48 protein-coding genes (2 of these 48 cut by a window edge) are annotated in these 57,671 nt (G+C 47.9%); 19 read left to right on the top strand and 29 right to left on the bottom strand.

What is annotated here, in order from left to right:
- Window positions 1–1,591: the 3' portion of a dynamin family protein gene (locus NG792_RS06510; protein ID WP_261234891.1), read on the top strand. 71 nt of this gene lie to the left of the window's left edge; only the last 1,591 of its 1,662 coding nucleotides appear in the window; the start codon falls outside the window, past its left edge; the stop codon is at window positions 1,589–1,591.
- 79 nt (window positions 1,592–1,670) lie between these two features.
- Window positions 1,671–2,009 carry a J domain-containing protein gene (locus NG792_RS06505; protein WP_261234890.1) on the top strand — a complete coding sequence of 113 codons (339 nt, stop codon included), beginning with the start codon at window positions 1,671–1,673 and terminating at the stop codon, window positions 2,007–2,009.
- 189 nt (window positions 2,010–2,198) lie between these two features.
- Here NG792_RS06505 and NG792_RS06500 read toward each other — a convergent pair whose 3' ends face one another.
- Entirely contained in the window at window positions 2,199–2,858 is a 660-nt protein-coding gene (locus NG792_RS06500; protein ID WP_261200713.1) for an SDR family oxidoreductase, read from the bottom strand.
- A 54-nt stretch (window positions 2,859–2,912) separates the two neighbouring features.
- Window positions 2,913–3,131: a hypothetical protein gene (locus tag NG792_RS06495; RefSeq protein ID WP_261200712.1), complete on the bottom strand. Its 219-nt coding sequence runs from the start codon at window positions 3,129–3,131 to the stop codon at window positions 2,913–2,915.
- A gap of 831 nt (window positions 3,132–3,962) precedes the next feature.
- On the opposite strand from NG792_RS06495, the gene NG792_RS06490 reads away from it, so the two are divergent.
- From NG792_RS06490 to NG792_RS06470, 5 genes are all read left to right on the top strand, one after another.
- Window positions 3,963–5,009 carry a glycosyltransferase family 4 protein gene (locus NG792_RS06490; protein ID WP_261200711.1) on the top strand — a complete coding sequence of 349 codons (1,047 nt, stop codon included), beginning with the start codon at window positions 3,963–3,965 and terminating at the stop codon, window positions 5,007–5,009.
- A 62-nt stretch (window positions 5,010–5,071) separates the two neighbouring features.
- Complete coding sequence (locus NG792_RS06485; RefSeq protein ID WP_261200710.1) at window positions 5,072–6,328, top strand: competence/damage-inducible protein A; 1,257 nt, start codon at window positions 5,072–5,074, stop codon at window positions 6,326–6,328.
- 257 nt (window positions 6,329–6,585) lie between these two features.
- Entirely contained in the window at window positions 6,586–6,723 is a 138-nt protein-coding gene (locus NG792_RS06480; protein ID WP_015151235.1) for a hypothetical protein, read from the top strand.
- A 32-nt stretch (window positions 6,724–6,755) separates the two neighbouring features.
- Entirely contained in the window at window positions 6,756–7,208 is a 453-nt protein-coding gene (gene aroQ / locus NG792_RS06475; protein ID WP_261200709.1) for a type II 3-dehydroquinate dehydratase, read from the top strand.
- A gap of 425 nt (window positions 7,209–7,633) precedes the next feature.
- Entirely contained in the window at window positions 7,634–9,328 is a 1,695-nt protein-coding gene (locus NG792_RS06470; RefSeq protein WP_261234889.1) for an NAD(P)H-quinone oxidoreductase subunit 4, read from the top strand.
- A gap of 227 nt (window positions 9,329–9,555) precedes the next feature.
- On the opposite strand, the gene NG792_RS06465 is transcribed toward NG792_RS06470, so the two are convergent.
- The 20 genes from NG792_RS06465 to hypE form a co-directional block, all read right to left on the bottom strand.
- Window positions 9,556–10,896: an SGNH/GDSL hydrolase family protein gene (locus tag NG792_RS06465; RefSeq protein WP_261200707.1), complete on the bottom strand. Its 1,341-nt coding sequence runs from the start codon at window positions 10,894–10,896 to the stop codon at window positions 9,556–9,558.
- 173 nt (window positions 10,897–11,069) lie between these two features.
- On the bottom strand, window positions 11,070–11,951 hold the full coding sequence (locus NG792_RS06460) for a hypothetical protein (protein ID WP_261234888.1): 882 nt from the start codon (window positions 11,949–11,951) through the stop codon (window positions 11,070–11,072).
- A gap of 1 nt (window position 11,952) precedes the next feature.
- Entirely contained in the window at window positions 11,953–13,272 is a 1,320-nt protein-coding gene (locus NG792_RS06455) for a site-specific DNA-methyltransferase (protein ID WP_261200705.1), read from the bottom strand.
- A gap of 103 nt (window positions 13,273–13,375) precedes the next feature.
- Complete coding sequence (locus NG792_RS06450) at window positions 13,376–15,655, bottom strand: 6-phosphofructokinase (protein WP_261234887.1); 2,280 nt, start codon at window positions 15,653–15,655, stop codon at window positions 13,376–13,378.
- A 356-nt stretch (window positions 15,656–16,011) separates the two neighbouring features.
- A complete protein-coding gene (locus NG792_RS06445) occupies window positions 16,012–17,037 on the bottom strand; it encodes a dihydroorotate dehydrogenase-like protein (RefSeq protein WP_261200703.1) in 1,026 nt (341 codons plus the stop codon).
- A gap of 333 nt (window positions 17,038–17,370) precedes the next feature.
- Window positions 17,371–20,952 (bottom strand): pyruvate:ferredoxin (flavodoxin) oxidoreductase, encoded by a 3,582-nt coding sequence (gene nifJ, locus NG792_RS06440; protein ID WP_261234886.1) that lies wholly within the window; start codon window positions 20,950–20,952, stop codon window positions 17,371–17,373.
- 578 nt (window positions 20,953–21,530) lie between these two features.
- Window positions 21,531–21,764 (bottom strand): HypC/HybG/HupF family hydrogenase formation chaperone, encoded by a 234-nt coding sequence (locus tag NG792_RS06435; protein ID WP_261234885.1) that lies wholly within the window; start codon window positions 21,762–21,764, stop codon window positions 21,531–21,533.
- A 7-nt stretch (window positions 21,765–21,771) separates the two neighbouring features.
- Window positions 21,772–24,114 (bottom strand): carbamoyltransferase HypF, encoded by a 2,343-nt coding sequence (gene hypF, locus NG792_RS06430; protein ID WP_261200699.1) that lies wholly within the window; start codon window positions 24,112–24,114, stop codon window positions 21,772–21,774.
- A 72-nt stretch (window positions 24,115–24,186) separates the two neighbouring features.
- Window positions 24,187–24,996 carry a hydrogenase nickel incorporation protein HypB gene (hypB, locus tag NG792_RS06425; protein ID WP_261200698.1) on the bottom strand — a complete coding sequence of 270 codons (810 nt, stop codon included), beginning with the start codon at window positions 24,994–24,996 and terminating at the stop codon, window positions 24,187–24,189.
- Window positions 24,997–24,999: 3 nt separating this feature from the next.
- The gene (hypA, locus tag NG792_RS06420) at window positions 25,000–25,341 is read right to left on the bottom strand and encodes a hydrogenase maturation nickel metallochaperone HypA (protein WP_261200697.1); all 342 of its coding nucleotides are present in this window, start codon (window positions 25,339–25,341) and stop codon (window positions 25,000–25,002) included.
- Between the two features lie 8 nt (window positions 25,342–25,349).
- Entirely contained in the window at window positions 25,350–25,850 is a 501-nt protein-coding gene (locus tag NG792_RS06415; protein WP_261200696.1) for a hydrogenase maturation protease, read from the bottom strand.
- A 17-nt stretch (window positions 25,851–25,867) separates the two neighbouring features.
- Entirely contained in the window at window positions 25,868–27,028 is a 1,161-nt protein-coding gene (locus tag NG792_RS06410; protein ID WP_261200695.1) for a serine/threonine-protein phosphatase, read from the bottom strand.
- A 1-nt stretch (window position 27,029) separates the two neighbouring features.
- Window positions 27,030–27,536, bottom strand: coding sequence for a PAS domain S-box protein (locus NG792_RS06405; protein WP_261200694.1), 507 nt, complete (start codon window positions 27,534–27,536; stop codon window positions 27,030–27,032).
- 2 nt (window positions 27,537–27,538) lie between these two features.
- A complete protein-coding gene (locus NG792_RS06400) occupies window positions 27,539–27,805 on the bottom strand; it encodes a (2Fe-2S) ferredoxin domain-containing protein (protein WP_261200693.1) in 267 nt (88 codons plus the stop codon).
- A gap of 182 nt (window positions 27,806–27,987) precedes the next feature.
- Window positions 27,988–29,412, bottom strand: a complete 1,425-nt coding sequence (locus tag NG792_RS06395; protein WP_261200692.1) for a Ni/Fe hydrogenase subunit alpha — start codon at window positions 29,410–29,412, stop codon at window positions 27,988–27,990.
- 78 nt (window positions 29,413–29,490) lie between these two features.
- Entirely contained in the window at window positions 29,491–30,039 is a 549-nt protein-coding gene (locus NG792_RS06390) for an NADH-quinone oxidoreductase subunit B family protein (RefSeq protein ID WP_261200691.1), read from the bottom strand.
- Window positions 30,027–30,743: a bidirectional hydrogenase complex protein HoxU gene (gene hoxU / locus NG792_RS06385; protein WP_261200690.1), complete on the bottom strand. Its 717-nt coding sequence runs from the start codon at window positions 30,741–30,743 to the stop codon at window positions 30,027–30,029. The genes NG792_RS06390 and hoxU overlap by 13 nt, the downstream gene beginning before the upstream one ends.
- Window positions 30,744–30,811: 68 nt before the next feature.
- Window positions 30,812–32,446: a NuoF family protein gene (locus NG792_RS06380; protein ID WP_261234884.1), complete on the bottom strand. Its 1,635-nt coding sequence runs from the start codon at window positions 32,444–32,446 to the stop codon at window positions 30,812–30,814.
- Between the two features lie 91 nt (window positions 32,447–32,537).
- A complete protein-coding gene (hoxE, locus tag NG792_RS06375; protein WP_261200688.1) occupies window positions 32,538–33,080 on the bottom strand; it encodes a bidirectional hydrogenase complex protein HoxE in 543 nt (180 codons plus the stop codon).
- 733 nt (window positions 33,081–33,813) lie between these two features.
- Window positions 33,814–34,860: a hydrogenase expression/formation protein HypE gene (hypE, locus tag NG792_RS06370; RefSeq protein WP_261234883.1), complete on the bottom strand. Its 1,047-nt coding sequence runs from the start codon at window positions 34,858–34,860 to the stop codon at window positions 33,814–33,816.
- 197 nt (window positions 34,861–35,057) lie between these two features.
- Between hypE and NG792_RS06365 the strand changes: the two genes are divergently transcribed.
- The 5 genes from NG792_RS06365 (at window position 35,058) to hemJ (ending at window position 39,180) form a co-directional block, all read left to right on the top strand.
- Window positions 35,058–36,011: a formylglycine-generating enzyme family protein gene (locus tag NG792_RS06365; RefSeq protein WP_261234882.1), complete on the top strand. Its 954-nt coding sequence runs from the start codon at window positions 35,058–35,060 to the stop codon at window positions 36,009–36,011.
- Window positions 36,012–36,068: 57 nt separating this feature from the next.
- Window positions 36,069–36,671, top strand: coding sequence for a flavodoxin family protein (locus NG792_RS06360; protein ID WP_261200685.1), 603 nt, complete (start codon window positions 36,069–36,071; stop codon window positions 36,669–36,671).
- Between the two features lie 403 nt (window positions 36,672–37,074).
- Window positions 37,075–37,617, top strand: a complete 543-nt coding sequence (locus NG792_RS06355) for a rhodanese-like domain-containing protein (RefSeq protein ID WP_261234881.1) — start codon at window positions 37,075–37,077, stop codon at window positions 37,615–37,617.
- A gap of 129 nt (window positions 37,618–37,746) precedes the next feature.
- Window positions 37,747–38,457: a heterocyst differentiation pentapeptide repeat protein HetL gene (hetL, locus tag NG792_RS06350; RefSeq protein WP_261200683.1), complete on the top strand. Its 711-nt coding sequence runs from the start codon at window positions 37,747–37,749 to the stop codon at window positions 38,455–38,457.
- Window positions 38,458–38,616: 159 nt separating this feature from the next.
- Window positions 38,617–39,180 (top strand): protoporphyrinogen oxidase HemJ, encoded by a 564-nt coding sequence (hemJ, locus tag NG792_RS06345; RefSeq protein ID WP_261234880.1) that lies wholly within the window; start codon window positions 38,617–38,619, stop codon window positions 39,178–39,180.
- A gap of 71 nt (window positions 39,181–39,251) precedes the next feature.
- Here the strand turns inward: hemJ and acsF are convergent, their stop codons facing one another.
- The gene (acsF, locus tag NG792_RS06340; protein WP_261200681.1) at window positions 39,252–40,325 is read right to left on the bottom strand and encodes a magnesium-protoporphyrin IX monomethyl ester (oxidative) cyclase; all 1,074 of its coding nucleotides are present in this window, start codon (window positions 40,323–40,325) and stop codon (window positions 39,252–39,254) included.
- Between the two features lie 242 nt (window positions 40,326–40,567).
- Here acsF and NG792_RS06335 point away from each other — a divergent pair, with 242 nt between their 5' ends.
- The 3 genes from NG792_RS06335 (at window position 40,568) to NG792_RS06325 (ending at window position 43,931) form a co-directional block, all read left to right on the top strand.
- Window positions 40,568–41,323 carry a biliverdin-producing heme oxygenase gene (locus NG792_RS06335; protein ID WP_261234879.1) on the top strand — a complete coding sequence of 252 codons (756 nt, stop codon included), beginning with the start codon at window positions 40,568–40,570 and terminating at the stop codon, window positions 41,321–41,323.
- 117 nt (window positions 41,324–41,440) lie between these two features.
- Entirely contained in the window at window positions 41,441–42,838 is a 1,398-nt protein-coding gene (gene hemN / locus NG792_RS06330) for an oxygen-independent coproporphyrinogen III oxidase (RefSeq protein ID WP_261234878.1), read from the top strand.
- A 241-nt stretch (window positions 42,839–43,079) separates the two neighbouring features.
- On the top strand, window positions 43,080–43,931 hold the full coding sequence (locus NG792_RS06325) for an acyl-CoA desaturase (RefSeq protein WP_261200678.1): 852 nt from the start codon (window positions 43,080–43,082) through the stop codon (window positions 43,929–43,931).
- 29 nt (window positions 43,932–43,960) lie between these two features.
- Here NG792_RS06325 and NG792_RS06320 read toward each other — a convergent pair whose 3' ends face one another.
- The 3 genes from NG792_RS06320 to ppsA all read right to left on the bottom strand — a co-directional run bounded on the left by NG792_RS06320 (window position 43,961) and on the right by ppsA (window position 48,559).
- Window positions 43,961–44,935: an AAA family ATPase gene (locus tag NG792_RS06320; protein ID WP_261234877.1), complete on the bottom strand. Its 975-nt coding sequence runs from the start codon at window positions 44,933–44,935 to the stop codon at window positions 43,961–43,963.
- The gene (gene pnuC / locus NG792_RS06315) at window positions 44,932–45,591 is read right to left on the bottom strand and encodes a nicotinamide riboside transporter PnuC (protein WP_261200676.1); all 660 of its coding nucleotides are present in this window, start codon (window positions 45,589–45,591) and stop codon (window positions 44,932–44,934) included. Before pnuC ends, NG792_RS06320 begins: the two co-directional genes overlap by 4 nt.
- A 448-nt stretch (window positions 45,592–46,039) precedes the next feature.
- Window positions 46,040–48,559 (bottom strand): phosphoenolpyruvate synthase, encoded by a 2,520-nt coding sequence (gene ppsA, locus NG792_RS06310; RefSeq protein WP_261200675.1) that lies wholly within the window; start codon window positions 48,557–48,559, stop codon window positions 46,040–46,042.
- 793 nt (window positions 48,560–49,352) lie between these two features.
- Between ppsA and NG792_RS06305 the strand changes: the two genes are divergently transcribed.
- Window positions 49,353–50,801, top strand: coding sequence for a serine/threonine protein kinase (locus NG792_RS06305; RefSeq protein ID WP_261200674.1), 1,449 nt, complete (start codon window positions 49,353–49,355; stop codon window positions 50,799–50,801).
- A gap of 82 nt (window positions 50,802–50,883) precedes the next feature.
- Complete coding sequence (locus NG792_RS06300; RefSeq protein ID WP_261234876.1) at window positions 50,884–51,453, top strand: hypothetical protein; 570 nt, start codon at window positions 50,884–50,886, stop codon at window positions 51,451–51,453.
- Between the two features lie 480 nt (window positions 51,454–51,933).
- On the opposite strand, the gene NG792_RS06295 is transcribed toward NG792_RS06300, so the two are convergent.
- The 3 genes from NG792_RS06295 to pckA form a co-directional block, all read right to left on the bottom strand.
- Window positions 51,934–52,626, bottom strand: coding sequence for a Uma2 family endonuclease (locus NG792_RS06295; RefSeq protein WP_261200672.1), 693 nt, complete (start codon window positions 52,624–52,626; stop codon window positions 51,934–51,936).
- 306 nt (window positions 52,627–52,932) lie between these two features.
- A complete protein-coding gene (gene gap / locus NG792_RS06290) occupies window positions 52,933–53,958 on the bottom strand; it encodes a type I glyceraldehyde-3-phosphate dehydrogenase (protein WP_261234875.1) in 1,026 nt (341 codons plus the stop codon).
- Window positions 53,959–54,261: 303 nt separating this feature from the next.
- Entirely contained in the window at window positions 54,262–56,019 is a 1,758-nt protein-coding gene (pckA, locus tag NG792_RS06285; protein ID WP_317619207.1) for a phosphoenolpyruvate carboxykinase (ATP), read from the bottom strand.
- 1,131 nt (window positions 56,020–57,150) lie between these two features.
- Here pckA and NG792_RS06280 point away from each other — a divergent pair.
- Window positions 57,151–57,273 (top strand): hypothetical protein, encoded by a 123-nt coding sequence (locus NG792_RS06280; RefSeq protein WP_261234874.1) that lies wholly within the window; start codon window positions 57,151–57,153, stop codon window positions 57,271–57,273.
- A 392-nt stretch (window positions 57,274–57,665) separates the two neighbouring features.
- Window positions 57,666–57,671, top strand: partial view of a formate C-acetyltransferase gene (gene pflB, locus NG792_RS06275; protein WP_261199858.1) — the start only. The gene runs 2,283 nt beyond the window's last position; only the first 6 of its 2,289 coding nucleotides appear in the window; its start codon is at window positions 57,666–57,668; its stop codon lies off the right edge, out of view.

Below are 57,671 nucleotides of genomic sequence, written 5' to 3'. Positions count from 1 at the left end.
AAGTTTATCCTTGTATCAAGATAGCCTGACAATTTGCGAAGCGTTGGAAAATCCGGTTTTTCGGATTGCAGTTTTTGGTCCTTTTAATTATGGAAAATCAACCTTACTCAATGCTTTGCTGGGACAGCGCACTCTTCCGATTGATTTGATTCCCACAACAGGGGCTGCCATTCATGTTAGATATGGGGAAGAATTGAGCGCTAAAATTACCTTAAATGATGGACAGGTGATGAGCGATCGCGGGACGGCTATCCTCAAGCAATATGCTATTTTAGACCAGGACCGCCGAATGCGAAATGATGTGGCGGTGGTTGAGGTTTTCTGTCCCCATTCTTTCCTGAAAATAGGGGTAGAATTTTTGGATTTGCCGGGAACTAATGACCGCGAAGAACAGGATAATCTAGTCAGAAACCAACTATTAACCGCTGATTTGGTGGTGCAGGTGCTAGATGCTCGTAAGTTGATGACCCTGGGAGAACGGGAAAATCTCCGAGATTGGCTGCTCGATCGCGGGATTGAAACCGTGGTATTTGCGGTCAATTTTATGAATTTAATGGAACCAGAAGACCAAAAAGAAGTGTCCAGTCGAATGCGGTTTGTGGCGGAAAGTTTTCGGTCTAATTTGCCTCCAGGAATTAGTAATTTGTATCGAGTTGATGCCTTGCCCGCCCTCAGAGCCAGACTGAAGGGGGATGCGGCAGCAGCACAAGTTACAGGACTGCCAATGTTTGAATCTGCCCTGCAAAGTATTGTCGCATTTCATCAAGAAAAAACGGCGAATTGGTTGCCACGCTTAGAGGCGATCGCCGCTCAAATAGGCGACTCTCTAGCGGCAAAACTTCAAGGAGTAACCACCGATTTAGCCCTTGCTGAAGAAAAACAAAGCAATAAAATTCAGTTGCAACAAAAGGCTGAAAAACTGATTAAACAAGGGTTTGAGGGGAGTGTTTCGGATTTGCAAAGTAAACTGTATTTACCGAACCTGTTAAAGCGATATGAACTAGAGGCGATCGCCGCACTCCAAAAAGGTCAATTTCGCACCTGGGAAACGCAATCTTTTCAACCGGCAATGGTTAAATCTCAACAAGAGATTACAACTTGGGTGAATAAAGCTTGTGAGTTTTTCAACCACCCTAACCCCGGAACATTAACTCTCAAATTTCCTGACCCTCCCTCTGTCACCGTTCCCCCAACTCCCCCTACCCCCAAGTCGCCCAAACACCCCCCCACTATCTTAAAAGAGACTCCCTTGGATTGGCTATTAGAAAGTCCTGTGGGGAATACGGTTGCTCGCAGTGCTTATTATATCCTGAATCGAATTAGTGAACCCACTTTGTCCACCCCCGCCACTCCTGTTAACCCTCCTGACTTACAAACCATCTATAAAAAAGCGGTGCAGGACTATCTGAAGCGGTTTAGTGAAATGGCTTTTTTGACCTTGCAGGACTATGAAAACATAGCGTTGTCGGTGATTCGATTTCAACCCCCTGATCCCTCATCGGAGATGATAACTAAACGCCATCAAATACAGCTTTTACAGAATATATTGGATGGCTTGAATCAAGATCTCCAGTCTTTAAAGGGGACTTAAATCTGCCGGAGGTTGAGGGCATGATGTTGGCCTATTTGCTACCCTGGTTAATGGGAATTTAACTGAGGATTTTTTTAAAATGATTGACCCTTTGGAGGCTAAATTTCAGGCATGGGAAATCGAGGCAGAGTTGGAGCACTTCAAACAGATGAACTGGCGATCGCCTCCTGATGCGATCACTCTCCATTCACAAACACCCCCGCCACCTTTCAACGATAAAATTGCTCGGTTTTACAAAATCCTCGGACTGAACTCCCATGCTTCACTGAAAGAGGTAAAGCAAGCCTATCGAGCTTTACTCAAAAAATGTCATCCTGATTTATTTTATGGACATCCCGAACAGCAACAAAAAGCTCAAGAAATTATTCAAAAAATGAACGAGATTTATAAAGAAATATGCGCTCAAATGGCAAGATAAATACAGGATTTAATTTTAAATATAAAAACACAATCACGGGGTGAGTCTATTTCAGATGGGGTATTCTTCCCAGTGGAGTGCAACATCGAGTCAGGTTTTACCCTCCACAGGTTCGGAACATTTCCCTGTCGAGGCAGCAGTTACACTCCAGCTAGACTAATTTATCATCAGATGCTCAGTTCCCCTCACCTACCACGGTAACACCTCGCCATTCGCGTGCCAAAACGTACCCGAATTATCAAGAGTGAGGTTGTCAATTCGCTGAATTATACCATGAGCTGCTTCCCGGGGAGAAATTCCTGTAAAATCCGTCATTTGGGTCTGAACTAACCCTGGATGTACAATCGCTACAGCGATTTGGCGTGGTTTCAAATCGATCGCCAGGGATTTCCCCGCCATACTCACAGCGACTTTGGACATCCGATACCCATAATAACCGCCCGAACTATTATCCTCAAGGGAACCCATGCGACTGGTGACAATGGCAATCTTAGACCCCTGAGAGAGAAACGGTAGCAATGCCTGAGTCACCCGTAATGTTCCCAAGGCATTAACCTCAAACTGCCGTTGAATACTGTCAAAATCCAGGTGATCGAGGCTATCTTCTTCTAAAATGCCCGCATTATTGAGCAACACATCTAAGGATATCCCCTGCAATCGCTGCACCAGTTCTTTGAGGGTCTGATCCGAAGTAATATCAATTCCAGTTTCGACTCGAATCCCTAATGAATCTAACTCGGGGGAGGACTGCCGACAAACCGCGATCGCTGTATCCCCTCGTTCCTGTAACTGCTGGCACAATGCTAACCCAATGCCGCGAGCACTTCCTGTTACTAAATAAGTTGCCATGTTTTTGGTCTATTCACCCTAAATCGTTTGCTTCCTATTCTAAATCAATTTTATTTATTCTTTAAGGGGCGTTTCCCCACCATCGGGAAGCAATTCCTGAACCCCTCCTGTACCGATGGATTGAGACAGGTTTGATAAGGGTTTGGGATTATTAAAATTGCGATCGCTCGTCAGTTGCGGATTTTTGATCACGATCCATTTCCCGGTGAGTGGGTCTCGATAAACCTCATAAGGATTTTGACGCAATTGTTGGGTGACTGTTGTCACTTCCATCTCCTATTCTCCTCGATTATCCCAGATGTTTATACTGAATGGGTTTAGACCATCTTTCAGACAAATTGTTCTCTCGATGAAACCCCGGACACCCGTCCAAAACTCCCTCCTTCTTAAAGGCATTGAGAGGGAACTCTTCAGAATAAAGTCAGAAATTTATTCAGGACCTTTCCCCCTAACCTGATTGCACAAAACCGTAACTCCTAGATGTCCCTCTTATTTTTCAAGTTTCCTACTGTCAGGGAACCCTTGATGAGGAACTGTGCCACTTCTTAAGGGGGACCAGATTTAACCGGGGCCGGTTTAGAGTAGTGGGGTAAATAGTCTATGCAGAGATGACCCGATGATGACGCGATGCACTGGCCGAATAATTGCACAGAATAGACCCTGATTGATTCCTTTATCCCATCAGGTGGGTAGAACCCGGAAAAAATGTAGCAACCGGAGAGTGAACTCCATATTCCCTCTGCTGCGCGATCGCCCGATTCATTCTCGGACCCCTCCTCTCCAAAAAAGGAAAGCAGACATTGCCGAGATTATTATAAAGATTATTTCACCCGATCGCATCCCCTCCACCACTCCGTACTGAAATTCCCTCAAAAAGCGTTAGGCTTATTTGGGTTATAACCTTAGGGGCGATCGGGGCATCCGGTGATGAGGGTTGTCACCCACCTCCCCCCGTAGCAACGCCCCAACTAAACTCTGGAAAACCATTACTGCTTTATTTTAATAAATCTTTCACTTTCATCCGTAGCTTGGTTCAGTTAAATGTAGTAAATGTAGGTAGAATTTGCCTGAGATGTTTTTTGTCTTGCAACTGAGTTTATTCTGATGCCTTACCAGCTCTACCATCTGGTTGCTTTTATCGTAGCCGCCCTTGTTGTCCTTGCAACGACGCCGGTAGTCAAAAAAATTGGGATTAAAAGTGGCCGAGTCGATCTTCCCGGAGAACGCAAAGTACACCGCCAGCCTATGGTGCGCTTGGGAGGCGTATCCATCTTCCTAGGGACAACCCTGGCCCTATTAATCGTCTGGTGGATGGGGGGGTTTGGCGTCTTGCCGACTCCGAAAGAGTATGAAATTTGGGGCCTCACCCTTGGCGGCCTTGCCTTCTTCGCGATCGGACTCGCTGACGATTTATACGGACTCTCTCCGTTCTTACGACTCCTCTTACAAACCATCTGTGCGAGTGGGGCTTGGGCAGTCGGGGTTCAAATTGAATTTTTAACCATTCCCTTTCTGGGATTAGTGAAATTCCCTGAGTTGATTAGCTATCCGATTACCGTGATCTGGCTGGTTGGCATGACCAATGCCATTAACTGGATCGATGGATTAGATGGTCTGGCGGCAGGTGTTTCCGGCATTGCCGCCTTAGTCATGCTAATGGTCAGCCTCTTTATGCATCAACCCGCCGCCGCGTTGATTGCCGCTGCCTTAGCCGGTGCCACCTTGGGCTTCCTGCGGTACAACTTTAATCCGGCCCAAATTTTCATGGGGGATGGAGGTTCCTATTTTATCGGCTTCACCCTCGCTGGGGTCGGTGTAGTTGGCTTGGTCAAAACTACGGCTGTCACAGCGGTGGTTCTGCCTTATATCATTCTAGCGGTACCGATTTTGGATATGTCAGCGGTGATTGTCGATCGCATTCGCAATGGCAAATCTCCCTTTACCGCCGATAAGCGCCATCTGCACCATCGACTCCTCGACGCTGGACTCTCCCATCGGTTAACCGTTTTGTTTATTTACGCGCTGACGATCTGGGTTGGCAGTATCGCCCTAGCGTTTGCCGGGATTCCCAGCGGTGTCGCCTACGCTTTTGCGGCAACGGCTTTACTCAGCTATGCCAGTTGGAAGGTGAAGAAACACGCGAGGTTATAACCGGACTCTCGGGAACAACCACTCCCCTCCCTGTCCTATCTAAACTCTAAAATCAAACGTTCATGAGTGCTGAGATTATTTGTGTTGGCACAGAATTGCTGTTAGGCGACATTCTTAACAGCAACTCTCAGTTTTTAGCTAAACAACTAGCTGCACTGGGTATCCCTCATTATTTTCAAACCGTAGTCGGGGACAATCCAGACCGAATTAAACAGGTGGTGGCGATCGCCCTTGAGCGTTCTGCTCAAATTCTCATCTTTACCGGCGGTCTGGGGCCCACCCCCGATGACCTCACCCACGAAACCCTCGCCAGTTGTTTTGGGGTGGAAATGGTCCAAAGACCAGACATTCTGGAAAACCTGATCCAAAAATATGCGGCTTATGGTCGTCCTATGACGGTCAGTAATCGCAAACAAGCCTCAATTCCTGCCGGTGCGGAGATTTTACCCAATCCCCTAGGCACGGCCCCGGGCATCATCTGGCAACCTCGCCCTAATTTGACGATTCTGACATTTCCTGGAGTTCCCCAGGAAATGTACCGAATGTGGGAAGAAACCGCCGTCCCCTACCTCAAAGCCCAAGGCTGGGGTCAGGATATTATCTACAGTCGGATGCTAAAATTTTGGGGAATTTCTGAGTCGGTTTTAGCCGAAAAAGTGGCTCCGTTACTGGATTTGACGAATCCAACGGTGGCTCCCTACGCCCTCAATGGCGAGGTCAGACTCCGGGTTTCCGCCCGGGCCCCCAACGAAACTGCAGCACAAGCGGCGATCGCCCCAGTGCAGCAACAGATTCAAGAACTCGCTGGATTTGACTATTTTGGGTCCGATCACGATACCCTCGCTTCCGTGGTGGGTGAGTTACTCCTGCAACGGGGTGAAACCCTCGCCGTAGCGGAATCTTGCACCGGGGGAAGTATCGGCAGTCTCCTCACCGCCATTTCGGGAAGTTCTCGCTATTTCTTAGGCGGGGTGATTGCTTATGACAATGCGGTAAAAATCGGGCTTCTGGATGTCAACTCCGAGGATTTAGCCCGGGAAGGTGCCGTCAGCGACATTGTGGCTCAACAAATGGCCCTCGGTGTCCGCTCTAAATTAGGCACAACTTGGGGTCTAAGCGTGACGGGAATTGCGGGTCCGGGCGGTGGCAGCCAGACCAAGCCTGTGGGGTTAGTGTATATCGGGTTAGCCGGACCCAGCAGTGAGGTTGAAAGTTTTGAATATCGCTTGAGTGCTTTCCAAGAAAGGGACTCGATTCGGCATTACAGCGCCGAAGGTGCTCTGAACTGCCTGCGAAGAAAAATGTTAAGAATAGCTTAACATTCTTAATATTTTCCCTAAAGCACTACCTGTAGTGTTTTCTTATTAACTTAGGTCTATATATGCGGTATGCCCCGGGTAAAAACCCCAAGACTGATCCCCAAAAGCCCGTTTTGTACGGTTGAGTGTACTTGCTCATTTCTCAGGATTCGTTATGATCAAAGAAACAGAGTAATTCCAATTCTGTTACAGACGGCAATCAATCACTGCCGTCAAGTAGTAGAGCGATAGCCTGGATTCAAGGAGCTGTCTTTTCAATGGATTATATAGATAACCTAATCGACAAATTAAAAGAATGGGCGCGTAAAATTATTGAGGCCCTTCTCGGTCCAGAGGCAGAACCGGAACCGGAACCTATTCCTATTCCCGTCAACGAACCCCGTCGGCGTCGGTAAATTTATAGTGATAAAGGCGTAGGCATCTGCGATTGCTGAATATATTGGTACTGCACGGGCCAAACTTGAATCTCCTGGGTCAACGAGAGCCAGGAGTTTATGGAAGTGCGACGTTAGAAGATATTAATCGCTTGCTCGAAACAGAGGCTAAGGCTTTGCAAGTGAAGGTGTCGGTGTTGCAATCCAATCATGAAGGGGTCCTGGTGGATACGATTCATGGGGCGCGGGACCAGCACTCAGGAATTTTGATTAATGCCGGGGCTTATACTCATACGAGTGTGGCCATCCGGGATGCGATCGCAGGGGTTAATATTCCCACGGTGGAAGTTCACTTGAGCAATATTTATCGCCGTGAACCGTTTCGCCATCACTCCTACATTGCGGCGATCGCTGTTGGGCAAATTAGCGGGTTTGGTCCGGATAGTTATCGTCTCGGACTTCAAGCTCTAGTCCATCATCTGCGACAAAACCAACCATCTGGTTAATCTCCCCCTTCTTGGGGGTTTCTTCCCAGAGGTGGGCGGCACTTCAGACCCACCTCGGATCATTTCATGAGGCGATCAGCTTCTACTTTTTTGGGGTTTTCATAAACAGTAAATTGCAGCTTGCTAATATACAATAGAATGTATAGAGCATTCAAGATGCTACACCCTCTTAAAAATCAATGGCTAGTCAAGGAGTATGAATCAGAAGATTCACAGCCCGGACTTAGGTAAAAATCACTAAATGTAGCGTAACTCCAGTGCCTTGCCCCTACATTTAGGGGTTTTTGTCTAAATTCTTTTTATTTTCGCTTTCCTGTAAAATTCCCTCAATCCCTTTTTGTAAAGTTAAAGAAATGTTACAAAAACAGGGATAATAGGTTCAAGATTAAGACCCTGGCCCCTTTAAAAATAGACAACTCACTGCGATGCTTGCTGATTCATTTCCGTGGTTAACTACTATATTTGCGCTCCCCCTAGTGGCGGCATTACTGGTTCCCCTGATTCCCGATCGCGATGGAAACGTGTTGCGCTGGTATGCAACCGGAGTGGCGATCGCTGACTTCGCCCTCATGTGCGTCCTCTTCTGGCAACACTACGATCCTCAAATTTCGGGCTTTCAACTCGTCGAAAAATTTAGCTGGATCCCCCAACTCGGCATCAGTTGGACCGTCTCCGTCGATGGCATCTCCATGCCCTTGGTCCTCCTGGCCGGATTTGTCACCAGCATGGCCCTGCTGTCCGCATGGCAAGTAGACCGCAAACCGCGAATGTTCTACTTCCTGATGCTGGTGTTATATGCAGCCCAGGTGGGGGTGTTTATTGCCCAAGACCTGCTGCTGTTTTTCATCATGTGGGAAATCGAACTCGTCCCCGTCTATCTCCTCGTCTGTATCTGGGGCGGACCGAAACGGCAATATGCCGCCATTAAATTCCTACTTTATACGGCTGCGGCCTCCATCTTTATTCTAATTGCCGGACTTGCCTTAGCCCTCTCGGGATCCGGCCCTGCTTCCTTTGATATTGCAGATATCGCCCTCAAAGAATTCCCCTTAGCCCTGCAACTTCCCCTCTATGCTGGTTTATTAATTGCATTTGGCGTCAAACTAGCCGCCTTCCCCTTCCATACCTGGCTTCCCGACGCCCACGGCGAAGCATCCGCCCCGGTTTCGATGATTTTGGCTGGGGTGTTATTAAAAATGGGTGCGTATGGATTAATGCGCATGAACATGGGATTACTGCCCGATGCTCATGTTTATTTTGCCCCAGTTTTAGTCACCTTGGGAGTCGTTAATATTGTTTACGGGGCCTTAACTTCCTTTGCCCAAACCAACATGAAACGGCGACTGGCCTACTCGTCCGTTTCCCACATGGGATTTGTGTTAATTGGGATTGCCTCCTTCACCGACCTCGGGATTAATGGGGCAATGTTGCAGATGATTTCCCACGGATTAATTGCCTCCGTGCTCTTTTTCTTAACGGGGGTAACCTACGACCGCACCCATACCATGACCATGCAAGATATGGGGGGAATTGGGATTTTCATGCCCAAAGTTTTTGCCCTCTATACTGCCGGTGCAATGGCATCCCTCGCCCTCCCGGGAATGAGTGGATTTGCCAGTGAAGTGACGGTATTTATTGGGATTGCCACCAGTGATTTTTATAGCCTGACCTTCCGAATTGCCGTGGTCTTTCTCGCGGCAATTGGGGTGATTCTAACCCCGATTTATCTGCTGTCGATGGTCCGCCAAGTGTTTCACGGATCCTTCTACGGGTCGAAAGAAATTCCGGCTTGTGACATCACTGATCCGGAGTTACGGGAAGACTTTATTGAAAACCAAGCGGCAGTTTGTTTTGGGACAAATTGTATCTTACCGGGAGAAGCGGCGTTTATTGATAGTCGCCCTCGGGAAGTAGCGATCGCCCTGAGTTTTTTGGTGGCGATCGTGGCGATCGGTTGTTATCCTAAAATTGCCATGCAAGTCTATGACACCACCACCGTGGCTATTAATAGCGTAGCCACCCAAGCCTACGCCCAGGTGCGATCGACCGAAGAAACCATCGGCTTCAACGCACCCAGCCTACCCCCACTCGCCAAAATCGCCGAATTTAGTCCCGATTAAGGGGATGAGCATTCTGCTCAAAACCCGATGTTTTGGGAAAGCACTCTTAGCCCAAATATCAGCATAAAATCATGAAAATGCGGGTATCTTGCTCTAGTAAGATGCCCGCATTCTCTATGGTATCCCCCACTAAACTGTTCCCCCTACAAAACGGTTTGTTGAGCCGGATAACTTCTGAATCAGAGTCACCCAGTTGAGTCGAAAAACCGCATTAAACGGTTGTGGGGTTACAGAATGACCTTCACCAATTGAGATAAATCAGTCACCGTTTTGAGGGCCTCATCGGTAATAATTTGGTGACTGGCAGTGGTGGGATGGACCTCATCCCAAAACAGGAAAGTATTCGGGTTACTTCCGGGGGATTCAAAGGCGGCGTCAGTGACATTTGTCAATCCGTATTGAGTGGGATTGGCAAACACATCATTGATCAACCCATTGATATCAACCAGAATAATATTAATATTCGGGTTTTGGTCTAAATTAGCCATCGCGGCAGCTAAAGCCGTATTATGAGCATTCGACAGTTGGGTGAGGAATTGCTGCGCTTGTGGTCCCCGATCTCTGACTCCAGGATTGTTACCCAAGTCCGGCAGGTTCATCACCATAAAATTCCGCGCACCATCTTCCGCCAGTTCCGTCACCGCATTCACTAAATTATTCACGGGAATATTCACATCTGTAATCCCCGCATTCAGGTAATCATTAGAACCTGCCCAGATGGCGTATAATCCATTGGGATTAGAGAAAGGAGTTTGGGCGAGAAAACTCTCAATTTGTGTCTCCAACCCGGGCAAGGGGGGTAATAGCGGATTTTCCAAGTTACCCGAATTCACATCAGAAGTCGTAGCCCCTCCAAAGGCAATATTGGTCTGAGGATTTACCTCTAACCCGAGACGAGAGGGCAGAAGTTCTGACCAGACGGGTCCATTACTAAATCGTCCATTGGCATAAAGGGGTTCTGGAGGAAATATCCCCAAGGTTAAGGCAAACAAATTCCCATCATCGGAGAGACTGTCCCCGAAGACATACATCTCATTAAATAAGCGACGAGGTAGGCGGCCCTCAGATTGACCGAAGTTGGCAAAATGGGCGATCGCCGTCGTCTCTCCTCGGGAAACCCCCTCAGCAACATCAGGGTTTTGTTCCAGATAAAAAGTCGGATCAAAAAAGGCGACAGGAGTGCGACCTTCCTGCGCCCCAACTGTTATAAAGTGAGCGAAGAAACCCGTCAAGGGGTCTTGCTGAACCGCCTCCGCTACATCCGGATTCGTTTGGGCGTAAAAGTTGGTATTAAAAAAGCGAGTCGGATCTCGCCCTTCCCGGTAACCGACATTAATAAAATGGTCAAACGCGGTCAAATTTGGAGAAATCGCCGCCGCTACGTCGGGGTTTTCCGATAGATAGTATTCGGTCTGGAAAAATGCACTGGGATCGCGCTTTTCCTGCTCTCCAAATGTAAAAAAATGCTGGGCTGCACTACTAAATATCCCACTAGCAACGGCTACTGCGACATCAGAATTTTTAGCCAAATAAAACCCTTCATCAAATAGGGTCATTTCAGATAACATAGGTTATGATTCCTCCAAATCCTGTCTCAATCAGGTTTGTGATAGTTATAGGGGTATCCTAACCTACGAATTGGGTTTTGAGTAAATTTTCTCCGGAGGATTCTATAAAGAGTATCCTCAAAGGGTTCCATTTCCAACTTGCTGGAGTTGAACAAGAACAATAGTGAGGCCCCTTACTCGTTGCCTAAAGTTTTCAAAAAGTCCGCGAGGAACAGTTTGTTCTGAAACGTAGCGCGGATTGAATCTCCATTGTTATAATCAATCACAACCTCAATCCGTTGAAAATCACCCCTAGGGTTTTCTAAGTCTAGGTTATCCAGTGTGGCGATCGCCTCTTGCGGGCGAGTAAAGTCATATCGGTTTCCGAACAGCGGCATAATCATAATTTGAGTAATGTGACGTTCAAGGCAATTCTGTAGCTTTGTCATAAATTCCTCGACTTGTTTTTTAGCAACCTGCATTAAAGCCTGTCGAAGCCGCTGTTTTTCGGAGTCAGTTATCAATCTCAATTGTTCCGAGGCATTTTCATACAAATAGTCGGGGGTGGTTTCATCAAAAGCAATATCAAAATTGATAATTTTAAAAGCATTTACGACATCGATATAAGGAATATAAATAACTGCAAATCCATGATTTTTTAGTTGTTCTAAAGCGGGTTTAGTAAAATCTCCAGCCAAGACTACACCATAAAAAGGGTTTAACTGAGAATACCGTTGAACAATTGGTAAAATGGCCCCTTGAATTTCTTGGACTTTATTTTTCGAGTGTTTGGTGTATCTCCGCCACGCCGATTCAATAAAGGCTAGAGGAAGGCCAAGTTTTTCTTCCGTACCCCCCAACTCAATCACAAAATCTAAATCATGTTTATTTCCATCTTTATCTTCCCAAGTCACCTTTTTTCCCTTTCGAGCAAGACGAGATTTTTGGTAATCTAAATAGTAATTTTTGGGGGCAGTAAACCTTTCTAGTTGAGGTTTTAAAATATCGTATAATACGATATCTTCCAAAAGCTTTCCTAATATTTGACCGAATTTGTGAGAAGGTGACTGTGCCATATTATTGACTCCTGTGTATCCAAAGTTTTCCTTCATGGAGTGGAACCCGATGTTTTCTATTTTTCCACTTCACGTTGCGTTTTCTGAGTTCTTCAAAATACCAACGGTCAAATCCAGCAGCAAGAGCTAATTCCCCCAACCATTTTTCTACCGGAACGTAAACCCCATAAGGGGCTGAATCCCCGATGATTAAGCAGATTTTACTCTCGGATCGGGTTACTCGATGAAGGGCTTGAAATACTTTCGCCATATCGATAAAATAAGCGGCTATCATCGTATGATATGCCTTGTTTCCACTCTTCGTTGCCCGGATTTGTTCTAACCCTTGACAAATGGGGAATAATTCATCTCGAATCGGGTTGAGAACAGACTCTGACATTAGCGTATTTAAGGTAAGACGCTCTTTGGAGACGTGCTGGGAGTTAGAGCGAATTAGAAACTTGCGAACAGCTTCATGTAAATCTGACCAAGATTGCACTTCCCCCCAAAAGGTCATTTCTAGGCGAGTAGCATCAGCGTAATCATAATTGTTGGCATAGGGGGGAGACGTAATGACTAAATCGATGGAACTATCGGGGATATTTGGTAAGGTTCTAGCATCTTCTTGTAATAAAGTAGAACGAGGCAACTGCCCTAAAGATTGCATCAAGCTCATGTCTTCTTGCATCAAAAAGGTTTGATACGTTAGAGCATCAAAAGGATTATGAATTTTAGCCTTTCGTTTATTAGGAAGAACATATTGCCACGGGGCTGTTCCTACAAAACTAGACACTCGTAAAATTGAAGAAATTGTCAGAAAAATTAGAGATTGGAGCGGTTCACAGAGGTGGGGGGCAACTTGTAAATAGGCTTGTTTAATTTTGAATAAATCCTCTAGGGCCGCCTCAGTATAGCACTTACTCAGAAGTGCCGGAATGGGTTGAGGAAACGTGGAGGTAAGCTGTGCAGCAACCTGTAGAATCTCTTCAATTGCGGCTAAAAAATCCGGGATGGGTGTATTCCAAGCCAGTTTACCTTGGGCGAGTCGATACACAAACGGATGCGCTTCCACGGCATAAGAATTGATGCCTAATTTATCGGCAACCACAGAAACGGTCCCGGAGCCAGCAAATGGATCCAAGAGAGTTTGAGGATTCAGTTCACCGATCGCACTTTCAACCCAATCCGCTGAAAATCCCGCTGAGTAACGAAACCACCGATGGATCGGCAGTTTCATATTATCAGTAAATGTCCCAGTTCTTTGGGCGATCGCACTCCCGCATTCGGGGTCGCTAGAGGAGGGAATGGGATCAAACAAATTAAGCTGTACAGGTTCTGGCATGGAAGGCAATCGGGTCAAGGATTCAGAGCATAGCCTATAGTTTACCGTGTTTTTCTGCAAGAAAGCAGTCAGGGACACGGCAGAAGCCGTGTCCCGAAGAAATTCACCTTTGAGTTGTGGGTGCAGTGTGAGCGAGGATTTTGCCGATCGCAGCGGTTTCCATCCACCATTGTTCTTTGGGGCGTTGGTGTTCTTTGTCTACCATACGCGGAATCATCCCTAGGTCAATAAATCGCACATTACCGGCTTCTGTTCCCATAAAAGCCCCGGTGGGTGAGGGTCTTTGGGCTTGTTCAATGAGGAAGTTTAGACCGATCGCCGAGAAGCGGGTGGCTTGGATGCGATCAAACGGGGTGGGGTCACCGCCTTGTTGGAGATGGCCTAAAATGGCTTCTCTCACTTGAAACACTTCTTTCCCTTCTTCGGCAAACAAATCACAGATGAAGTCGCTATCATACACCGGATGAGCGTTTTCATTGCAGATAATTAAACCCACTCGTTTGCCTTGTTTAAATCCCGTAATCAGGGTAGCGAGGTCTTTTTGCAAGTCCGTGAGGGCGACGCCTTCCTCGTTAATATACACTCGTTCCGCCCCGGTTGCCAAGCCACTCATCACGGCTAAGTATCCGCAGTACCGTCCCATGACTTTGACTAAAAAGCAGCGGTTGGATGCAACAGCAGATTGCTTGATTTTATCCACCGCTTCGATGATATTATTCAAGGCAGTATCCGCCCCGATACTCAATTCACAGCCGGGGAGATTGTTGTTAATCGAGGCAGGGATACAAAGTATCGGGATGTTGAAGGCGGGGAAGGTTTCACACTGGGAGTACAGTTGATAGGCGGCTTGATAACCACTCCAACCGCCAATAATCAGCAGTCCATTAATGTCATAGCGCTCGATTTGACGGGCGATCGCATAAAAATCTTTGCTTTGGGGAATTTTGCGGCTAGTCCCCAGTTCAGAACCGCCAGTGGTGGCCCATCCTCGCACACTTAACCAGTTTAATTCTTTAATGTGACCCTCAATTAAGCCCCGAAATCCATGTTCGACCCCTAACATGGTATGTCCTTTATCGATCGCCAGTCGGACTGCTGCACGAACGGCGGTATTCATTCCCGGGGCCGTTGCGCCACAGTTGAGAATGGCGAATCTTAAGGGTTTTAGGTCATGATGGGCGGGGGTACTGGGTTTGGCTTGCATCAGGGTATGCAAGATTTGATAGGCGTTTTTAAAGTTTTCTCCCCGCAGATCCATCGCTTTAGCATAATCTCCATCGGCGATCGCCTGACTCACGGCATGGGTTTGTTCCACACAATGCATCAACGGCGCTTGATAAACCCGGTTTCCCCGCATTCCAATCAGGACCGATTCAGTCTCGGGGGTGGCAGTTTGGAACGCCTGGACCGCAGCATGACCCAACAAAGTGCTTAAGTTACGGTCAAAGGCTGTCGGTGACCCGCCTCGTTGCACATGGCCTAAAATGGTAACTCGGGCATCTTCCCCGAGTTTTTCTTCTAGCACTTGTCGCACATATTCACAGGAAATTGGGTTGCCGTGACGGTCTTTCGCACCTTCGGCGACAATCACAATGGTATCACGACGCCCAGATTCTCGACCGGCTTGTAAGACTTGGCACATTTTTTCCTCCCAGCAGTCGCCCTCGGGAGGACATTCGGGAATCAATACCCAGTCTGCACCTGTGGCCAATGCCCCCATTAACGCCAGATAGCCGCAATGCCGTCCCATCACTTCCACCACAAAGGTGCGCTGATGACTGGCAGCCGTGGAGGAAATCGAGTCTACAGCTTCGGTTAAGCGGTGGAGGGCAGTATCGGTCCCGATGGTCATGTCGCTGCCATACATATCATTATCGATGGATGCCGCTAATCCGACAATGGTCAAGTGCCGGTGACGTTCGGCGACTTCGGTATCAATCTCACCTCGTTCTAGGAGTTCAGCGACCAATTCAGGCCATTCCCTGCGGAATAAGTGAGCGCCGGTGAGACTCCCATCCCCCCCGATCGCCACTAATCCATCGATATCATGGGCTAATAAATTCCGAACCGCCTGTAATCGGCCTTCCCGGGTCCGAAATTGGGCCGATCGCGCGGTTCCGATAATCGTCCCCCCTTTATGCAAGATACCCGCCACGTCATACCAATGCAGTTGCCGAATACAAGCCTCGGCATCGGGAGCCACACGGCGCGGGTTTTCCAGGTCGCATTGTCCCCCCTCCACCATCCCCTGATAGCCTTCATAAATGGCAAATACATCGATTCCCTGGGCGATCGCAGACCGAACCACGGACCGAACCGCCGCATTCATTCCCGGCGAGTCTCCCCCACTGGTTAATACCCCTAGTCTTTTTTTCTGATGCATGAACTTCTCCTCATTTAGGCTGGACTCGATGAACTTTAACCGGCAAGATTCCAGACGTTTCTCTTGCATTTTAAAATTTAACTGCCTTTTTTAGTTTGGTGGGGCCGGGGGTTTGGTGATGATTTTTTCATATTTTTTAATAAATATGGGCTGATATTGAGCAGAAGTGGGGAAGAAACGACTGAAGTCGTTACTACAAACAAGAGGGATAACGACTGAAGTCGGGACGTTGAACCAGAACGTTGAACTGTGCCGATTTGATGCTGATGCGGATAATAGGGACAAAAAAAAGGCGGCATTGCCGCCAAATGGGGATTTCCTGACATTGGGAAAAATAAGTCAGGGGAGAAAATTGCTTAGACAGTGGAAGCCGTAACCACCGCCTGATCGTAATCGAAACTTTGAATCACTTTCATGTATTGCGCGCGTTCATAGGCACTGCGATCGGCCACATTCATCTGACTCATAGTCCCGATCGCCTGTTTGACGGAGTGATATTCATGTTCCTCCAACCACTCCACCAGTTCCCGTTCAATTTCCCGCAGATGTCCGATGCCGTGGCGCAACAGGGGAGAGCAGACTTGGGTCACTTTTGCCCCTACCATCAACATTTTTACCGCATCCCGTCCTTTTTGAATGCCTGTGGTTGCAGCAAGGTCGGCATTAATGCGACCATAGAGCAATCCCAGCCAACGCATCGGCAGCAGGGATTCCTGGTGGTGACTCAACACCAGATGGGGCCAAACTTCCAATTCCTCCGGGGAAATATCCGCCTGCATGAAGCGGTTAAACAAAATTAACCCATTGGCACCCGCTTTATCCAGGCGCATCGCCATGTTGGCTAAATTGGTGAAAAATGGGCTAAGTTTGACCGCCAGGGGAATCGTGACATCGGCGCGAACGGCTTCTACAATGGAGAGATAATCTTCCTCAATTTGCGCCCCGGTCAAGTGAGGGTCAGTGGGGATACTATAGATATTCAACTCTAAAGCATCGGCCCCAGCTTCCTGGATTTGTTTAGAATAATCCACCCATTCCCCTAAGCTAGAACCATTCAATGAGGCAATAATCGGAATCCCTACACTCTCTTTGGCTTGGCGGATATGTTCGAGATAAGTTTCCGGTCCCACATGATAGGTATCCGGGTCGGGGAAATAAGTGAGAGCTTCGGCAAAACTTTCGGTATGGGAGATAGTGTGATAATGGAGTTCGTGTTGTTCGATTTTGAGTTGTTCGGCAAAGATACTATGTAGCACGATTGCCCCTGCCCCTGCATCTTCTAACCGTTTGATATTATCTAGGTCTTCGGTTAGGGGGGCGGCTGCCGATGGCATTAAGGGAGATTTTAGTTGTAAACCGAGATATTCTGTAGTCAGATCCATTATGTTATGTTCTCCTTTTATGGAAATGGGAGAGATGTCCGTAGTAACGACTTTAGTCGTTATTTCCGGGTTGGGGAGATGCGGGGAAGGACCCCACCCTAACCCTCCCCTTGCCAAGGGGAGGGGACCGGATTAGCCTCATAACTTGGGAAGGACCCCACCCTAGCCCTCCCCTTGCTAAGGGGAGGGGACCGGACTGGATGAGCCCTCCCCTTAGCAAGGGGAGGGTTGGGTGGGGTCTCCGCAGCCCTCCCCTTAGCAAGGGGAGGGTTGGGTGGGGTCTCCGCAGCCCTCCCCTTGGCAAGGGGAGGGTTGGGTGGGGTCTCCGGATCTCTAGGCTTTTGTCACCTCACCGGCAGCCGCATCCCCATTGTGAGATTCCAGATGACGGGAGGCAAGATATTCGTACATTTCCCAACGGGTGTTGATGTCGTTTTGCGCTTCCGCCAATAACCGCTTGGCATCAGCCGGTTTGGTTTTGGTCAACATCTTGAATCGGTTCTCGTTGTACATGGAATATTCCACCCCTTTCTTGGGCGATCGCATATCCAATTGCAACGGATTCTTGCCTTGTTCCACCAAATCCGGGTTATAGCGATACAGTAACCAGCGTCCCGCTTCTACTATTTCTTTCTGGTGATTCATTGCCGTCACCATGTTGATGCCGTGGGCAATACAGTGAGAATAAGCGATAATTAAGGACGGTCCGTCATACGCTTCGGCTTCTAGGAAGACTTTCAGGGTATGTTCGTCTCGCGCCCCCATTGCGACGCTGGCGACGTACACATTCCCGTAAGTCATGGCAATTAAGCCCAAGTCTTTCTTGGCGGCGGGTTTGCCACCGGCGGCGAATTTGGCGACGGCCCCTCGGGGGGTGGCTTTGGAGGCTTGTCCTCCGGTGTTGGAGTAGACTTCGGTATCCAAGACGAGAATATTGAGATTTCGTCCGGAGGCGATGACGTGATCTAAGCCGCCATAGCCGATGTCATACGCCCAACCGTCACCGCCGATAATCCACACATCTTTTTTGACGAGGTAATCGGCTAGACTGGCAAGTTGCTTGGCATCCGGGGAGTTCAGCCCTTGTAATTTTTCTTTGAGGGCTGCTACGCGATCGCGTTGTTCCCAGATATCCGCTTCGGTTTTCTGGCTGGCGTTGAGAAGGTCGGTAACCAGGTTGTCCCCAATCTCACTGCTGAGTTTTTGCAGTAATTCGGCGGCGAATTGGGCTTGTTTATCGATGGAAACCCTGAATCCGAGGCCGAATTCGGCGTTATCTTCAAACAGGGAGTTGGACCATGCGGGTCCCCGTCCTTCGGCGTTTTGCGCCCAGGGGGTGGTGGGGAGGTTGCCGCCATAGATGGAGGAACAGCCGGTGGCGTTGGCGATGACACTGCGATCGCCAAAGAGTTGAGAGACTAACTTTAGATACGGGGTTTCGCCACATCCGGCACAAGCGCCGGAGAACTCGAACAGGGGTTCTTGGAGTTGTTGTTGACGAATGCGATCGAGATGCAATGTGCGGCGATCGGGGTTGGGTAAGTTCATGAAGAATTCCCAGTTTTCCCGTTCAGGTTCCCGCAGGGGAATCTGCGGTTCCATGTTAATCGCTTTCAGGGCAGGCATGGATTTGTTTTTGGCGGGACAGACTTCGACGCAGATGCCGCAGCCGGTACAGTCTTCCGGGGAGACTTGAATGGTAAACTGAGTTCCGGCAAAGTCTTTATCTTTAGTATCCGTTGCCTTGAAGGTAGCCGGTGCATTGGCAAGTTCTGCCGGTTCGTAAACTTTCCCTCGAATGACGGCATGGGGACAAACCATGATACATTTGCCGCATTGAACGCAAACATCCGGGTCCCAAACAGGAATTTCTGTAGCAATATTCCGTTTTTCCCATTTGGAGGTGGCAGTGGGATAAGTACCATCACAAGGTAAGGCACTCACGGGCAGCACTTCCCCTTCTTTGACCAGCATTTTGCCTTCGACTTCGCGCACAAAGGCGGGGGCTAAATCGGGAACAGCAGGTTGTTTATGTAAGGAACTGCTGGCTTGTCCCAGGGGAACTTCAAACAGGTTTGCCAGGGTATTATCCACGGCTTGCAGGTTCATCCGGACGATTTCTGGGCCTTTTTTGCCGTAGGTTTTCTCGATCGCCTTCTTGATTTGGGCAATGGCTTCTTCCCGAGGCAAAACTCCGGATAAGGCGAAGAAACAAACCTGCATGACGGTGTTAATCCGTCCACTCATGCCGCTGTCACGGGCTACTTTGTTGGCATCAATGGTATAGACTTTTAAGCCTTTGCGGACAATTTTTTCTTGGGTTTCAATGGGGAGTTGATTCCAAAGTTCCTCAGCCGCATAGGGGCTATTTAAGAGGAAGATTGCACCCGGGGCCGCTGCGCTTAAAACGTCTAATTTTTCCAGGAAAATCCACTGGTGACAGCCAATAAAGTTGGCTTGATCAATCAGGTAAGTGGAACGAATCGGCTGGGGTCCAAACCGTAGGTGGGAAATGGTAATTGCCCCGGATTTTTTGGAGTCATAGACAAAGTAGCCTTGGGCATAATTGTCTGTTTCTTCTCCAATAATTTTAATAGAGTTTTTGTTGGCCCCCACGGTTCCATCGGCCCCTAATCCATAGAACATCGCCCGAACTACGCTATCGGGTTCGGTGGAGAAGTTCGAGTCGTAATCTAGGGAAGTGTGAGTGACATCATCATTGATGCCGATGGTGAAGTGATTTTTGGGTTTGGCTTGGCTAAGATTATCATAGATAGCTTTAACCATCGCCGGGGTGAATTCTTTGGAGGATAAGCCATAGCGCCCTCCAACGAGTTTCGGCAAGCGATCGCCCGTCCATTCTTCATGCATCGCGGTGACGACATCAAGATACAAGGGGTCACCTCCGGCCCCTGGTTCTTTGGTGCGATCTAAGACTGCGATCGCCTTAACAGTTTCCGGGATTGCAGCAACCAACCGTTTCATATCCAAGGGGCGATACAGTCGCACTTTCAAGACGCCGACTTTTTCCCCTTGGGCGTTGAGGTAGTCTACAGTTTCATGAACGGTTTCGCAACCGGAACCCATTAAGATAATCAGGCGATCAGGGTCGGGTGCACCGTAATACTCGAACAATTGATACTTGCGTCCGGTGAGTTCCCCAAAGTCGTCCATTGCCTGCTGTACGATGTCGGAACAGGCGGTATAGAAGGGGTTGACTGTTTCTCTCGCTTGGAAATAGACATCGGGGTTTTGGGCGGTTCCCCGTAAGACGGGGCGATCGGGAGTTAAGGCGCGATCGCGATGGGCGAAGACTCCTGCATCATCAATCAGCGATCGCAGGTCCTCATCTTCTAACAGTTCTACTTTTTGAATTTCGTGAGAAGTCCGGAACCCATCAAAGAAGTGAATGAAGGGGACGCGGGATTTCAAGGTTGCCGATTGAGCAATTAAAGCAAAATCATGGGCTTCCTGGACCGATGCGGAACATAAGAGGGCAAATCCCGTACTGCGGACCGCCATCACATCACTATGATCGCCAAAAATGGAAAGGGCCTGGGCTGCCAGCGATCGGGCGGCAACGTGAATTACTGCACAAGTGAGTTCCCCCGCTATTTTGTAGAGGTTGGGGATCATTAACAGTAATCCCTGGGAAGCGGTAAAGGTGGTGGTTAAGGAGCCCGTTTGCAAGGAACCATGTACCGTCCCCGCCGCCCCCGCCTCACTTTGCATTTCCACCACCGAGGGAATCGTTCCCCAGAGGTTTGGACGCCCTTCTGACATCCAGGCGTCGGCCCATTCTCCCATCGGTGAAGCGGGGGTAATCGGATAAATGGCAATCACTTCATTTAATTTATACGCAACCCGGGCCACGGCCTCGTTCGCGTCTATAGTCGCAAATGTTCTCGTACTCATGTTTTTAACCTTTGGGGAGCAACGATTTAGCTTTTGTGCGTCTAAATAGGCCGGATGAACCCGGGCACGATTCCCAGGAATCCGGGGGAATTTTTGGGGTCAATCCGCAAGGAGATGACTTGGTATGCTGTTTTAATCCTCTCCGGAATTTGTGAGGCGTTGTTTAAAGGGAACGGTCCAGTTAAACAACCTTGATTTTGTTTAATGTGGCTGGCTCATAACTTTATTTGGTTTGGCAATTCCGATGTTTCTTAACTCGGTTTTAACCCTCCCGCTAACGGACAGTTGCTTTTTTTCTCCTCTTGATTATAACATCCTAAAAGATGATAATTTGTAGATTTTTTAGGGGAAATTTCCTGGGTTGATTCTGAACCCGTTTCTGGGCGGTTAATTGGCCGGTATGGGTAGGGGATTGTTAAAATTGATTGTTTAATTTTTGTTAAAAATTTAAGGGCAAAGTAATAAACTATGGTATTATGCAGAAACTCTAAAATTGTTACATAACTTATAAAAAAAATCCCGCCCCTGTTTAGGATAGCGGTTTTTTAACAAAATCCCTTGACCTAGGGCCTGGGGGATTAGACCTCTTGGATTTGTTTAAAATAATCTAAAGTTTCTTGCGCTTCGCCCTCATCAATGATACTCAAGGCAAACCCGACATGAACGATCGCATAGTCCCCGACTTTCGCCTCGGGAACATAGGCAAGATTCACGGTTTTGACCACGCCGCCAAAGCTGACCTTGCCCGTTCTCATCAACGGTTCGGCATCCTCACTAATACTGATAATTTGGCCCGGTATTGCTAAACACATTCTGAAATTACTCCTGAGTCAGATTTCGATAGGCGGCGACCCCTTGTCCCAGGGCAATCCCCCCATCATTGGGCGGGATCCGTTGATGCCAGTAAGGACGGAACCCCTTTAATTTTAACTGATGAATCACCTGTTCGGTTAAATAGGCATTTTGAAAACAACCGCCGGTGATCACAACTCGTTCCTCGCCAACCCATTGGGCCACGGCCAGGATAGAGTTTACTAAGGTATTATGAAATTTAGCGGAAATAATTCCCCTCGGGAGGCGATCGCCTACATCTCTTAAGATTGCTAAAATTGTCGGTTCCCAATCGGCAATTGCCACCCCGTCCCCGGTCTGCAAGGGTAAAGGATAACTCTCCTGGGTTGTCCAACCTTCTAGGGCAAATTCCAAGGCAGTCGCCGCTTGTCCTTCAAAACTAATCTGAGATTTCAACCCGGCGATCGCCGCCACCCCATCAAACAACCGTCCCACACTAGAGGTGACAGGTGTATTAATCTGTTTCTCTAACATCGATCGCAGCAGGGTCAACTCTACCGGGGTAAACGCCTCCAGGATATGTTGATAATTGTGAGTCACCCCTGGAGTAAACAACCGATTGCCCAACACTTCATATAACAATCCCAAGGCCACTCGGCGAGGTTCCTTCACCGCCTTGTCCCCTCCCAACAGGGGAAAAGTGCGAAAATGGGCCACTCGGTCCCAGGATTGGGGAGAAACCCGCAGAAACTCACCCCCCCAAATTGTCCCATCTAATCCATATCCCGTCCCATCCCAGGCCACTCCCAGGACCGTTTCCTCTAAAAGTTGATTTTCCGCCATACAAGCGAGAACATGGGCATAATGATGCTGAACCGCTATTTGTGGCAACGCCAATCCTTCAGCAAATCGGGTGGACCGATAGTCGGGATGGGCATCCCGGGCGACAACTTGCGGGGTTGCTTCATAGAGTTGCTGTAAACTGGCCGTCGCCTCCTGAAATGCTTGGAATGCTTGGGGGGTTTCTAAGTCTCCGATATGCTGACTCACAAAAATTTGCGGGAATACCCCAATGGCGATCGCACTTTTCAAATGAGCACCTACCGCTAAAATCGGCGGGGGAGAGGGGGGAGAATCCGGGGTAACCTTCAGGGAAATCGGTAAAGGCGCATACCCTCGGGCCCGTCGCATCACCATTTCTCGCCCTGCCACGACTCTCACAACCGAGTCATCCACCGCCCGAACAATTGGGCGATTGTGGACGAGAAATTTATCAGCAATGTCTTTTAGGCGATCGCGCGCTTCCCATTCATCGATACAAATCGGTTCATCAGAAAGATTGCCACTGGTCGCTACTACAGGTTTACCCAACCCCGCCAACAGGAGATGATGTAAGGGTGTGTACGGCAACATCACCCCCAAATAGGGATTATCCGGGGCCACTTCGGGGGCGATTTGGTTATACGAGTTCGACAACCTCCGTAATAACACAATTGGACATTCTGGCGATCGCAACAGTCTCTCCTCAATCGCCGTTACCTGACACTCTTGGCGAACTTGTTCCAACGAGGGATACATTACGGCAAAGGGTTTTTCTTCCCGATGCTTACAACGCCGCAGACGACGGACTGCTGCTGAGTTGCCTGCATCAACCATCAGATGAAATCCCCCTAATCCCTTAACTGCCAAAATTTGACCGCGATTCACTGTAGAAATGGCATCTTTTAAAGCGCGATCGCCCGTTGCCAAGACTTCGCCCCACCCTTTCCAACATTGTAACTGCGGACCACAGTTAGGACAAGCATTCGGTTGGGCGTGAAACCGCCGATTTAAGGGATTTTCATATTCCGCCTGACAGTCGGGACACATTTTAAATTCCTGCATCGACGTATTGGCGCGATCGTAAGGTAATCCCCGAATAATTGTATAGCGAGGACCGCAGTTAGTGCAATTGGTAAAGGGATAGCGATAGCGGCGATTCTGAGGATCAAAAATCTCCTGCAAACAATCGGGACAAGTGGCAATATCTGGCAACACTACCGCCGTTTTTGCCCCCGCCACACTGGGCCGAATTTCAAACTGGGTAAACCCGACAGGTTCTAACCAAGTAGATTCCAGGGATTGAATAAAGGAAATAGCCGGTTTTTCCCGTTCCAATCGCAGTAAAAAAGTTTCTAATTTTTCCTGAGTCCCTTCTACTTCGATAAACACGCCTTGGGCGGAATTATTCACCCATCCGTTTAGTTCCAGTTCCGTAGCAAGTCGATAAATAAACGGACGAAATCCCACCCCCTGAACCGCACCGCAAACTGTAATAGAGAGGCGACTTAAGTTAGGCGTAATAAGAGGAGAATTCAATAATAAATTCATAGATACTTCCCCTGTTCTTAGGAACAAATTCCGTCCTTCTCGTGATGTTCGTAGTTACGAACCTTCAGAAATTCATGAAACTACACTAACTGGAGACTTTTTTAAATGCTGTTCTAAATACCCATACCACTCCGCCATCCCTTGTCCCTTCCGGGAGGATACTTCAAAAATTGCCGCTTGGGGGGCAATCTTTTTAATATTTTCTAACGCCTTATTCCGGTCAAACTCCACCGCTTCGGCAAGGTCAATTTTACTAATAATTACCACTTGCGCCGACTTAAACATCGTCGGATATTTCAACGGTTTATCTTCCCCTTCCGTCACCGACAACAATACCACTCGCAGGTCTTCCCCTAAATCATAAGCAGCAGGACAAACCAGATTGCCCACATTTTCAATCACTAATATTTCTAAGGCATCTAAATTAAGCTGTTGGGCCGCTTTCAACACCATATCGGATTCCAAATGACAGACTGTTCCTGTGGTAATTTGGACTGCTGCGGCCCCACTATTACTGAGTCGAACGGCATCATTATCCGTTTCTAAGTCTCCGACAATGATGCCGGTGGGAATGCGACTGCCAATATCCTGAACCATCCGTTCTAAGAAGGCAGTTTTCCCCGAACCCGGAGAAGAAAGCACATTCAGAACTAGCAAGTTTTTGGCCATAAAATAGCCGCGATTCCGTTCAGCAAGGCGGTCATTTTTGGCTAAAACGGCTTGACCCACCGCAATGGTTTGATGGGTTTGATCATGATGATGGTGATGGTCATGCCCATTTTCATGACTATGATGAGTATGGCCGTTATCATGAGTATGGTCATGACTATGAGAATGGATTCCGACTTCTCCGAGGACGCTGCATCCGCAATTAGTACACATCAGTTATGAGACCTCCAAAGATGTTAACTCGATTTCTTGTCCGCTTTGAATATGATGGGTGAGTTGATGACAATGAGGACATTCATAAAACAAATCAATGGGTTCAAAGTCGCGATCGCAGGTGGGACAATGACAGACCACGGGCACTCGTTCAATTTCAAATTTTGCCCCTTCGGCGATCGTCCCTTGGGTCACCACATCAAAGGCAAATTCTAAGGCATCGGGAACCACGCCTGATAAGTCACCCACGCGCATTTTGAGGCGATGAATTTTGCTGGCATTTTGTGCTTTAGCACAATCTAAAGCAATATTTAAAGTATTTTCCATCAAGCTAACTTCATGCATAATCCCCTCTATTTTCTCTCTCCCCCATCCTCCCCATCTCGACCCCCAGTTTCAATCAACTCCGCGATCGCCACTAATGCCTCGGCCATTCCTCGTTCAGTAACCGCCGAAAACCTGTCCCCAAACTCGAAATCTATCGCCGGAATTGCCACTAACCACCCTTGGGGGGCCTTGCCATAAAGGGTTTTAGCGAGAATCAGCAGGGATGAAGGGTCACTACTGTGACCTAAACTCTGGGGTGACATGGGATCATCGCCGTCAAGTTTGACCACTTGTAGACCTTGTTCCTCTGTGGCGGGATAGGCATCGATAAAGATTGCCAAGTCTACCTCAGACAGAGGTTCAGCCAATTCCGGCGTGAGTTGATGTTCTGATAGCGATCGCACCTTGGGTAATCCCCAGGATGCCACTTCCTCCGCTACCCGTTGTCCTACACCGTCATCGCGACGCAGGTCGTTTCCATATCCGATCGCCAGAATTGCCGGGGACTCCTGTGGAATTGGCAGCATTTTCTTGATTTGATTCTTTAACAATATTCTAACGTAACTTCCTTCTGTTTGTCCCGCAAAAACTTAACCACTTCCTCTACTAGACTGCGGCGAATTGAAATATTCTTCGGCAGTAAAGGATTCTGATAAAACTCATTAATCTTTTGTCCCACCATAAATAAAATAGAGTCCGCTTGTAAAATTTCTTGGGCTAACAATACGGATCCATTTTGGTCGGAGGGTAACCGCGTCACATCACAGTTGCAATTTTTCAAAACTTCCAGACATTTGGACAGGGTTAAAATCCCTTCTGTCACTAAATCAATTGCACTTAATTTACCGATGGGGGGTAAGTCACGCCGCATCGTGGAAATATCCATTTCAATGGTTTCTCCCAGATATTTGGCAACGATATTTCCCGTCGTCCCTCCACAAACCACTTTGCGTCCTTCAAAGGTTAACAAGCGTTCTACATACTGTTGGTCATGACTATTATCTAAAGGAGGGCCGGTGAAAATCATTAAAGGATTGCGTTGGCGAACATACACCCCCACAAAGGTCGCATCATCTCCTATTTTTCCGCCATAAAGCGAATGGGTTTCGGCGATTGTTTTTTGGACAATTCGTCTAGCATTGCGGGTTTGAGTTAGAAAGAGTCCTTCGATATATTGGGCCACATTATCCCATCCCCAGCCAAAATTTAACGCCACCCCTAACCCGGCATAGAGAACTCCATCACTCATACATCCTAAAAAGTCTCCCTCTTTAAGACGTCCTTCATAAACGGTAATTTTTTTTTCTAAAATTTTCTCAGTTTTACCCTCTAACTTGACCAATTTTCCTTGGTCAAAATACAAGGGAGGAGGATTGTCAAAGTTGATAACTTTAAATAGATCCGTATGGTTATCGATTTGTAAAATGGTAAAAGTGGCATAAGCAATTTTTCTGACTTGACAAATCGGTAAAGTGCCAATTACTGTCTTAATCACTTCCTCTAACGGAACATCCTCATTCAGCATGGAAATGAGAATTTCTGTCGTGAGGGTGGCGAGAATATTCGCTTTCACCCCGCTGCCTAATCCATCGGAAAGGACAATAGTAGTTTTCTCGGGAGTCTTGCGAAACCGGACGCGATCGCCGCAGAGTTCTTCCCCTTTTTTATTTAAACTTAAATCAAAAATATCTAAAAAGCTATCCATGCTACAGCGTCTCCCTCTCAACCAGTTTCAGAATTTTCAATAAACTGACTTTGGTTTCCGCTGTGGTTTCTCCCAGCAACCCGGCAATTTCTTGGGCGACTTTCATCTGGTTATCCACCACTTCATTGACTTTGGCAACGGTTTCTCGCTTCAGTTCGAGTAACTCTTTCTTCCGTTGCCACTCTTCGGTAATATCCACCATAATGCAGGCGATCGCATTCTGATCCCGAATTGAAAAGAGGACCTGACGCACATAGAGATTGTATTGGGGATATTCTTTTTCTTTTCCGCGAATCACTTCATTGTTTTCCCAGACTCGCTGAAATTCATCCACGGTCCCCAATAACGAAACTGCCGGTTTTCCCACCACTTCATCTGCCGTTACCTTAAACATTTTGCACAATGCGGGATTAACAACGGCGATCGTCATATTCTCATTTAACACAATCAATCCATTTGGATCATACTCCCACAGGAGTTCCCACAAGGTCTTTTCGCTAGTTACCATTGTTATTCAACCACGGCTAAAATACTCGGTAAAATTTCTTCACTGAACTTGGCCTCGATATTCTCGGGCGTAATTTTTGTGAATACTTTTTCCTTGAATTTCATCACAATTCCCACGCTACAGGTCTCTAAACAAAAAGACCCTTTAAGCTCAATTTTTTCCTTGAGTTCATACCGAATAATCAACTCTTGGAGTCGGGGTAAGACCTCATAAACTCCCAGTTGATGACAAGCAGAACCCATACATAAATAGAGATTTTCTTTAGTCATGATGTCTCCCGTTTCGGTGGTCTCTTCCCCGAGGTTGACCTAATCCGGCTTTTAAAAACCTGGTTCTTTACTATTCCCCAAACCCCTTCCCTTCCCGAAAAAAACCTTTCCAGTTCCCCCTTCCTTTGCAGGGAAGGGGGTTAGGGGATTAGGTCTCCCTCCGACTACCCAACCCACTACTTTTAATGCCGATAAATTTCATTCACAACTGTCCCTTTAGCATTAATTAATTCAATATGCAACGGCATTTGGCCTGCTGCATGAGTTGAACAACTCAGACAAGGGTCAAAGGCGCGAATTCCTGCTTCAACTCGGTTTAAGAGTCCTTCTTGAATCTCGTTGCCATGAATGAAATGCTGGGCAATTTGCGTGACCGTTTTGTTCATTGCTAGGTTATTTTGTCCTGTGGCAATAATTAGGTTCACCTTCTTAATTAACCCATTTTCATCCACCTTATAATGATGGAATAATGTGCCGCGAGGGGCTTCACTCACCCCGATGCCTTCCAGGTTATTAATCCCCGCAGTGGCGCGAGTTCGGGGGGAAACGATATCCGGGTCATTGACGAGTTGTTCTATATGTTCAATGGCACAGAGAATTTCAATTAAGCGGGCATAATGATAGTAGAAGGAAGAGGTGGCAACGCCACCGGCCCGATCGCGAAATTCTAGCAACTCTCTATCCGCTGCCTCGGTTCCCATGCGACTACAGATATTCACCCGGGCCAAAGGTCCAACCCGATAGATTCCGTTAGGATATCCCAAGGGTTTATAATAGGGAAATTTCAGATAAGACCAGGCTTCAACTGCTTCGCCGAGGTAGGATTCATAGTCATCTTCGCTGAGGTTGTCGGCGACAATATTGCCCTCACTATCGGTAAACCGAATTTTGCCGTCGTAATGTTCCCAGAGTCCATCTTTCCCCACTAATCCCATAAATAAGGAGGGGAATTTGCCAAAAGTTTCGACTTCGGTGGAAAAGCGGTCCAGGAGGGTTTTAAATAAACCCAGGGCAGTTTCAATGGTTTGCCTGGATTCGGGGAGGCGATCGCGAATCCAGGTGCAACTTTCTTCGGATAAGGGCGATCGCACTCCACCAGGAACTGCCCAAGAGGGGTGAATCTTTTTCGCCCCTAATAGTTCAATAATTTTCTGTCCAAATTGCCGTAAGCGAATTCCACTTCTGGCTAACTCCGGGTCTGCGGCAATCAATCCGAAGACATTCCGTTTTGCTGGGTCGCTATCCCATCCTAACAGAAAATCCGGACTACTTAGATGGAAGAAACTGAGGGCATGAGACTGAGTAATTTGGGCTAAATTCATCATTCGCCGCAATTTTTCACCGGCAGGGGGGATTTTTACCGCTTGAATTTTATCCCCTGTTTTGGCTGAGGCGAGGAGGTGGGAAACGGGACAAATTCCGCAAATCCTAGCAGTAATTCCGGCCATTTCCCACATGGGACGACCTTCGCAAAATTTCTCAAATCCGCGAAATTCGACCACATGGAAGCGGGCATCTTCCACTTCTCCGGCATCGTCTAAATAGACGGAGATTTTGGCATGACCTTCGATGCGGGTGACTGGATCGATGACGATTGTTTTAGGCATATTAGTAACCACTGATTTCACTGATTTTCACGGAGGGGGAGAGAGGGGATAGAGGGTCTCTCTCCTCGGTGAGTTGGGTTATCCGAATTTAATCATGGGCCGCCCTTTCATGACGGGTAATTCACCCCGGAGAAGGGGTTCGACTGTGGCTAGAATTCTTTGGGCAGAGGGGGGACAACCGGGCATGAACAGATCGACATCGACGACTTCATGGACGGGACGGACGCGATCGAGGAGTTCGGGGACGATGCCAGGAAAATGGGGAAGCTGGCGGGTTTCGTCGCCTAATTCTAGGTAGCAACGTTTGAGGACGGTTTCCGCTTTTCCTAACATATTGCGCATTCCCGGAACGTTGGCGGTGACGGCGCAATCTCCGAAGGAAATTAGGAATTTGGTCCGCTTTCTTGCTTCGATGAGGAGTTCCATATTTTCCTCGTTGGCAACGGCCCCTTCTACCAGGCAAACATCCACATCTTCGGGATATTCTTTGATATCAGAACCCACGGGACTGAAGACGACATCGACTTTCTGGGCGAGTTCAATTAACCATTCGTCTAGGTCGAGAAAGGACATATGACAACCGGAACATCCACCTAACCAAATAGTGGCGAGTTTTATCTTGTCCATTGTTTGTTCTCCCTGGCATTCACGATAAATTCTAATTTGCTGCGATCGCGAGTCATTTCGGCAACGGTAGAACCCTTGCGGAAAATGGACCCGGTTGGACAAGCTTCGACACATTTGCCACAACTGGTACAAGCATCAACGCTTCCCCAAGGTTGATTTAATCCGGTGACTACTTTGGCGGCAACTCCGCGATAAGCGACGTCCCAAACATGAGCACCTTCAATTTCGTCACAGACTCGCACACATCTTGTACAGAGGATGCAACGGTTATGATCGATGCCGAATTGTTTATGGGAAATATCAATTTCGCGATCGGGGAAACGATAGGGAAATCGACTGTGATCCATGCCCACTTCAATGGCTAAATCTTGCAATTCACAGTTTTCATTAGCTACACAAACGGCACAAACGTGATTGCCTTCGGAAAATAGCATTTCCACAATCATCCGCCGGTATTCTTGCAGGCGATCGCTGTCCGTGGTGATATCCATGCCTTCTGCCACTTGAGTTACACAAGACGGCAGCATTTTATTCACCCCGGCAATTTCTACCAGGCACAACCGACAAGCGCCCACATCGGTGACGCCGTTGAGATGACAGAGGGTGGGAATCCTAATCCCTGCTTCTTTGGAGGCATCCAGAATTGTTGTACCCTCTTCGATCGCGAGGTCAACTCCATTAATTTTTAAGGTAACGACTGACATATCTTTCTCTCTCTGTGTTAGATCGATAAGCTGCGATCGGGGCAACTTGGCAATTGCCCCTTCCTCCCCTATCGGGTGACCGATGCCGCTGTCCCTACGGGAACTTTCCCATTCGGACTGTCTTTCAACAGGGCTAAATACTCCTCTTTGAAGTAGCGCAAGGTACTCATCACCGGGTTGGGGGCCGTCATGCCTAACCCGCACAAACTGGTATTTTTCACCATGTCACACAGTTGTTCCAGGTTGTGGATATCCTGTAGCGTCGCCTCTTTATTCAGGATTTTAGTCAGCATTTGATACATTTGGACGGTTCCCGCCCGACAGGGAATACATTTCCCGCAGGATTCACCCCGGCAGAACTCCATATAAAATCGGGCAACTTCAACCATGCTGGTCTTTTCATCCATGACCACCATGCCGCCAGAACCCATCATCGACCCGATTTTTACCAGGGAATCGTAATCCACTGATGTATCTAACATCGACTCGGGAATACAACCTCCCGAAGGTCCGCCGGTTTGTACTGCTTTAACTTTGCCATTGGGGACGCCGCCGCCCATTTCTTCGACAATCTCACGCAGGGTAATTCCCATCGGGACTTCTATCAGTCCATTGTTACGAATCTGACCCGTGAGGGCAAAAACCTTGGTTCCCTTACTCTTTTCCGTCCCTATTCCGGCATACCATTCGCCACCCTCTCGGATAATCGCCGGAATGTTGGCAAAGGTTTCTACGTTATTAATTAACGTCGGCGACTTCCAGAGTCCTTCTTGGGCGGGATAGGGCGGACGCGGACGGGGATTGCCTCGTCCTCCTTCAATGGACTGAATTAATGCGGTTTCTTCCCCGCAAACAAAGGCCCCGGCCCCAATTCTAATCTCGATTTTAAAGTCAAAGGGGGAATCAAAAATTTGACTGCCGAGAATCCCGTATTTTTTCGCTTGTTTAATGGCCTTTTGCAACCGTTCGATCGCCAGGGGATATTCTGCCCGCACATAAATATATCCCTCACTGGCCCCGATCGCATAAGCGGCGATCGCCATTCCCTCTAACACCCGATGGGGGTCACTTTCCAACACGGACCGATCCATGAATGCACCAGGGTCGCCTTCATCAGCATTGCAAATCACATACTTCTGCTGTCCCGGCATTTTCGCGACAGTCGCCCATTTCAACCCCGTAGGATATCCACCGCCACCCCGTCCCCGCAATCCACTCTTACTCACTTCATCAATAGTTTCCGCAGGCGTGAGTTCATGAATCGCTTTATACAGCGGTTCATATCCCCCAACGGCGATATATTCCTCAATCCGTTCCGGGTCAATTTTCCCACTGGTTTCCCGCACAATCCGCATCTGCCGCGCAAAAAATGGATGTTCCGGGTCTCCTTCCGTCGCACTTGCCGTCCCGCCATCGATCGCCTCAATAATGCTGGCGGCATCCGATGGGGTCACTTCTTCATATAGCTTGTTCTGGGCCTCAATTTGGACCAACGGTCCTCGCCCGCAAAATCCCATACAACCGACGCCCACCACTTGGACGCGATCGCCCATCTTCTTATCTTTACAAGTCTGTTCTAAATTCTTCTTCACCCCTAGGGAGTTCGCCGCCTGACACCCCGTGGAAGTACAACAATGTACCCGAATAGGTTTCTGGGCAGTCCGTTCTTTCTCGCCAATCTCCCGAAGTTCCGCTAAATCCATAGTGTTCTAACCTCTCGCTTTCTTCCGTTCAAGGAGGAGGGTTGTCTGGATCAATGGGTGAAACCTTCTCCTTGCCTCTAAATCTCTCACCCTACTTGATCCAGCCTTTAATATGGTCGAGTGCTTGTTCCGAAGTCTGCTTCCCGGCGACTGTTCCGTCATACACCACCACCGGCGCAATCCCACAGGCCCCCACACACCGGGCCGTGATCAGGGAAACCTCCCCATCTGCCGTGGTTTCCCCTTGCTGAATCCCCGTCTGTTTCTCCAAGGACGCGAGTACCTCACCCCCTCCTTTCACATAACAGGCGGTTCCCAAGCACACTACGCAGGTATGAGATCCACTCGGTTTCAGGGAAAACAAATGGTAAAATGTCGCCACCCCGTAAACCCGACTTAACGGCAGCTTCAGATTCCGCGCTACATACAGTAATACATCTTCTTCCAGATAACCAAACGCTTCCTGAGCTTTATGAAGTACCTCGATTAGCGCATCTTGTCGATACTGATTTCGCTTCATCGTGATATCCAGGACCTTAAAGCGCTTATCCCCACTGGGATGCTCTGTTGCCGCTTTTGCTTCCTTCGGGGCGGATTTTTCGTGATCGTCGCTCTTTGCCGCAGTTGATTGCATAGCTTATATCCTTACTCTAAACCGTGATCTCCTGGCACTGACCCGTTCCTTTTTCCCTTAACTCTCCCGCTAGTCAGGGACTAGACCTCACCCCTTGACCCTTTATCTCTACCCTCCCCCTGTTCTTTCTCTACTGTACCGCTTAACCATAAAACATTTACCTTCATTCTATAAATTTTTGTAATGTTTTTTTAAGATGCCTAGGGAGATGAGTCTAATGCAGGCGGTTTAGTCTATCATAGAAAATAGAGATACTAGAAATAATTTTAAATCCTTTAAGAATTTTCCCGATTGCCTGAAAAATTCCGATTAGCATTAACGGACTAATCCCCCAGTAGTCTTGCAGTTTACCGCTAATTTCATCCCTGAAGGGGTAATCCTTGCCAGCTTCTTAAGAGAATGTTAAATTTAAAAAATCTGGGAATGTTGATAATTTTTGTGCCTTGGGGAATAGCTCACTCCCTGGTCTATTCCCCACGGTAGAGAGTGGCTTAGTTTAACAATAACCAAGTTGCCAAAGTTAAGAAGAAGCAATTATCCATAATCGGATGTCAAGTCACCAATTACCCCAACCCATTCGGGATATTTTCAAAACCACACCGTTGTTAAAGTTTAAGAATTGGGAGAGGGGGAGATGGGGGAGATGGGGAGAATGTTCAACGTCACGACTTGCTGTGGTTATCTTTCATAAGTTCGTAGTAACGACTTGCTGTCGTTCTCCCCGCCTTCCCCGTCAACAAATCCGAGGCAACTGTTCTCCACTAAGCATATCCAGAATCCGACTGGCACCAATTTGACTGCGCAACGTCACCAAACCCTGACCCGTCGCCGTCACGGTCCCGATCGCCACCGCATCTACCCCCAACGGATGAGACTTCATCACCTCCAAAGCACGACCCGCACAGTGTGCCGGAATAAAGGCTACAAATCGTCCCTCATTCGCCACATACAGCGGATCAAATCCCAAAATCTCACAAGCACCCCGGACCTGTTCCTGCACTGGAATTTCCCGTTCATCAATGGCAATTCCCACCCCTGCCGATGTGGCAATTTCATTTAAAGCACTGGATAACCCACCGCGTGTTAAGTCGCGCAAACAGTGAATTTCGATGCCAGCATCTAGTAACTGTAAGACAAGGGAGGCGATCGCCGCTGAATCACTCTCAATTGTGGTTTCAAATTCCAATCCCTCACGGACTGCCATAATCGCAATCCCATGTCGTCCCAAATCCCCATTAATCAGCAACACATCCCCCTCCCGGACCGACTGCGGTGCGATCGCCTGGGAATGTTCAATCATCCCCAATCCTGCGGTATTGATAAAAATCCCATCTCCCTTGCCGCGATCGACCACCTTGGTATCCCCCGTCACAATTTGTACCCCCGCCTTTGTTGCTGCCGCCTGCATCGACTGGACCACCCGCCACAGGGTCTCCATCGGCAACCCCTCCTCCAAAATAAACCCTGCCGTCAGATACAATGGACGAGCACCACTCATCGCCAAATCATTCACCGTCCCATGAACCGCCAAGGAACCAATATCCCCACCGGGAAAAAATAGCGGACGAATCACATAAGAATCCGTCGTCATCGCAATCTGAGTTCCCGGCAACGTCAACGCTACCGAATCATGAGGAACCCCATCCGCTGTCCCAAACACGGGCAAAAACATCCGTTCAATCAACTGACGCATCAACGTTCCCCCACCCCCATGCGCTAACAACACATGAGGATATTGAGAAATTGGAATCGGACAGGTTAGGGTAAAATCTTCTATCATGGCGACTGCTTCTATCAACTAACACTATTCTACCCCCCAACTCCAACTCCAAATCCCCCATCGTCTATCGCCAAACTACTGTACCCCTGCGCTAGTTTTACCCAAAGGGCTGAATTTTATCGGGTTGAGGAATAAATACCCTGAAAGAAGGACTATCCAGAACCTTACCCTATCCCATAGCATCTTCTTAAATCACTATGCATCCATCTCAAACACTCAATCCGCACAAAAACTCCTCTCATCCCTTGACTCGCCGTCACTTCTTGAAATTAGGCGGGTTATCCAGTATCGGCTTTTTAGCCGCTTTAGCCGGTCCCAATTTCCGAGGCCAAATTGCCCAAGCGCAAGGGCAACCAATCCCTCAACTTTCCCCTTTGAAATTTACCACGGTTACCGTGAATGAAACAGGAGAAATTATTCATAAAGTTTGCAAAGAAGCCTTATATTTTCGCGAATCTTTAGGCAAGGATCTGGGTATTGATTTAATTCAAATTCCTGGGGGGACTTTTTTAATGGGTTCCCCTGCCACAGAAAAAGAACGTTATGACAGTGAAGGTCCTCAACATTCGGTTACTTTGCCAGACTTTTTTTTAAGTCAATCTCCTATCACTCAGGCACAGTGGCAAGCGGTGATGGGAAACAATCCCTCCACCTGGCAGCAAGACAATTTACCTGTGGAAAATGTCTCTTGGCATGATGCCGTAGAATTCTGTAACCGACTGGCGCAAAAAACAGGACGGGGGTATCGTCTGCCATCGGAAGCAGAATGGGAATATGCTTGTCGCGCCAAAAGCTCTACACCCTTTTATTTTGGTGAAATAATCAGCCCAGAATTAGGGAATTATGATGACGTTTTGACAGGAGTCCATCCCCACCAAACAACCCCGGTTGGTAGTTTTCCGGCGAATGGATTTGGATTGGTCGATATGCATGGGAATCTGTGGGAATGGTGTCAGGATTTATGGCATAATAGTTATGAAGGTGCACCGACGGATGGGAGTGCCTGGGAAGTGGGGGGCAATCCGGGATTTCGGATGCTACGCGGAGGGTCCTGGCATGATTTACCGTGGTATTCTCGGGCGGCGCAACGGTTTGGCAAGGAACCGGATTCTCAAGAGGCGATCGCGGGTTTTCGGATTGCTGTTTCTTGAAGGATTCTGTTGTTGGTAACCACAGATTTCACCGATTGACACAGAGAAGGTGAGGTTATGAATACAAGTAAAAAGGTTGTCGGAATTGTAGGAAGTTATCGCAAGGGTGGGACGATTGATACGGTGGTGAGTGAGGTTCTGGCAGAAGCGGAGAATCAAGGTGCAGAAACTTCCAAGATTTATCTCCAGGACCGACAAATTGAGTTTTGTACGAATTGCCGGGTTTGCTTACAGCAACCGGGACCGGAACGGGGGGACTGTGTGCTGAAGGATGAGATGAATGGGATCTTGCAGGAAATTGAGGCAGCGGATTCTTTGGTAATTGGTGCGCCGGTTAATTTTGGGAATGTTAATGCACTGACTCAACGGTTTTTAGAACGGTGCGTTTGTTATGGATATTGGCCCTGGAATACGCCCTCGCCACAAATGCGAAAGTCCGAAGCGACTAAGAAAGCGGTGCTCATTTCCTCCAGTGCGATGCCTGGGTTTATGGCGCGTTGGTTGTCTGGTGCAATTAAAAGTTTGAAGTCTTTAGCAAAAATGTTGGATGCCAAACCGATAGGAGTTATTTTTGTAGGACAAGTTATTTCAAAACAAGGGGGTTTGTCCGATAAAATTAAACGGCAAGCACGGGATTTGGGTCAGGAGTTGGTGGGTTAACTGTAACCACAGATTACACAGATTTTCACTGAGAAATCTCTGTGTCAATCTGTGTAATCTGTGTTTTAGTATTTACTGACCCTCTAAGGGTTTCATGGCAATGTCGGTGCTCAGAAAGATGCGATCGCTGCCCATCAATTCCCTAAATTCAATTTTCCCGGGGGGTACGAGTGCTTACCTCTATTCGACGTCGATCCAGACAACTTGACATTATGGATGTACGACTCTATAGTAATGGAATAAACTGAAATCGACAATCAACAGCCCCGCTACTCTAACCCCGGAGAATCCTCATTCTGAAATAAATTAATTTCCCTAGAGGGTTTAAACGGTTGCGACCTTTCATGATAACCTGCTGTTGTTTGTATCTCCTCAATTAAATTAACCTACTAAGAGGCTAACCATGAAAAATAACACAACCAATCAACTGCTTGAGATTGATGCCCTGACCCTGAAAAATGGGCTAGATCAGCAAAAAATATCTCTGCTTGATGTGCGAGAAGCCGGGGAATTTGCTGGAGAACATATCAAAGGGGCTACCCTATTACCCCTGTCTCAATTTGACCCAAAATCTCCGCAATTGCAGGGGGGCAACGATATCGTTCTTTACTGTCAAAGTGGCAACCGTTCCCGACAAGCGGCGCAAAAACTCTTAGCGGCAGGAGTTACCGAGGTGATGCAGCTTAAAGGGGGAATCAACGCCTGGAAACAAGCGGGATATTCGGTAGAAATGAATAAAAATGCCCCGATTTCTATTTTCCGGCAGGTGCAAATTGTGGCAGGAACCCTGGTATTTACCGGGACGGTGCTCGGTTATTTTGTTAACCCCGGGTTTTTAATTTTGAGCGGGTTTGTGGGGGCTGGTTTAGTCTTTGCTGGCATTAGTAACACTTGTGCAATGGGAATGCTGCTGGCTAAACTTCCTTACAATCAAGTCAAAAACTAAACAGGGTCTGAGCGCCTTAAGAAGAACTGTAGGGCAGGAAAATCTTTATAAAAGTAAAAATTGCGGTCATCATGATAAACTGTTTGATCACAACATTTTCTGTCCATTCACCCTTGAACTAGAACCCCAATGAACGTAGATGATATTCAGACGCGATATCTGCAAGGCGATCGCAGTTTTCGGAAAGCGAATCTCCGGGAAGCCGATTTAATTGACGGTCATTTTCACGGCATCAATTTGAATCAAGCTGATTTACGACAAGCGCGACTCGGTAAAACTGACTTCAGTCGCGCCAGCTTTCGGGAGGCGGATTTGAGCGAGGCAATTCTGTGGGGAACTGAATTAACTGAGGCGGATTTATATCGCGCTAATCTCAGGGAAGCGGATTTAAGTGGTGCGAAGCTGACTTATGCCAATTTAGAATTAGCAAATCTGAGTAAAGCTAGTTTATGTGGTGCCAATTTAGTCGGAAGTCGGTTGTCTCGGGCAAACTTGTTTGCAGCGGATCTCCGTCCCACTTCTGACCAAGTAACGGATTTGGGTCGTGCTATCTTAACATACGCTGATTTATGCTACGCCAACCTGAGTGGCGCGTTGTTGTATCAAACGGATTTAGAAGGTGCAAAGCTATGTCGCGCTCATCTGAATCGGACGTTTCAACAGGATGCAGCGGATCTGAGTGAAGCGATTTTACGCAAGGTTGACCTTAGTTTTGCAGACTTGACGGGGGTCAATTTACGCGGAGCTGATTTACGCGGGGCTGATTTGACCGGCGCGATTCTGATCGATGCGAATTTAGAAGATGCTATCATGCCCGAGGGCACCCTTTACCAAAAATAAAACTGATTGGGGATGGGTTTTGGTCCCGTGAATCGGTATGATCTTAAAGTGATTTCTGGCCCTAGGCTAGTCGCCTCTTTCGGGGGCGTCTGGACCCAATCCGTGCGATCGCATCTCGAATCAATTCCCAGTTTGTTATTCAAGGAGTAATCGAAGTTTATGGCGTATCTCTGGTTTAAGTCTTTCCATATTATTGGCTTTGTCGCTTGGTTTGCCGGATTGTTTTATTTACCCCGGTTGTTTGTCTATCATATTGAAGCCAGTGAGCGCCCGGAAGCCGTTAGATCCGCCCTCAAAACCGAGTATAACCGCATGGAAAAACGGCTTTACAAACTAATTATGCGGCCAGCGATGATTTTTACTCTTCTCATGGCTGCTGGCATTATCTATCAGGAACCGGGTGTTTTTAAGGAAACTTGGCTTCATGTCAAACTGTTGTTAGTCTTGGCCTTAATTGGCTTCCATCATTACTGTGGCCGGGTAATTCGTCAGTTGGAAGAGGGAACTTGTACCATTAGTGGAATCCAAATGCGCCGCCTGAATGAAGTCCCCACTATTATACTCGCTTTAGTCGTGTTTTTAGCGATTTTCAAAAACAATTTTCCCACGGATATTGTTACCTGGGGAACCATTGCCGCAATTGTTGCTTTTGCGGTAATTATTCAACTCTATGCTCGGAAACGGCGTTTGCAAGAACAGGGAGAATTGGAGGCATCCAGTTAAGTTCTTGATGTTCTATGAAACGATCGCCCTTAGCTTCATGGATCAAGGGCGATCGGCTCACTCCCTCCGTTTTATCGAACCGTTCCCCGCAGGGCCTCAGCATCAATGCCTTTAAGGAAATAAATCCGCAGCAAATGACCGAAAATCGATAGTTGAAAGGGTAATTTCTTCAACGCCTTGAGCCACTTCGGTTGAGAAGTAGCCTCAATTTCCGACAGCTTCTCATTCAAGTCACAACAGTGCTGTAACCGGGGGAAAAACTCCGGATGTTCGGTATTCAGACCCGAGGGAAACGCTCGCAATGCAGTTTCATTGGTTTTGCGAATCACTTCCTGATCAAACTCCGTGGGGTCGATTCCCAAAGCATGATAAAATCCTGTCCGTTCATGCACGGTTAAAGTATGGGTGGCGAACACCGTCAGCAGGAAAAAGCGACTCCATAAGCGAGAGGTCCAGGTTTGCCAGAGTTTCGGTTGCGATCGCAGCAGCGCCTTAAAAATATCCCCATGCCGGTTTTCATCCTGACACCAGCTTTCAAAATAGTTGAACAACGGATAAAACTGATGCTCTGGATGTTTTTCCAGATGCCGATAAATAATAATATAACGCCAATACCCAATCTTCTCTGATAGATAAACCGTGTACAACACCCACTCAATCGGGAAAAACGTATAAACCCGATGTTTCGTCAGATAGCTCAAATCCATCGTACAGCCAAAATCTGCCATTGCCTTATTTAAAAATCCGGCATGACGCGCTTCATCTCTCGCCATTAAACTAAACATTTCCGCCAACAAAGGACTACGCTGTTTCAGGTTGCGCGAAAGTTCCTTAAATAGCAGAAACCCCGAAAATTCCGACACACAGGACCGTTCCAAATAGTCAATAAAGGCTTGGCGCGCTTCTCCGGTAATATGGTCCCAGGATTGGGCAAACTCCTCATTCCGCACGAAGTGATGGCGGTTGTAGTCTGCTCGCATTTCCTCTAGCATCGCCCGCAACTCGGTTTCCTGAGCGGATAAATCGAGGTTGGCGGTCTTCTCGAAGTCGGTTGTATAAAACCGGGGGGTCAGGATATTTTCCTTCAGGGCCTTAGTTTTGGTGACGGACATCTCGGCAGTGGCCGGGGATGGGGTAGCGATCATGGTTGGCTCCTCTGAAATAACTTAATAGCTTTCAAGTTATAATACTTTTTCAAATTTGAAAAGACCCTTACCCCAAAAACGTAACAATCGTTAACGTTAGGTAACTGTTAAGTTATGTAACAAACTATTGCTTTATCGCTTTATGGCTATATAATAGCTTAAGTCGGTCGCGGGTTCCCTTGCTGGAGATGGCCCCAACCGGCATTACCCAGATCAATCTGAAAGGAAAAAGGTCATTGGACATGAGCCACGATTTAGCCACCCGCTTGAGAGAAGGAACCCAAAAGTCCCATACCGCTGCTGAAAATACAGCCTATATGAAGTGCTTTCTCAAAGGGATTGTTGAGCGGGAGCCATTCCGCAAGTTGCTCGCAAATCTCTATTGGGTGTATCGGGTGCTGGAAGAAGCGATGCGACAACACCAGGATGATCCGGTAGTTGGACCGATGTATTTCCCGGAACTCAATCGCACGGCGAATCTGGAAAAAGACCTCGCCTTTTATTATGGGGAGAATTGGCAGAGTCAGATTGTCCCCTTAAATGCCGGACAGATTTACGTCGATCGCCTTCAGGAATTAGCGGATACCGACCCGGCACTGCTGATCGCTCATGCCTATACTCGCTATATGGGAGATCTCTCTGGGGGTCAAAGTTTGAAAAAGATTATCCGATCGGCTCTTGATTTGCCCGAGAATCAAGGCACATCCCTACATGAATTTGAAGAAATTCCCACCGCCGAAGCGCGACGAGCGTTTAAAGAAAAGTATCGGGATGCCTTGAATTCCTTACCTGTGGATGAGGCAACCATTGAACGGATTGTCGCTGAAGCTAACTATGCGTTTCACCTGAATCGAGATGTGGTGCATGAGTTGGAAGATGATGTCAAAGCGGCGATCGGGGATCATGTATTTGAGCTGCTCACGAAACAGGATAAACCGGGAAGTACCGAGAGACATTCTCGCCATTCTGCATCGATAGCGGCAGAAGTAGGGGCTTGATTTTCTGAAGTCTAATTGAAAGAACCTCACCCTAACCCTCCCCTTGCTAAGGGGAGGGGAGAGGACCGGAGAGAGAGTGTTTGAGTCATTGAGTTGTAAACGCTACCTAAACTATTCATGAACGCTTTAATTTCTACCGTTGAATTTGACGCGAATTTGCTTAAAAAGTATGACCGCCCGGTGCCCCGCTACACGAGCTATCCACCGGCGACGGAATTGAAATCTGAGTTTGAAGAAGTAGAATTTAGAGCTGCTATTGCCGTTAGCAACTATAAGAAAACTCCCCTATCCCTGTACTGTCATATTCCCTTTTGTGAAACCCCTTGTTATTTTTGCGGGTGCAATACCATCATCACCCAGCGGAAAACTCTGGCTGAACCTTATCTGGATTATTTGAATCGTCAAATTCGGTCAATGGCGGAACTGGTGGATACCAGTCGTTTGGTGAATCAAATGCACTGGGGGGGAGGAACGCCGAATTATTTATCGCTGCCGCAAGTGGAGCAGTTATGGACGATGATTAATCAGCATTTCCGGTTTGAGGAAAATGCTGAGGTTTCGATTGAGGTGAATCCCCGGTTTTTAGATAAAAACTATCTTTTATTTTTAAAAGATTTGGGATTTAATCGGATTAGCTTTGGGATTCAAGATTTTAATCCGAAAGTGCAAAAAGCGGTGAATCGAATTCAGCCCGAAGCGATGCTGTTTCAGGTGATGGAATGGGTCCGGGATGCGGGATTTGTGAGCGTGAATGTGGACCTAATTTATGGGTTGCCGTTTCAAACCTTGGAGACGTTCCGAGATACGATTCATAAAACGACACAACTGGATCCCGACCGGATTGCGGTGTTTAATTTCGCTTATGTACCTTGGTTAAAACCTGTGCAGCGATTGATTCCGGAGGAGGCACTTCCCCCGGTATCGGAAAAGATGGATATCTTAAAGATGGCGATCGAGGATTTAGGGGCAGCAGATTATCAGTTTATTGGCATGGATCATTTTGCCAAGCCGAATGATGAATTAGCGATCGCCCAACGGGAAGGCAAGCTCCATCGGAATTTCCAGGGATATACCACAAAACCGGAATCGGATTTAATCGGATTGGGGATGACTTCAATTAGTATGCTTCATGATGTTTATACCCAGAATCACAAACGCTTAAAAGACTATTATGAAGCGCTTGATCGTCATGAGTTACCGATTGAAAAGGGGGTGAGCCTTAGCGCCGATGACATCCTACGACGCATGGTGATTATGGAACTAATGTGCCAATTTGAACTATCTAAGAACGAGTTCGAGCAAAAATATCATCTTAGCTTTGATTGTGATTTTGATGAATATTTTGCTGCCGAACAAGTGGAGTTACACAAGCTGGAAGCGGATGGATTAGTTCGCCTATCCCCCAATCATATTGAGGTGACTCCGGCGGGACGTTTGCTGGTTCGGAATGTGGCTGCGGTTTTTGATACTTATCTGAGCAAGAAAGCGTTGAACAGTTTCTCTAAAGCAATTTAGGGGACATCTGCCATCTAATCCCCCGTTTTTAGTAACGAATTGTGTCGTTTCCCGTTTGTCCGAAACAGGAAGCAGAGCCTCCGATGGGCATTCCCACAGCAGAGCCAGGAAATGAGGTAATAAACGAGCCTATGCCCTGTCTCCGCCTGGGCGACAGGGCATAGGCAGGCTATTTCTGTATAACCCCACCCTTGAGGGTGCGGTTTTTTAGTGAAATTAGTGTGTGTTTGAGGAAGTGTATATGCAGTTAGAATCGATGCCAAATTCTCCGGAAAATAAATCCCCGGTTAATTGGGTAATTACGACATTTTTTATCGCCATTCATGTACTGGCTTTATTAGCACCCTGGTGTTTTTCATGGTCCGCATTAGGGGTGATGTTAGTGTTGCACTGGTTTTTAGGGAGTATTGGCATTTGTTTGGGCTATCATCGCCTATTGAGTCATCGGAGTTTTCAAGTTCCGAAATGGCTAGAATATGCGATCGCCCTCGTCGGTGCATCGGCACTCCAAGGCGGACCAATTTTTTGGATAGCCGGACATCGGTTACATCATGCCTATACTGAAGATGAAATCAAAGACCCTTATTCTGCACGTAAGGGCTTTTGGTGGAGTCATCTTTTGTGGATGATTTATCCCCGTCCCGAATTTTTCAACAAAGAACTGTATAACCGATTCGCCCCGGATTTAGCTCGGGATCCGTTCTACTGTTGGCTCGATCGCTACTCTTTATTGCTGCAAGTTCCGTTAGCGGTTGCCCTTTATCTCTTAGGCGGTTGGCCCTTTATCGTCTATGGAGTGTTTGTGCGAGTTGTTCTGCTGTGGCACAGCACTTGGCTGATTAACTCCGTCACCCATATGTGGGGATATAAAACCTTTCCCACGGAAGATAATTCCCGCAATCTTTGGTGGGCGGCAATTTTCACTTATGGCGAAGGGTGGCATAATAATCATCATGCGTATCCTAATGTTGCTAAAGCCGGTTGGCGGTGGTGGGAATTGGACATGACTTGGTGGGCAATTTGGCTTTTAAAAACCGTTGGATTAGCCAAAAAAGTGGTGATGCCTCCAGCGCCGAAAGCAACCCAAGGATAAGTTTCTCCAGTTGTCAACCGGGCGATCGCTCAAAAAGAGGGAAACTTTAAAACTTGGGCGATCGCCTCCGTTGCCTGAACCATCCGCCCCTCGTGACTTCCCTCCAGCAAAATATATCGTTTTCCCTGACGTTCCAACAGTTCGAGAAACCAGTGGTGCATCGTCATCCGGAGGGCTTCGCTTTCCCGAGTGCCATCCTGCACAAAACCAAAATCCGGTGCAGTCAGCAGATACAAATCATAATTTCCCCTCGCGGCTATCTGTTCCAATTTCTCACAGTCTGACCCGAGATACCGGCGATGCCAAATACAGGTAGCCAAAGGGTCCGTATCACATACCACCAAGCGATTAGCACGTATTGCCAGTGCCTCTTCCCAGGCGATTTGTCCCTCAGCAATTTGGATAAACTCGTCACTATCCCAATTGTCGGAATTGGCGAGATATTGCCGTCCTTCCCAATACCATCGCCCGTATTCCGGGACCCATACGGTTTGATACTGTTCTGCCAGCGATCGCGCCAGGGTTGTAGTCCCACTCGATTCTACTCCCACCACAGCGATGCGCTTGGCAAAATAGGCTTTTGCCGGAGGAGTGAGCATCTGCCAATGGGTTGCGAGGTCCTGACGCAGTTGGGTTCCAGAAATGGGGAATACCTCCCGAGGGCAGTCGATCGCAATATGTCGCGCACCCATAAACGCCGCCCAAGGTTCCCCGTATGCCTCAGAAGTAAAAGCAACATCCGGTTGCCTTCCTCCCAGTAATTCTAAGGTGCGTTTTGCCCAAGGTTCTGGCGCTTCGGGCAAATCATCCAGGGTTTCATACACCTCAACATCGGGATGCATGACTCGAATCCAGTTCCTTCGTATGCTGCCGGGAATCGTTTGTTCGGGTTTTGCCCCTACCACAACAACTAATTGCTCCACTTGAGCTTTTGCCTTGCGAATTAAATAATCATGTCCCCGGTGGAAGGGATAGAATTTGCCGACGGTAACCCCCAGTTTCATGCTTCTGGCTTCTCCTGTTTTTGTGCAGAATAAAGTCGTTTAAAGTTTTGCAATCCTCCGATCGCCAATAGCCAAAATATGGCATAGAGAAAACTGGTGAGGTAAAGTCCTCGGGAGGCATAAAGGGGAACATAAATGGTGTCTACCCCAATCCATAAATACCAGCTTTCCACATAGCGCTGCATTAATAATAACTGGGCGATCGCACTAGCAACGGTGGTTAGGGCATCCCAAAAAGGGGCGCTCCCATTCATGGCAATTAAGAGCGATCGCAACCCCATCACGCTCACGGTTAATATTCCCACCAGCCAAGGTATCCACCGATAAGGAATCCGGGCGATCGGTTTTTCGGTGTGATTTTCCCCGCCCCGCAACCAACTGTAAATCGCTTGCAAACTGGTGACTAAATAAAAGAGTTGAATCCCCACCTCCCCATAGAGCCGAACCTGATAAAACACCCAGCTATAGGCAACCACTCCTACTAAACCAATCCACCATCCCCAGGGGTTATTCCTAGAAAGGAGCCAGACACTCCAGGCCGAAGTCACAACGGCGATCGCCTCTAAAAAACTAATTTCTAATGGCAACCACTTCTGCACCGGCAACAGCAGCAGCAAAACACTTCCGATAGTGCCGATTAAAATGGGTCGGTTCATTTTTTTACTGTTCATAACTTTGCCAAATCATCTTAGGAGGAGGGCTAGGAGGACGAACTCAGCAGCAAATTTTCCCGCCTTCTCTTCTCCCTCCTACAGCAATAAACAAATTAAATTATTCTCCCTCTCCTCTGATACCAAATCCGGTTGTTAAAAGTCGTTTTTCTCTTCAGCCCGCGCAGGCGGGCTACCCTTCACCGAAGCCGCTAGCGCGTCTACGTCCGTATAGACCCACCCTTAAGGGTGTGGGTTTTTATAGACCTGGAGCAACCGAATTTGATATCAGGAGTAGGTGTTAGCAGAGGGGCTTCGGGGCGAAAGGGGGTGAGCTCAAAAGGGGTGATCCCGCAACAGGATATTACACAAAGAAAAGCCCGCTCATGCGGGCTTTGTTTCGGGCGCGGGAGAATGAATTCTCCCGGCTGCCTATCTTACTAGGAAAGCTGGATTATTTCATGGTTTCTTCCAACTTGGCGATATCGAGGAGGGTCTTCATCACCGAGTCAGGGTTCAAGCTGATCGAGTCGATACCCAGTTCCACGAGGAAGCGTGCAAATTCGGGATAGTCCGAAGGCGCTTGACCGCAGATCCCAATCTTGCGACCCGTTTTCTTAGCAGTTTGGATGACCATTGTCACCATATCTTTAACCGCTTGGTTGCGTTCATCAAAGATGTGAGCCACTAAGGAGGAGTCACGGTCCAGACCCAAGGTGAGCTGGGTCAAGTCATTAGAACCGATGGAGAAGCCGTCGAAGACTTCCGCGAATTGTTCCGCCAGAATGACGTTACTGGGGATTTCGCACATCACATAGACTTGCAGACCGTTTTCGCCGCGTTTGAGACCGTATTTTTCCATGGTCTCTAACACTTTGCGACCTTCGTCAGGGGTGCGGCAGAAGGGAATCATCGGAATGACGTTGGTCAGACCCATGTCGTCCCGGACCCGTTTGAGGGCGACGCACTCTAACCCATAGGCTTCGGTATAGTTGGGGTCGTAGTAGCGAGAAGCACCACGCCAGCCGATCATCGGGTTTTCTTCTTTGGGCTCGAATTGCTTACCGCCTAAGAGGTTGGCATATTCGTTACTCTTGAAGTCAGACATCCGGACAACCACGGGGTTGGGATAGAAGGCAGCGGCGATCGTGCCGATACCATGAGCCAGTTTGTCTACGAAGAAGTCCGGTTTGTGCGAATACAGTTTCGTCAGTTCAGCAATCTCGCTCTTGACGGCTTGATCTTCGAGTTTGTCGAAGTGAATCAAGGCCAAGGGGTGAGCTTTGATGTGGTTAGCGATGATAAACTCAAACCGGGCTAAACCAACGCCATCGCAGGGGATAGAGGATAAACCGAAGGCTTCTTCTGGGTTGCCGACGTTCATCAAGATTTTGGTCTTGGTGCGTGGCAGGTTGTCGATCGCCGTTTCGAGAACCTCGAAGGGAACTAGACCTTCGTAGACTTTGCCTTCTTCACCTTCAGAACAGGACACGGTGACCTCTTGACCACTCTTGATATCCCCGGTGGCAGTCCCACAACCGACGATGGCTGGAATCCCCATTTCCCGGGCGATAATAGCAGCGTGGCAAGTCCGTCCCCCTTGGTTGGTGACGATCGCACTCGCTTTTTTCATGATCGGTTCCCAATCCGGGTCCGTCTTGTTGGTAACTAAGACTTCACCCTGTTGGAACAGGTCGAGATTGTGGACATCTAAGATAACGCGAGCTTTCCCTTGACCAATCATTTCGCCAACCGCACGACCCCGGACTACGACATCACTGCTTCCTTGCAGTTTGAAGTTACGGATGACGTTTCCAGCTTTTTGGGATTGGACGGTTTCTGGACGCGCTTGCACGATGAAGAGTTCGCCCGTAATCCCATCTTTGGCCCACTCAATGTCCATCGGGGTATATTTGCCCCGGGATTCGCTATAGTGGTCTTCGATGATGCAGGCCCATTTCGCTAAGGTGAGAATTTCATCATCGTTGATACAGTATTGATCGCGTTCGGGAGCAGAAACTGGAACGTTCTTCGTCAGTTTCGACCCGCCTACGTCATACACCATTTTGATTTCTTTGCTGCCCAGGCGTTTTTCGAGGATTGGGCGTTTGCCTTCTTTGAGGGTCGGTTTGAAGACAAAGTATTCGTCAGGGTTGACCGCACCTTGGACCACGTTTTCCCCTAAACCGTATGCGGCGGTAACTAAGGCGGCGTTCTTGAAGCCGGTTTCCGTGTCGATGGAGAACATGACGCCGGAACTGGCTAAGTCAGACCGCACCATTTTTTGGACGCCTACAGAAAGTGCCACGCTGAACTCGTCAAAGTCGGGACGCTTTGATGCATATTGATGGCGATAGGAGATGGCGCGATCGGTAAATAAGGACGCGAAGCACTTATGACACGATTCCAGCACACCTTTGACGCCGTGGACGTTGAGGTAGGTTTCCTGTTGTCCGGCAAAACTCGCATCAGGTAAGTCTTCGGCAGTAGCGCTAGAACGAACAGCTACGTCAAGATCGCTGCTAAATTTTTCGCAGACTTCTTGATACTCTGGACCAAAGCGTTTGCAGAATTCAGCATTGGCACCATACCGTTCGCACAATTTGAGGTAAGCCTCGGCGATCGCGTCGTCTAATTCTTTCGGGAATGGGGTATTCATCACCATCGCCCGCGCTTGCTTACCGCGCTCCCGCAGATTGTTGACATCATTGAGATCCAGATCCGCAAACAACGTCCGTAGTTTTTGCTCTAAGCCTGCTTTCTCGATAAAATACCGATAAGCATAAGCCGTGGTTGCAAAGCCTGTGGGGACGTTGACTCCCTTTGATTCAAGCTGTTGGATCATTTCACCTAATGAGGAATTTTTACCCCCCACCAAGCCTAAATCTGCTAATCCGACTTCTTCAAAGAAAAGTACAAACTGTGTTTCTTTGGAACCTTTGGCTGATTGTTGTTCTGGAGCTGTAGAAACCATATATCCTACTCCTGTTACCTGATGCTCGTCTTTAAGAGTGTTAGAAAGTTAAATTTCTTTGTTTTTCACTTTCCATGTAAATCATAGCTCAGATTTTTAAAATCCGACAAGTTTTCAAATCTTTTTTTGAACTTTTTATGACAATTGGATTTGGCTGTTAATTCTTAAGCTTGTTAGATAATTTAAAATATTGTACCTTATTTTCTCCCGCCACTAGCAGCAACTTTGTTAAAAGAATATTTAGATTGCTTTAACATCCCGGGGGTTGTTTATTACTTAATGTTAAGCAGTCCCCTTGCTCCCCTAGGGGTCAAATTGATCCGACAGAGGAATCCCTAGTCCCTCAAGCCTCTAGGGGATTTCCCTCTTGTGAGAACCTCGGATTCCTGGGAAATAAAGGTTAAATTTTTCCCAAATAATCACAGCGAATGTTATCCTGATCACTTGACTTTTGTTACCACTTCCCCGTTGAATCGGATTTTGGGCGAGTCGGGCTGGTCACCCCCTACCATCAGCAGTCAAGCGATCGCCCTTTTTACTCCACAAGGATACCCTTAGAACCTGGCGTTCTCTCTATTTAATGAATCGCACCCCGGAAAACCGCCTCAACTGGCCTAATTGCTTTAATTGGCCTAATTGAGGCGGTTTTCCAGGGAGTCTCCACCTCCTCGCGAACCCGTCACCCGGGTACACCCATCGCGCATCCAGGAAAACCCCCATCGAGGGTCCTTAACCCACAAGCCTCTCTATCCCGGAGCAAGAATTGCTAACCTAGAGAGGGAAACACTTAACTTTGTCCAGATGGGTTTATGACACTATGCCGGAAACAGGGGCGGTATTACAAGAGCGATACCAACTGCAAGAGCAGTTGAATGATAACCCGAGCCGGGAGACCTGGTTAGCGGTGGATTTGACCACAGAGGAACTCGTGGTGATGAAGTTGCTCGTCTGGGGAGGTGCGAAAGCGTGGGAAAGTCTCAAGCTATTTGAACGGGAGGCGAAGGTCCTCCAAAATTTAGCCCACCCGCGCATTCCTCGGTATCGGGATTATTTTGCGATCGATGATGGGACCTTGTGGTCCGGGTTAGTTCAGGAGTATATTCCCGGGGTATCCCTTCAGGACTGGCTCGATCGCGGCAGGCGGTTTACTGAGGAGGAAGTTGAGCGGATAGCCACGGCCCTGTTAAATATCTTATGTTACCTTCATCAGTTAAATCCTCCCGTACTCCACCGGGACATTAAACCCAGCAATATTATATTAGGAGAAGACAACCAAATTTATTTAGTGGATTTCGGAGCAGTACAGGACCGGAACCTGCTCACTCCAGGACGTAGTTTTACCGTAGTTGGTACTTATGGCTATACTCCGTTAGAACAATTTGGGGGACAGGCGGTCCCGGCGTCGGATTTATATGCCGTCGGTGCAACCTTGGTGCACTTACTCACCGGAGTACCCCCGGCGGACTTACTACAGAAGAACTTGCAACTGGAATTTGGCGATCGCCTCAGTCCCAAATTCAGCCCCTATTTAATCAGTTGGTTACAAACCCTGACAGAAACCCAGGTGGACAATCGCTATCCCACAGCAACCGAAGCGATCGCCGCCTTAGAAGGAGTCGCTACCCTCTCCACAGACACCGCCCCCTCTGCTCAATCAGACATCACCCCCATTCAACTGCGCAAAAACCCCCAAAAATTAGAAATCATCCTACCCGAACCGGGCTTAAAAGTGGTAACCTGGGGGTTAAACCTATGGCAAGGGGGGCTAAACCTGATCAAGCGTACCGTCGCCTCCTTACGAAATAATCTCAGCACCTCTGATTTCATTGCCCAAGTATTCGTGTATCTGTTAATCGGCATTGGTTCCTTGTCCCTGTTGTCCTTGGTCCTGCCCGTGGCAACCGTGATCCTACCGATCTTAATTCCTCTGGGGATGGTTGCCTGTTTGAGCGAGTATTTTGAACGAACCATCGTCTGTTTAGAACGCGATCGCAACAGCTTTGAGATCCAGCAAAAGCGGTTAGGATTTACCTATCGCCGACAACTCGGCGTCACCGCCCAGATTCAAACCGCCTCGATTTTCTACGACAATAAAAAATTTGTCATGGGAGTTGCCCTCACCGCCGGACCGAGACCCGGATATTATCAACAATATGCCTTTGGAAATACCGGACGAAAACTCACGGAAGAAGAATGTGCCTGGTTAGCCCAAGAAATCGAGGAATGGTTGGAACTCGGATAGGCAGACAATAAAAACCACCTGACTCGCATCCGGAATCAGTGATAGAATCATTCCTTAATCGTTTCTTGTTCGGAGTCTAAACATGGTACTTCAATATACTAATCGTCGAGGTCAAACCTATGTTCTGCACCAAAGCACCACTAAAACCGGCAAGCCTAAGTATTATTTTTCCCTCAAAACTGAGGGGAATTTACTAGATTCGATTCCCGAGGGGTTTGAAATTTATGAAAATCCCAATAGTCAAGTCTATTTGCGGAAAATCCAGCCCAAAGTGTTTAGCGATCGCGAATTAGAGATAGTAGATCAGGGAATCAAAAAATACAGCAAAATTAAAAATTTCATCATTGATGTTAAAGACCACAGTATGATTATCCATCTTCCGGATCAAGATGTCGGCAAGGTATCGGACATCTTAAGCTCATTCGGAGGGTATAACGCCTCACAGCATTTAACATCTCTCCTCACTTATACCCCAATGATGCGATTTCGGAGGAGGAAAGACTCGAAGAATTTCTGGGTACAACGGTGGTGCTTTCGCGGGTCAGTGGACGATTGGATTGATTTAGACGCGGGGGAAGATTTAGAAAGCCTCGTGAAAAAATATGCCCCCCATTTAGGTCAAGAGTCATTCTATGAACTGTACGGATTTTAGGGAGAATAGCGGCAGATTGGTACATCGGAATCGGGGGGAGTTCACCGGGAATCGCCTTCTCTGCCTAGAGTGCGTTGGCGAAGCCTTCCGAAGGAATCGCCCCTCCTGGTGACTCTCTGCCTCCCGGTATATTTCTTCCCACGTTCACAAGATTTTCACAAATCTACGGTATATTGCCGGATTAGAGTTGGCTATTTTGCCTCAGTTGCCGTGAGTTTAGGACGCTGAAGTTAGGGCTTTTGGGGTGATCTAGCTAACTCCACGCCCTATTATCCACAGTGCGGTCACCTTAAGACCAATTAACGATTTTGTGCCGTTTTAGGCCATGAGGGATCAGGCTTTCAACCGGATTTGACTTCAAAAGGGATATAAGACCATTCCCATCCCTTTCCAACCCGGGCAAACTCCTGGGATCCCCCCCCTAACCCTGGGAACAGTTCACAGGGGCGAAACTGTTGCACCCGGTTGAGCCTGCTCATCTTACCCTTCAGGATGGCGATCGCCTTCTAGTTCACGCAAACGAGCCTCCAATTCCCGCAGACGTGCTTCGGCTGACTCCGCCCTCTGCCGTTGTTGTTCAGCCTCCTGCCGTTGTTGTTCAGCTTGTTTGGCTAACTCCGTTGGAGTCAGAAATCGCTCCCCATCGGGACGGTAGATAGTGAACTGTTCCTCCTGCAATTCAAAGCGAATCCCTAAACGGGGACTCGTCCAATTTTCCGGCTGCTCAATCACCTCCAGGGAACCCGCCTGAGTGCGTATCCACCCATTGAAATCGAGGCGATCGGGGTCGAAAACATAATATTCTTCCACCCCATAACGGTCATAAAACTGCTGTTTCTTCGCCATCTCCTTGAGACGATTTCCCGGGGAGAGAATTTCAAACACCACTTGGGGAGGGATGTTCCCTTCTTCCCATTGCTTGTAAGACCCGCGATCGCCTTTCGGTCGTCCCACCGCCACCATCACATCAGGCGCTTGACGCAGTTTATTATTACCTTCGATGGGATACCAAAGCAAATCCCCCGCCACAAAAACATTCGGATCCTCATCAAACAGAATCTCTAAATTCTCTTTAATCACCACAATCCAACGAAACTGGCGGGTATTATCAGACATCGGATTTCCATCACAATCGGGGTAGATGACCTTTGTAGGTTGAGGGGTGGTTACCATAAATTATACCTCTCAATTATTAAATGGGAAGCAACACCATTGAGTCTGGGTCAGACCCTTTGAGTTCAGACTGTTCCACAGTCTGATTCCCTGCCTAGGGTTGTCTGATATTTTAACTAATTTTGTCGCCCAGGGTCAGAAAGATTGAACTCAAGGAAGAGTTAGTCAAAGAAGCGTTCGCTTCAGCCCTTTCTAAGGGTAACTAGACTAGGGAGGATTGGGCTTTTGAAGTTAAAGATTTAAAAAAGAGCGATCGCAACTGATCGCCCTTTTTTAATCAAAACACTGAACTAACCTAAGATAAACCTATAGAATGCCGTCTTTTTTCGCCATAGATAGCATCAGGTCCACAACGCGGCAGGAATAACCCCATTCATTGTCATACCATGACACAATCTTGAAGAAATTCGAGTTTAGTTCCATTCCGGCACCGGCATCAAAAATGCTCGAATGAGAATCCCCGACAAAATCCGTGGAAACCACCTCATCCTCGGTGTAACCCAAAATCCCTTTGAGTTCGCCCTCCGATGCCGCCTTCATCGCCGCGCAAATTTCCTTATAGGTGGTTGCCTTAGTAGTCCGGAAGGTCAAATCCACTACGGACACATCCGGAGTCGGAACCCGGAATGCCATCCCCGTGAGTTTACCTTTCAACTCCGGTAACACTAGGGTCACCGCTTTCGCTGCACCCGTAGCAGCCGGAATAATATTCTGGGCAGCACCCCTGCCACCGCGCCAGTCTTTTTTACTGGGTCCATCCACCGTAGGTTGAGTCGCCGTCATCGCGTGTACCGTGGTCATCAGCCCTTCACTGAAGCCAAAATTGTCATTAATCACCTTGGCAACTGGGGCCAGACAGTTTGTAGTACAACTGGCATTAGAAACGACGGTATCTTTCGCCGGGTCAAACGTCTCGTGATTGACCCCGACTAGGAAGGTCCGTACTTGGTCCGGGTCCTTCGTCGGTGCGGAAATCACCACGCGCTTGGCACCCCCTTTAATATGTTTGGAAGCCCCCTCTAGGGTGGTAAACAGTCCCGTAGACTCGACAACGTAATCAGCACCGACTTTACCCCAGGGCAGTTCCGTTGGGTCTTTAATGGCGGTACAGGGGATAAACTTGCCGTCAATCTCAATTCCTTCAGCAGTCGCTTTTACCGTCCCCGGAAATTTTCCTTGGGTTGAGTCATGTTTGAATAAATAAGCCAGGTTATCCGGAGGAACCAGGTCGTTAATCCCCACAAATTCAAGATTGGGATTGTTAATTCCGGCACGCAGCACTAGACGTCCAATCCGTCCAAATCCATTAATCCCAACTTTTAATGTTCCCATGAACTACATTCCTCTGTAAACAAACAATTTGTACTTTAGCAGCAATCTCCCCTGGTTCGTGTTATTCCAGCGACAGATCGTCAAGCTTTTAACACTTTTGAGAGAGATTGTATTTCTTTAGAAAGAATTTAGAAAGCGAGCAGATCCCCAGAAAACTCAGCCCTGCCTCAACCGGAAAGGTGAGGAGTTACCCAGGAAAACTGCCCGCGTCAGTCTGTGAGAAGTGTTATATTGAGTTAGAAAAGGGGGACATAAAGTCCATTCAGGTTCCTGATATCCCTGATTCTCTACGCGGGGGTGGAATTATTCACAGCTAGGACCGGCGTCGATAATCTCCTGACTGGCTGTAGTATAGCGTTTGAAGTTCTCCACAAACCGTCGGGCCAGTTCTTTGGCTTGGCGATCGTAAGCCTCTTTATCCGCCCAGGTATTGCGCGGATCGAGAATCTCACTGGGGACGCCGGAAACGGCTTCAGGAATCAACATTTTGAAGACGGGATGAGGATGACAGGGGACGTGATCAAGTTCACCACTGAGGGCCGCTGATACCATTGCCCGAGTATATTTAATCTTAATCCGGCTGCCGACGCCATAAGGACCCCCAGACCATCCGGTATTGACAAGATATACGGAAGCGGTAGAATTATGTTTCCGTAGGCGCTCACCGAGCATTTCTGCATACACCGTAACCGACAGAGGCAGGAAGGGTTTTCCGAAACAGGCGGAGAAAGTGGCTTCGGGTTCGGTAATTCCCCGTTCTGTTCCGGCGAGTTTGCTGGTATAGCCGGACATGAAATAATACATTGCCTGCCGGTTCGTCAGTTTGGCGATCGGAGGCAAAACGCCAAAGGCATCCGCTGACAAGAAAATCACCGCTGTTGGATGTCCGCCGACACTGGGAAGGACCACATTCGGAATATAATCGATGGGATAGGCAACTCGGGTATTTTCAGTCAAGCGACCATCATTATAGTCGGGATGACGAGTGATGGGATCGAGGACCACGTTTTCCATCAAGGTGCCAAAGCGGATGGCATTCCAGATTTGCGGTTCGTTTTCTTTGGACAAGGCAAGGGTTTTAGCATAACATCCGCCTTCAAAGTTAAAGATTCCATCTTCTGACCAACCATGTTCGTCATCCCCAATCAACCGACGGGTCGGATCTGCCGAAATCGTCGTTTTACCTGTACCCGAGAGTCCGAAGAATAAGGCGGTATTCCCCTGATCATCCATGTTCGCCGAACAGTGCATCGGCAGGACGTTCCGCTTGGTCATAAAGTAGTTCATCAAGGAGAACACGGATTTTTTGATCTCCCCGGAATATTTAGAACCGCCGATAATGACGATTTTTTGGGAAAAGTTGACGACGATAAAGGCTTCGGAGTTGATGCCGTTGATTTCTGGATCGCCTTGTAAACCAGGAACGGCGATCACGGTGAAATCAGCTTGATGGTTAGCGAGTTCTTCCTCGGTTGCGCGAATAAAGAGTTGATGGGCGAATAAATTTTGTGAGGCGTATTCGTTGACGATTCTCACGCCGACGCGGTAGTTGGGATCGCACCCGACATACCCATCAAACAGATAAAGATCTCGACCCTGGACGTAGGAAAGCACCTGCCGATAGAGACGTTTGAAGTTCTGTTCGGAAATCGGTACGTTGAGTTTGTTCCAGTGGATTTCGTCCCGGCTGCTCGGTTCATCTACAATAAATTTATCATGGGGAGACCGTCCGGTATATTTTCCGGTATTAATACAAAGTGCGCCATTATCGGCGAGGATGGCTTCCGCCCGGGCTAAGGCGTGTTCGACCAAGGTCGGAATCGAGAGGTTGCGATAGACATGGCCGAGGTTTTTCATCCCTAGGGCTTCTAGTCCGTAAGTTTTGGGTATTTGATCATGTTCTAAGGTTAGAGTTTCTTTCATGGTGATGAGGGCTTCGTTATATGCCAATGTATTCCTAATGGTCTTAGCTGCGGATACGTCTTGATAGGTATTGCGGGCCGATCGGGTGGTTTCTTCCAGGTCTTGTTTCGGCGATGGGTTGTAGTTTGGGACGCTCATTTGTTGGTCCTCTTTATTTAAATGACAATCAATTTTGTGGTGACTGAAGTTGCGTTTAGGCTGGGCGCTACCGAGGCTACATTAGCAATTATTGTGTGGTAAAACTTGTTGAATGGTCCGCCTTGGGGCAATCTACGGATTTATTCTGATCCGTCTGTTAAGCCTGTACTTCTCGCCCTCATTAGATTACGGACTTGAAGGGAGATCCTAAGACTTGAGTTGGCGGTCTGTTTGCGGGGAGTCTTATCCCGAGAGGGTTACCTCGCTGAAAGCGTCTAAACCCTTGGTTCACGGTGGTTCCCCCGTTCTGATTTATGGGGGGTGGGATGGAGGCAGATCCGACGTCCTACAGTTTAGGAGATTACCGGCTCTGCGGTTTAAGTTTCCGGGTTGGGTCTGGGGCTTTCCATCTTATCATAAGCGAATTAGTGCCTTAAAACAATTACAAAATATTACGAAATTGGTGGGTGGGTTATTCCCTTGGTTTTCTTCCAACCGTCTTGACTTTTCCAACTTTTTTCCCAAAATAGCTAAAGGGTAATGTCCCTCGGTGATCCAGGCTCTATTAGGCGAAAAAGATGCAACTTTTCTCACCAAAGCTCTCGCTCCAATAACAAGAAACCCTAACATCTGTTACATAAATTTATCAAAAAGCTTGTGCATGGCCACGTTTTTTGCTAAACTTAGCAAGTGCGTCTCTTGTTGGGGATAGGAGGAGTCGCCATTAGAAGAAAAAGTATATTAAGGGCGGAAAGTAAGGCGGGATAGGCTTGCAGGCGGAAGTAACCGGGGGCGATACAGGCCCAATTCTTAAGATAAGATAAAGCCAAAGGGGAAGGTTAGTTCAGTATAGAATGAGGTAGGGAAGCCAACCGAGGCGTTAGTATAGAGTTGAGTATAGAGTTCAAGATAGAGCGGGTGTAAATTACGAGAGTCGTACCCCCTGATGGTAGATTCGGAACAGGGCCGGATGTTAGTGGACCTGGCTCAGCTGCCCCAGGCGGAACTGCACGGGCATTTAGAAGGTGCGCCGCCTATCCAAATCAACCCGTTCTCGCCCTAGATGAGGGAGGGGTAAAGGTAAAGGTCAATTAGGACGACTCGGCCTGGTTGGAGCGGAATTTACCCCAGGTGATGCAAGGGGTAGTGGCCGATCGCCTGGTATCTTTGGACTGCTTCGCCCGGTGGACGTGCAGCGCTGTTGAAGTGCGATCGCTGATGACGCGAGGCGATCGCAATTTTTCACTGCACTAGAAACGGGACACAAAACCCACTGCCACCGATGAGAATTTTAGACGTGAAAACTTTAAAGTATTGACCTTTCATTATAGCGGAAGCTTTTAAAAAAGGCAAGGGCTAATTCCCGTTAATTTTACCATCCCCCCACTACAAATATTAAACAATTCCCAAGAAAATCTAGGATATTTCAACCGGACCTTGACAATTCCGACATCTTAGGCAGTAAAAGTCATCCCCTAACACACCGCACCAGTTGCAGCCCCTCCCGACGGCCTCCGGCCCCGGGCAATTTCTTTATTTTTTATAAAAAAAAAGTAGAAAACGAAAACTAGATTGAATTGTGCGCTATATTAAAAGAGTGGATAGAGAACAAGCAAAACGGTTTACCGATTAGAGGTAAGAAGACTATGGTT

The organism is Laspinema olomoucense D3b, assembly GCF_025370785.1.
Lineage (GTDB): Bacteria > Cyanobacteriota > Cyanobacteriia > Cyanobacteriales > Laspinemataceae > Laspinema > Laspinema olomoucense.
Note: the sequence above shows the minus strand (reverse complement) of the source record. Positions and strands in the feature narration are given on the sequence as shown.

Coding starts and splice junctions, on each gene's coding strand:
- hoxU (WP_261200690.1), bottom strand. CDS start 30,743: ATGTCAGTCGTTACCTTAAAAATTAATGGAGTTGACCTCGCGATCGAA.
- NG792_RS06465 (WP_261200707.1), bottom strand. CDS start 10,896: ATGTTATCTGAAATGACCCTATTTGATGAAGGGTTTTATTTGGCTAAA.
- NG792_RS06495 (WP_261200712.1), bottom strand. CDS start 3,131: ATGGAAGTGACAACAGTCACCCAACAATTGCGTCAAAATCCTTATGAG.
- hypA (WP_261200697.1), bottom strand. CDS start 25,341: ATGCATGAAGTTAGCTTGATGGAAAATACTTTAAATATTGCTTTAGAT.
- NG792_RS06415 (WP_261200696.1), bottom strand. CDS start 25,850: ATGCTGCCAATTCCACAGGAGTCCCCGGCAATTCTGGCGATCGGATAT.
- NG792_RS06490 (WP_261200711.1), top strand. CDS start 3,963: ATGCCTTACCAGCTCTACCATCTGGTTGCTTTTATCGTAGCCGCCCTT.
- NG792_RS06295 (WP_261200672.1), bottom strand. CDS start 52,626: ATGGTAACCACCCCTCAACCTACAAAGGTCATCTACCCCGATTGTGAT.
- NG792_RS06405 (WP_261200694.1), bottom strand. CDS start 27,536: ATGGTAACTAGCGAAAAGACCTTGTGGGAACTCCTGTGGGAGTATGAT.
- NG792_RS06445 (WP_261200703.1), bottom strand. CDS start 17,037: ATGGATCTGACTACAGAATATCTCGGTTTACAACTAAAATCTCCCTTA.
- hoxE (WP_261200688.1), bottom strand. CDS start 33,080: ATGCAATCAACTGCGGCAAAGAGCGACGATCACGAAAAATCCGCCCCG.
- NG792_RS06300 (WP_261234876.1), top strand. CDS start 50,884: ATGGTACTTCAATATACTAATCGTCGAGGTCAAACCTATGTTCTGCAC.
- NG792_RS06320 (WP_261234877.1), bottom strand. CDS start 44,935: ATGAAACTGGGGGTTACCGTCGGCAAATTCTATCCCTTCCACCGGGGA.
- ppsA (WP_261200675.1), bottom strand. CDS start 48,559: ATGGTTTCTACAGCTCCAGAACAACAATCAGCCAAAGGTTCCAAAGAA.
- nifJ (WP_261234886.1), bottom strand. CDS start 20,952: ATGAGTACGAGAACATTTGCGACTATAGACGCGAACGAGGCCGTGGCC.
- hetL (WP_261200683.1), top strand. CDS start 37,747: ATGAACGTAGATGATATTCAGACGCGATATCTGCAAGGCGATCGCAGT.
- hypE (WP_261234883.1), bottom strand. CDS start 34,860: ATGATAGAAGATTTTACCCTAACCTGTCCGATTCCAATTTCTCAATAT.
- NG792_RS06355 (WP_261234881.1), top strand. CDS start 37,075: ATGAAAAATAACACAACCAATCAACTGCTTGAGATTGATGCCCTGACC.
- NG792_RS06470 (WP_261234889.1), top strand. CDS start 7,634: ATGCTTGCTGATTCATTTCCGTGGTTAACTACTATATTTGCGCTCCCC.
- NG792_RS06480 (WP_015151235.1), top strand. CDS start 6,586: ATGGATTATATAGATAACCTAATCGACAAATTAAAAGAATGGGCGCGT.
- NG792_RS06390 (WP_261200691.1), bottom strand. CDS start 30,039: ATGGACAAGATAAAACTCGCCACTATTTGGTTAGGTGGATGTTCCGGT.
- NG792_RS06380 (WP_261234884.1), bottom strand. CDS start 32,446: ATGGATTTAGCGGAACTTCGGGAGATTGGCGAGAAAGAACGGACTGCC.
- gap (WP_261234875.1), bottom strand. CDS start 53,958: ATGGGAACATTAAAAGTTGGGATTAATGGATTTGGACGGATTGGACGT.
- hemJ (WP_261234880.1), top strand. CDS start 38,617: ATGGCGTATCTCTGGTTTAAGTCTTTCCATATTATTGGCTTTGTCGCT.
- NG792_RS06500 (WP_261200713.1), bottom strand. CDS start 2,858: ATGGCAACTTATTTAGTAACAGGAAGTGCTCGCGGCATTGGGTTAGCA.
- NG792_RS06455 (WP_261200705.1), bottom strand. CDS start 13,272: ATGCCAGAACCTGTACAGCTTAATTTGTTTGATCCCATTCCCTCCTCT.
- pnuC (WP_261200676.1), bottom strand. CDS start 45,591: ATGAACCGACCCATTTTAATCGGCACTATCGGAAGTGTTTTGCTGCTG.
- NG792_RS06400 (WP_261200693.1), bottom strand. CDS start 27,805: ATGACTAAAGAAAATCTCTATTTATGTATGGGTTCTGCTTGTCATCAA.
- hypB (WP_261200698.1), bottom strand. CDS start 24,996: ATGTGTACTAATTGCGGATGCAGCGTCCTCGGAGAAGTCGGAATCCAT.
- NG792_RS06505 (WP_261234890.1), top strand. CDS start 1,671: ATGATTGACCCTTTGGAGGCTAAATTTCAGGCATGGGAAATCGAGGCA.
- hemN (WP_261234878.1), top strand. CDS start 41,441: ATGAACGCTTTAATTTCTACCGTTGAATTTGACGCGAATTTGCTTAAA.
- pckA (WP_317619207.1), bottom strand. CDS start 56,019: ATGAGCGTCCCAAACTACAACCCATCGCCGAAACAAGACCTGGAAGAA.
- NG792_RS06450 (WP_261234887.1), bottom strand. CDS start 15,655: ATGCATCAGAAAAAAAGACTAGGGGTATTAACCAGTGGGGGAGACTCG.
- NG792_RS06460 (WP_261234888.1), bottom strand. CDS start 11,951: ATGGCACAGTCACCTTCTCACAAATTCGGTCAAATATTAGGAAAGCTT.
- NG792_RS06435 (WP_261234885.1), bottom strand. CDS start 21,764: ATGTGTTTAGCAATACCGGGCCAAATTATCAGTATTAGTGAGGATGCC.
- hypF (WP_261200699.1), bottom strand. CDS start 24,114: ATGAATTTATTATTGAATTCTCCTCTTATTACGCCTAACTTAAGTCGC.
- acsF (WP_261200681.1), bottom strand. CDS start 40,325: ATGATCGCTACCCCATCCCCGGCCACTGCCGAGATGTCCGTCACCAAA.
- NG792_RS06360 (WP_261200685.1), top strand. CDS start 36,069: ATGAATACAAGTAAAAAGGTTGTCGGAATTGTAGGAAGTTATCGCAAG.
- NG792_RS06395 (WP_261200692.1), bottom strand. CDS start 29,412: ATGCCTAAAACAATCGTCATCGATCCAGTCACCCGCATCGAAGGTCAT.
- NG792_RS06365 (WP_261234882.1), top strand. CDS start 35,058: ATGCATCCATCTCAAACACTCAATCCGCACAAAAACTCCTCTCATCCC.
- NG792_RS06485 (WP_261200710.1), top strand. CDS start 5,072: ATGAGTGCTGAGATTATTTGTGTTGGCACAGAATTGCTGTTAGGCGAC.
- NG792_RS06325 (WP_261200678.1), top strand. CDS start 43,080: ATGCAGTTAGAATCGATGCCAAATTCTCCGGAAAATAAATCCCCGGTT.
- NG792_RS06410 (WP_261200695.1), bottom strand. CDS start 27,028: ATGGATAGCTTTTTAGATATTTTTGATTTAAGTTTAAATAAAAAAGGG.
- NG792_RS06335 (WP_261234879.1), top strand. CDS start 40,568: ATGAGCCACGATTTAGCCACCCGCTTGAGAGAAGGAACCCAAAAGTCC.